Below are 57671 nucleotides of genomic sequence, written 5' to 3' on the forward strand. Positions count from 1 at the left end.
AGGAGGCACAGGCCGAGAGCAGTGCGCACAAGCTTCCGGCGCCGAAAGAGATCCGCACCATCCTCGATCAGTACGTGATCGGCCAGGAGCGTGCGAAGAAAGTGCTGGCGGTAGCGGTCTACAACCACTACAAGCGCCTGAATCAGCGTGAGCGCAAGGACGACGTCGAGCTGGGCAAGAGCAACATCCTGCTGATCGGGCCGACCGGCTCGGGCAAGACGCTGCTGGCCGAGACCCTGGCGCGCCTGCTCAACGTTCCCTTCACCATCGCCGATGCGACCACCCTCACCGAGGCGGGTTACGTGGGCGAGGATGTCGAGAACATCATCCAGAAGCTGCTGCAGAAGTGCGACTACGACGTCGAGAAGGCCCAAATGGGCATCGTCTATATCGACGAAATCGACAAGATCTCGCGCAAATCGGACAACCCGTCGATCACCCGTGACGTTTCCGGTGAAGGCGTTCAGCAGGCCCTGCTGAAGCTGATCGAGGGTACCGTGGCTTCCGTACCGCCCCAGGGCGGCCGCAAGCACCCGCAGCAGGAATTCCTGCAGGTCGACACCCGCAACATCCTGTTCATCTGCGGTGGCGCCTTCGCTGGCCTGGAAAAGGTCATCCAGAACCGTTCCACCAAGGGCGGCATCGGCTTCAGCGCCGAGGTACGCAGCCAGGAAGCGGGCAAGAAGGTGGGCGAGGCGCTGCGTGAGGTCGAGCCGGAAGATCTGGTGAAATTCGGCCTGATTCCGGAGTTCGTCGGACGTCTGCCGATCATCGCGACCCTCGACGAGCTGGACGAAGCTGCACTGATGCAGATTCTGATCGAGCCGAAGAACGCGCTGACCAAGCAGTACGCCAAGCTCTTCGAAATGGAAGGCGTGGACCTCGAGTTCCGCCCGGACGCGCTCAAGGCCGTCGCCCGTCGCGCGCTGGAGCGCAAGACCGGTGCCCGTGGCCTGCGTTCGATCCTCGAAGGCATCCTGCTCGACACCATGTACGAGATTCCCTCGCAGACCGAGGTCAGCAAGGTGGTCATCGACGAAAGTGTCATCGATGGTTCCTCCCAGCCGCTGCTGATCTACGAGAATACCGAGCAGCCGGCCAAGGCTGCACCTGACGCCTGAAACCAGAAGGGGCCCTAGGGCCCCTTTTTTCTTCCCATCTACCGCGCTTGTTTTTTCCCAGTCCTAACCCCATCTTAGGCCGAAGGGTCCAATCCCATCGTTTTGGCCAAGTGCCGCTGTAGAGCCGAATATCATGAAAACACTCGTCGAGTTGCCCCTGCTGCCCCTGCGTGACGTAGTGGTGTATCCGCACATGGTCATCCCGCTGTTCGTGGGACGTGAGAAATCCATCGAGGCCCTCGAGGCTGCGATGACCGGCGACAAGCAGATCCTGTTGCTGGCGCAGAAGAACCCGGCCGACGACGATCCGGGTGAAGATGGCCTGTACCGCATGGGTACCGTGGCCACCGTCCTGCAACTGCTGAAGCTGCCCGATGGCACCGTCAAGGTGCTGGTCGAGGGTGAGCAGCGCGGTCAGGTAGAGCGCTTCATCGATGAGGAGGCCTACTGCCGCGCCGAAGTTTCGATCATTGACGAGGCTTCCATCGGCGAGCGCGAGTCCGAAGTCTTTACCCGCAGCCTGCTGAGCCAGTTCGAGCAGTACGTTCAACTGGGCAAGAAGGTTCCGGCGGAAGTCCTGTCGTCGCTCAACAGCATCGATGAGCCCGGCCGCCTGGTGGACACCATGGCTGCCCACATGGCGCTGAAGATCGAGCAGAAGCAGGAAATCCTCGAAATCACCGAGTTGTCCGCCCGCGTCGAGCACGTGCTCGCCATGCTGGATGCCGAAATCGACCTGCTGCAGGTCGAGAAGCGCATCCGCGGCCGCGTGAAGAAGCAGATGGAGCGCAGCCAGCGCGAGTACTACCTGAACGAGCAGATGAAGGCCATCCAGAAGGAGCTGGGTGACATCGACGAAGGCCACAACGAAGTCGAGGAGCTGAAGAAGCGCATCGACGCCGCCGGCCTGACCAAGGAAGCCTTGGCCAAGGCCACCGCCGAGCTGAACAAGCTCAAGCAGATGTCGCCGATGTCGGCCGAAGCCACCGTCGTGCGCTCCTACATCGACTGGCTGGTGAATGTGCCGTGGAAGGCCGAGAGCAAGGTGCGCCACGACCTGGACAAGGCCGAGGACATCCTCGATGCGGATCACTACGGCCTCGAAGAGGTCAAGGAACGCATCCTTGAATATCTCGCCGTGCAGAAGCGCGTGAAGAAACTGAAAGGTCCCGTTCTTTGCCTGGTCGGTCCGCCCGGCGTGGGCAAGACCTCGCTGGCGGAGTCCATCGCCCGCGCGACCAACCGCAAGTTCGTGCGCATGGCCCTGGGTGGCGTGCGTGACGAGGCTGAAATCCGCGGTCACCGCCGTACCTATATCGGCTCCATGCCCGGTCGCCTGATCCAGAAGATGACCAAGGTTGGCGTGCGCAACCCGCTTTTCCTGCTCGACGAGATCGACAAGATGGGCAGCGACATGCGTGGCGACCCCGCGTCGGCGCTGCTGGAGGTCCTCGACCCGGAGCAGAACCACAACTTCAACGATCACTATCTTGAAGTCGACTACGACCTGTCCGACGTGATGTTCCTTTGCACGGCGAACTCCATGAACATTCCGGCGCCGTTGCTGGACCGCATGGAAGTGATTCGTCTGCCGGGTTACACCGAAGACGAGAAGGTCAATATCGCTTCGAAATATCTTGTGCCAAAACAGACCGCGGCCAATGGCCTCAAGAAGGGCGAGCTGACCTTCGAGGAAGCGGCGACCCGCGACATCATTCGCTACTACACCCGCGAAGCCGGTGTGCGCAGCCTGGAGCGCCAGATCGCCAAGGTCTGCCGCAAGGCGGTGAAGGAGGGCATCAAGGCCAAGCGCATCGATGCCAAGGTGACTCCGGAAAACCTGGAGAACTACCTGGGTGTGCGCAAGTTCCGCTACGGCCTGGCCGAACAGCAGGACCAGATCGGTCAGGTGACCGGCCTGGCCTGGACCCAGGTGGGTGGCGAGCTGCTGACCATCGAATCGGCCATCGTTCCCGGCAAGGGCGCGCTGACCAAGACCGGCTCGCTGGGCGATGTCATGGCCGAATCCATCACGGCCGCGCTGACCGTGGTCCGCAGCCGGGCGAAGAGCCTGGGGATTCCGGCGGACTTCCACGAGAAGCACGACATCCATATCCACGTGCCCGAAGGCGCTACGCCGAAGGATGGTCCGAGTGCCGGTATCGGCATGTGCACCGCGCTGGTCTCGGCCATTACGCAGATTCCGGTGCGAGCCGATGTTGCCATGACCGGTGAAATCACCCTGCGTGGTCAGGTACTGGCCATTGGTGGTCTGAAGGAAAAACTTCTGGCCGCGCATCGGGGTGGAATCAAGACCGTGATCATCCCTGAGGAAAATGTCCGAGATCTTAGGGAAATTCCGGATAATATTAAGGCCGATCTCGTTATTAAACCGGTTAAATGGATTGACGAAGTCCTGCAAATTGCGCTGCAATACGCGCCGGAGCCCTTGCCCGATGCGGCTCCCGAGATGGTTGCAAAGGATGAGAAGCGCGAGTCTGATTCCAAGGAGCGAATCAGCACGCATTAGTTGGGGGGCTTTCTTGACACTGTTTTTGAGCCCTTGTTATAAAGCGGCACTTGCTTTGTCAGTTGGCAAACCAGCACCTGCTTTTGCTTACACCTAACACATAGAAACATACTCAACAGAAATAAGGGGACTTAGAGTGAACAAGTCGGAACTGATCGATGCTATCGCCGCATCTGCTGATATCCCGAAAGCTGTTGCCGGTCGCGCTCTGGACGCGGTGATCGAGTCTGTAACTGGCGCCCTGAAGGCTGGTGACTCCGTCGTACTGGTCGGCTTCGGCACCTTCGCCGTGAAAGAGCGTGCTGCTCGCACCGGTCGTAACCCGCAAACCGGCAAGCCGATCAAGATCGCTGCCGCTAAGATCCCGGGCTTCAAGGCCGGTAAAGCCCTCAAGGATGCTGTAAACTAAGCGTCTTTTTGGACTAGACCTGGATCGGCTCAGCTTCGGTTGAGTCGATCACGGAGCGGCGACCCTACAAGCCCAGAGCTGGTAGGAATCGCTGGGGGTCACGGGCAGATGCCCGTACGCTCCGACAGTTACGAGAAGGCGCATCCTCGGATGCGCCTTTCTTATATCCGCCTTTTTCCACGCCGCGCCGCCATTGACGGCAGGCCGTGGCCGCGTTCGGGGGCCGCATGCTGCAAAACATCAGGGACAATTCTCAGGGCTGGATCACCAAGACCATCCTGGGTGTCATCGTTGTCCTCATGGCTTTGACCGGGTTCGATCAGATCATTCGCGCAACCCACCACGAGAACGTCGCCGCGCAGGTCAATGGTGACGATATCGGTCTGCCGGAACTGCAGCAGGCCGCTGACATGCAGCGTCGCCAGCTGATGCAGCGTCTGGGCAAGGACTTCGATGCCTCCATGCTCGACGACAAGCTGCTCAAGGACTCCGCACTGAAGTCGCTCATCGAGCGCAAGCTGGTCTTGCAGGCCGCCCAGAAGGACAAATTCGCCTTCTCGCAGCAGTCTCTGGACCAACTGATCCTGCAGACCCCGGAGTTCCAGGTGGACGGCAAGTTCAACGCCGACCGCTTCGACCAGGTCATTCGCCAGATGGGCTATAACCGCATGCAGTTCCGCCAGATGTTCAGCGAAGAAATGCTGATCGGCCAACTGCGTGCCGGCATCGCTGGCACCGGCTTCGTCACCGAAGACGAACTGAAGTCCTTCGCCCGTCTGGAAAAGCAGACCCGTGACTTCGCGACCCTGACCCTCAAGGCCGATCCGTCCAAGAGCAAGGTCGAGGACAGCGAGATCAAGGCGTACTACGACGCGCACAGCACCGAGTTCATGACGCCCGAGCAGGTCACCATCGACTACGTCGAGCTGAAGAAATCCGCTTTCTTCGATCAGGTCACGGTGAAGAAGGAAGACCTCGATGCGCTGTACCAGAAGGAAATCGCCGGTCTCTCCGAACAGCGTGACGCCGCACATATCCTGATCGAGGTGAACGACAAGCAGAACGACCAGCAGGCCAAGGCCAAGATCGATGAGATCAAGGCACGTCTGGGCAAGGGCGAGGACTTTGCCAAGCTGGCCAAGGAGCTGTCCAACGACGTCGGTTCCGCTGCCAATGGTGGCGACCTGGGCTATGCCGGCCGCGGCGTTTATGACCCGGCCTTCGAAGAGGCGCTGTATGCGCTGAAGAAGGACGAGGTTTCGGCTCCGGTGAAAACCCCCTACGGCTGGCACCTGATCAAGCTGTTGGGCGTCGAGGCAGCCGATATTCCGACCTTCGAAAGCCTGAAGCCGAAGCTGGAGCAGGACGTGAAGACCCAGCTCGTCGAGCAGCGCTTCGTCGATGCTACCAAGCAGCTGGAAAGTGCAGCCTACGAGGCGTCCGACCTGTCCCAGCCGGCCCAGGACATGGGGTTGAAGGTACAGACCAGCAAGCCATTCGGCCGCGAAGGCGGCGAGGGCGTGAGCGCGAACCGCCAGATCGTCCAGTCGGCGTTCAGCCCCGAGGTGATGGAAGACGGCGCCAACAGCGGTGCCATCGAACTGGACCCGGACACCGTCGTCGTTCTGCGAGTCAAGGAGCATAAAAAGCCTGAGCAGGAAACCCTGGAGCAGGTGAGCGCGACCATCCGCACTCGTCTGCAGCAGGAACATGCCGCTACCGATACCAAGGCCCGTGGTGAAGCGCTGCTGGCCAGCCTGCGCGATGGCAAGACGCCGCTGAACCAGGATCAGGAAGGCCAGAGCTGGAAGGTGGTGGAAGCCGCTTCCCGCAGCCAGGAAGGCGTCGAGCCGGTCGTGCTGCAGAGCGTGTTCCGCATGGCGCATCCGGCTTCGACCGACAAGCCGAGCCTGTCCGGTGTGGCGCTGCCCAACGGCGACTTCGTGCTGGTACGTCTCTCCGGCGTCAGCGAGCCGGAAGCCAAGATGACCGACGAAGAGAAGGCCATGTACCAGCGCTTCCTCGCGTCGCGCAGTGGCCAGGAAGACTTCGCCGCCTTCCGCCGTCAGCTGCAGGAGCAGGCGAAGATCGAGAAGTTCGACAACGCCAAGTGATGGTCAATCCGGACTGCCTCTCGCAGTCCGGTGTCGGAAAAGAAAAAAGGCCGCAGATGCGGCCTTTTTTCATGGGCGTGTGGCTCTTCGTAGGAGCGAGCTTGCTCGCGAACAAATTCCCGGCCATACCGGCGCCAAGCGGGTTCGCGAGCAAGCTCGCTCCTACCACAGCGTACAAAAAAGCCGCCCATCGGGCGGCTTTTTTGTGGGCTACTCGTCTTCCAGCGGTCCCATGGCGGTGGTGTTGAAGCCGCCATCGACGTAGAGGATCTCGCCGCTGATGCCGCTGGCCAGGTCGGAACAGAGGAAGGCGCCGGCGTTGCCGACCTCCTCGATGGTCACGTTGCGGCGCAGGGGCGTCTGCCGTTCGTTGGCGGCGAGCATCTTGCGGAAGCTCTTGATCCCCGAGGCGGCCAGGGTGCGGATGGGGCCGGCGGAAACGGCGTTGACCCGGGTACCCTCCGGGCCCAGGCTGCCGGCCAGGTAGCGGACGCCGGCTTCCAGGCTCGCCTTGGCCATGCCCATCACGTTGTAGTTGGGCATCGTGCGTTCGGCGCCGAGGTAGGAGAGGGTCAGCAGGCTGCCGTTGCGGCCTTTCATCATGCCGCGGCCAGCCTTGGCCAGGGCGATGAAGCTGTAGGCGCTGATGTCGTGGGCGATCTTGAAGCCGTCGCGGGTGGTGACCTCGGTGAAGTCGCCGTCGAGCTGGTCGCCCGGCGCGAAGCCCACGGAGTGGACGATGATGTCCAGGCCATCCCAGTGCTTGCCCAGTTCGCTGAACACAGCCTCGATATCGGCGTCGTTGGCGACATCGCACGGGAAGCACAGCTCGGCGCGGGAGCCCCAGCCGGCGGCGAACTCCTCGACGCGCCCCTTGAGCTTGTCGTTCTGGTAGGTGAACGCCAGCTCCGCGCCTTCGCGGTGCATCGCGGCGGCGATGCCGGAGGCGATGGAGAGTTTGCTGGCGACGCCGACGATCAGCGCGCGTTTACCTGCAAGAAATCCCACGGGTGTTCCTCCTTCCTGTCTCAGTGAGCTTGCGCCGGAACCATGAAGGCGGCTTCCAGCAGTTGTTGCGTGTAGGCGTGCTGCGGCGCGGAGAAGACCTGCTCAGCCGATCCCTGTTCGACCACCTTGCCGTGGCGGATCACCATCAACTGATGGCTCAGCGCCTTGACCACCGCCAGGTCGTGGCTGATGAACAGGTAGGTCAGGTTGTACTTGGCCTGCAGGCGGCGCAGCAGTTCCACCACCTGGCGTTGCACGGTGCGGTCGAGTGCGGAGGTCGGCTCGTCGAGCAGGATCAGCGCCGGCTTGAGCACCAGGGCACGTGCGATGGCGATGCGCTGCCGCTGCCCGCCGGAGAACTCGTGGGGGTAGCGATGACGGGTTTCCGGGTCGAGGCCGACTTCCTTCAGCGCATCGATGATGGCCTGTTCGCGCTCTTCGGGCGTGCCGATGCCATGGATGTCCAGGCCTTCGCCGACGATCTGGCCCACGGACATGCGTGGGCTGAGGCTGCCGAAGGGGTCCTGGAAGACCACTTGCATCTCGCGCCGCAAGGGGCGTACTTCGCTCTGGTTCATCCCCTCCAGGTCGTTGCCTTGGAAGCGGATGCCACCACGGCTGTTGATCAGGCGCAGGATGGCCAGGCCCAGGGTGGACTTGCCCGAGCCGCTCTCGCCGACGATGCCCAGGGTCTGCCCGCGGGGCAGGCTGAAGCCGATGCCGTCCACCGCCTTGACGTGATCCACGGTGCGGCGGAATACGCCTTTCTTGATCGGGAACCAGACCCGCAGGTCGTTCACGTCCAGCAATGCCGGGCCGGGCAGGTTGTCGGCAGGATTGCCGCTGGGCTCCGCGCCCAGCAGTTCACGGGTGTAGGGGTGCTGGGGCGACTCGAACAGGGTTTCGCACGGTGCCTGTTCGACGATGCAGCCATGCTGCATGACGCACACACGGTGGGCGATGCGCCGGACCAGGTTGAGGTCATGGGTGATCAGCAGCAAGGCCATGCCCAGGCGCTGCTGCAGGTCGCGCAGCAGGTCGAGGATCTTCAGCTGTACGGTGACGTCCAGCGCGGTGGTCGGCTCGTCGGCGATCAGCAGTTCCGGCTCGCAGGCCAGTGCCATGGCGATCATCACCCGCTGCCGCTGGCCGCCGGACAGTTCGTGGGGGTAGGCCTTCAGGCGGCTCGCCGGGTTGGGGATGCCGACCAGGTCGAGCAGCTCCAGGGTGCGCGCCCGCGCCTGGGCGGTGTTCATGCCCTTGTGCAGGGCGAGGACTTCGCCGATCTGCTTCTCGATGGTGTGCAACGGGTTGAGCGAGGTCATCGGCTCCTGGAACACCATGGCGATGCGGTTGCCGCGAATGCCGCGCAGCTTGCTCTCGGGCAGGCGCAGCAGGTCCTTGCCGGCGTAGTGGATGCTGCCGCTGGGATGGCTGGCCGTGGGGTAGGGCAACAGGCGCAGGATGGAGTGGGCACTTACCGACTTGCCGGAGCCGCTTTCGCCCACCAGCGCCAGGGTCTCGCCCTTGCGGATGTCGAAGCTGATCTTCTCCACCGCATGGACCGTCTCGTTGCCGCAGAGGAAGTCCACCGAGAGGTCGCGGACTTCGATGAGGTTTTCGCTGTGGGTCATCTCACTTCCTCGGGTCGAAGGCATCACGGGCGGCTTCGCCGATGAACACCAGCAGGCTGAGCATTACCGCCAGCACCACGAAGGCGCTGATGCCGAGCCAGGGCGCTTGCAGGTTGGACTTGCCCTGGGCCACCAGCTCGCCCAGCGAGGGTGCGCCGGCGGGCAGGCCGAAGCCGAGGAAGTCCAGCGAGGTCAGGGTGCCGATGGCGCCGGTGAGAATGAACGGCATGAAGGTCAGGGTGGAGATCATTGCGTTGGGCAGGATGTGGCGGAACATGATCGCCCCGTTGCGCATCCCCAGCGCCCGCGCCGCGCGTACGTACTCCAGGTTGCGACCGCGGAGGAACTCGGCGCGCACCACGTCCACCAGGCTCATCCAGGAGAACAGCAGCATGATTCCCAGCAGCCACCAGAAGCCGGGCTGCACGAAGCTGGCGAGGATGATCAGCAGGTAGAGCACCGGCAGGCCCGACCAGATTTCCAGGAAGCGCTGGCCGAACAGGTCGATCCAGCCGCCGTAGAAGCCCTGCAGGGCACCCACGGTGACGCCGATGATCGAGCTGAGCACGGTGAGGGTGAGGGCGAAGAGTACCGAGATACGGAAGCCATAGATCACCCGCGCGAGCACGTCGCGCGCCTGGTCGTCGGTGCCCAGCCAGTTCTCGCCGGTGGGCGGGGAGGGGGCGGGGACGCGCAGGTCGTAGTTGATGGTGTCGTAGCTGTAGGCGATCGGCGGCCAGAGGATCCAGCCGTCCTTCTGCGCGATCTGCTCGCGCATGTAGGGGCTCTTGTAGTTCGCCTCCATGGGGAACTCGCCGCCGAAGGTGGTTTCCGGATAGCGCTTGACCACCGGGAAGTACCAGCTGCCGTCGTAGCGGATGGCCAGCGGCTTGTCGTTGGCGATCAGCTCGGCGCCCAGGCTTGCGATGAAGAGTACGAGGAACAGCCAGAGCGACCACCAGCCTCGCTTGTTGGCCTTGAAACGCGCCCAGCGGCGCTGGTTGATGGGAGAAAGGCGCATCGGATTACTCCCGGTTCTCGAAGTCGATGCGCGGATCGACCAGCGTATAGAGGACGTCGCTGACCAGCTTCATGATCAGGCCGAACAGGGTGAAGATGAACAGCGTGCCGAACACCACCGGGTAGTCGCGGTTCAGCGCGGCCTCGAAGCTGAGCAGGCCGAGGCCGTCGAGGGAGAAGATCACCTCGATCAGCAGCGCGCCGGTGAAGAAGATGCCCAGCAGCGCCGAGGGCAGGCCGGCGATGACCAGCAGCATGGCGTTGCGGAACACGTGGCCGTACAGCACGCGGCGCTCGGTAAGGCCCTTGGCGCGAGCGGTGACCACGTACTGCTTGCCGATCTCGTCGAGGAAGCTGTTCTTGGTCAGCAGGGTGATGGTGGCGAAGTTGCCGATCACCAGCGCGGTGATGGGCAACGCCAGGTGCCAGAAGTAGTCGCGGATCTTGCCGCCGACACTCAGCTCGTCGAAGTTGTTGGAGGTGAGCCCGCGCAAGGGGAACCAGTCCCAGTAGCTGCCGCCGGCGAACAGCACGACCAGCAGGATGGCGAAGAGGAAGGCGGGAATCGCATAGCCGATGATGATCGCCGAGCTGGTCCAGACGTCGAAGTGGCTGCCATGGCGCACTGCCTTGGCGATGCCCAGGGGGATCGACACCAGGTACATGATCAGCGTGCTCCACAGCCCGAGGGAGATGGAGACGGGCAGCTTCTCGACGATCAGGTCGGTGACCTTGGCATCGCGGAAGAAACTCTGGCCGAAGTCCAGGTGCACGTAGTTCTTGAGCATGATCCAGAAACGCTCGGGTGCCGGCTTGTCGAAGCCGTACATCTTCTCGATTTCCTTCACCAGCTCCGGGTCCAGGCCCTGGGCTCCGCGGTAGTGCGTGCCGGCGGCGGCGACTTCACCACCGCCGCCGGAGATGCGTCCGGTGGCGCCGCCGCTGGCGGCATCGAAGCCTTCCAGCTTGGCGATCATCTGCTCTACAGGGCCGCCGGGCGCGGCCTGGATGATGATGAAGTTGATCAGCAGGATGCCGAACAGGGTGGGGATGATCAGCAGCAGGCGCCGCAGGATGTAGGCGAGCATCAGTGCGCTTCCTCCGCCTGGGCGTCATTCGCCGGGGGCTGCGCGGCGGCGGTCGCTTCGGCCTTGGTTGGCACCGCCTGGTCGCGCGCTTGCCACCAGGTCATCAGCGCATAGCCATAGGGCGGCAGTTTTTCCGGGTGGGCGATGCGGTTCCAGTAGGCGATGCGCCAGGTGCCCAGGTACCAGTTGGGCACCACGTAGTGCCCCCAGAGCAGAGCGCGGTCGAGGGCGCGGGCGTGGCGTACCAGGCTCTCGCGGGAGTCGGCGTTGATCAGCTGGTCCACCAGGGCGTCGACGCCCGGATCGCGCAGGCCGATGAAGTTACGGCTGCCGGGCTTGTCGGCACTGCTGGAGTGCCAGAACTCACGTTGCTCGTTGCCTGGCGAGTTGGACTGCGGCCAACTGCTGACGATCATGTCGTAGTCCCGCGAGCGCAGGCGGTTGACGTATTGCGAGACGTCGACCCGGCGCAGCTGCATGTCGATACCCAGTTCGGCGAGATTGCGCTTGAACGGCAGCAGCACGCGCTCGAAATCGGCCTGGGCGAGCATGAACTCGAAGGTCAGCTGCTTGCCGTCGGGGCCGACCATTTTGTCGTTCTCGATCTTGTAGCCGGCGTCCAGCAGCAACTGATAGGCCTTGCGCTTCTGCTCGCGGATGATGCCGCTGCCGTCGCTGGTGGGCGGCACGTAGACCTGGGTGAAGACCTCCGGCGGTAGCTTGTCGCGCAGCGGTTCGAGAATCTTCAGTTCCTCGGCGTCGGGCAGTTGATGCGCGGCCATCTCGGAGTTCTCGAAGTAGCTTCCGTCGCGCAGGTAGGATCCGAAGAAGAGTTGCTTGTTGGTCCACTCGAAGTCGAACAGTTGGGTGATCGCTTCGCGCACGCGCGCGTCCTGGAACACCGGACGGCGCAGGTTGAAGGCATAGCCCTGCATGCCCCAGGGATTGCCATTGACCGGTTCTTCGCGAACGATGCGGCCGTCGCGCACTGCTGGGGAGTCGTAGGCGGTGGCCCAGTTCTTGGCGATGCGCTCGTCGTTGAAGTCGAACTGCCCGGCCTTGAACGCCTCCAGGGCGACCGTGAGGTCGCGGTAGGAGTCCACCACCACCGCGTCGAAGTTGTTGAAGCCGCGGTTCACCGCCAGTTTGTCGCCCCACCAGTCTTTCACCCGCTCGTAGCGGATCGAGCGCCCGGCGTCGACCTTGGCGATGCGGTACGGGCCACTGCCCAGCGGCGGTTCCATGCCGGTCTTGTTGAAGTCACGGCTGGCCCACCAGTGCTTGGGCAGGATCGAGAGCTGGCCGAGGATCAGCGGCAGCTCACGGTTGTTGCCGTGCTTGAAGTCGAAGCGCACGCGCAGCTTGTCTTCGGCCACCACCTTGTCGACGTCCGCGTAGTAGTTGCGGTACATCGGGTCGCCGTCCTTCATCAGGGTCTCGAAGGTGAATACAACGTCCTCGGCGGTGACCGGCGTGCCGTCCTGGAATTTCGCCTCGGGGCGCAGGTAGTAGCGCACGAAGCGATGCTCCGGATCCTTCTCGATCTTCTCGGCGAGCAGTCCGTATTCGGTGAAGGGCTCGTCGAGGGAGTGGAAGGTGAGGGTGTCGTAGATCAGGTTGATCTGCGGCGCGGAGTTGCCCTTGGCGATGAAGGGATTGAGGCTGTCGAACCCGCCGAAGTCGGAGAGGCGCAGTGTGCCGCCCTTGGGCGCGTCCGGATTGACGAAGTCGAAGTGCTTGAAGTCCGCCGGGTACTTCGGCGCTTCGTCGTAGAGGGTGATGGCGTGCTGCGGCGCGGCCTGCGCATTGCCCAGCAGTCCCAGCAACAGGCCGGCGAACAGCGCGGCGCGGCGGGGGCTCTTCATAGGGTGTTCTCCTGGTTTTTCTGCCACCAGGCTCGCAGGCCCAGGGTATAGGGCGGCGTGGTGACGAAGGCGAAGCGGTTGCGGTACGCCAGTCGATGCTTGTTCAGGTACCAATTGGGAATGCTGTAGTGCTGCCAGAGCAGCACCCGGTCCAGGGCGCGGGCGGCGGCTTCCTGCTGGTCGCGGTCGGTGGCGCCGAGGAGTTTGTCGAGCATCGCGTCCACCACGGGGTTGGCGATGCCCGCATAGTTCTTGCTGCCCTTCACCGCCACCTGGCTGGAATGGAAGTACTGCCATTGTTCGAGGCCGGGGCTCAGGGTCTGGGGCAGGGTCATCAGAATCATGTCGTAGTCGAACTGGTCCAGACGCTGTTTGTACTGGGCGCGGTCCACGGTGCGCAAGCGTGCATCGATACCAATGCTGGCGAGATTCTCACGGTACGGCTGGAGTATCCGTTCCAGGCTGGGGTTGACCAGCAGGATTTCGAAGCGCAGTTGTTTGCCGTTGGCATCCAGAAGGCGGTCGCCGGAGAGTTTCCAGCCGGCGTCGGCCAATAGACCCAATGCGTGGCGCAGGGTTTCCCGGGGAATGCCGTGGCCCTGGGTGACCGGTACGGTGAAGGGGCGGGTGAACAGCTCCTCGGGCAGCTGCTTGCGGTAAGGGGAGAGCAGCAGCCACTCCTGACCCTGGGGGATGCCGGTGGCGGCGAAGGTGCTGTTGGGGTAGTAACTGCTGGCGCGCATGTAGGCATCGTTGAACAACGCGCGGTTGGTCCATTCGAAGTCGAACATCATGCCGAGGGCTTCGCGCAGGCGGCTGTCGGCGAAGGTCGGCCGGCGCGTGTTCATGAGCAGCGCCTGGGTCTGGGTGGGAATCTGGTGCGGAATTTCCGCGCGAACCACGTCGCCCCGGCGCATCGCCGGGAAGTGATAGGCATTGCGCCAGTTCTTCGCCTGGTGCTCGATGTAGAAATCGAATTCGCCGGCCTTGAAGGCTTCGAAGGCGATACCGGCATCGCGGTAGAACTCCACCTCGACCCGATCGAAGTTGTACTTGCCGCGATTCACCGGCAGGTCCGCGCCCCACCAGTCTTTCACCCGTTCGAACACCAGGCGCCGCCCCGGGGTGACTTCGCTGATTCGATAGGGGCCGCTGCCCAGCGGTGGTTCGAAGGTGGTGGCCCGGAAGTCGCGGCCCTTCCAGTAATGCTGCGGCAGTACCGGCATTTCGCCCAGGCGCAGGATCAGCAGCGGGTTGTCGTGGCGCTTGAAGACGAAGCGGATGCGCTGGGCCGAGAGGATGTCGACCCGCTGCACTTCCTGCAGCGCGGTGCGGTACATCGGATGCCCGTGCTTGAGCAGGGTGCGATAGGAGAACGCCACGTCGTAGGCGGTGATAGGTTTGCCGTCGTGGAAGCGCGCCTGCGGACGCAGGTTGAATACCACCCAGCTGCGGTCTTCGGCGTATTCCACGCTGGCGGCGATCAGGCCGTAGCTGGAGGCGGGCTCGTCACCCGATGGGTCATAGAGGCCGGTGCCGACCATCAGCGGCTCGTTCAGCTCGCTGACGCCGTACTGCAGGAAGTCGGCGGTGCTGATCGGCGGGCTGCCCTTGAGGGTGTAGGGGTTGAGGGTGTCGAAGCTGCCCATGCCCATCAGGCGCAGGGTGCCGCCCTTGGGGGCCATGGGGTTGACCCAGTCGAAATGGTCGAAGTTGGCGGGGTACTTCAGGTCGCCGAACTGTGCGTAGCCGTGGCTTTCAGTGATCTGGGCTGAAGCGGGCAGACTGAGCAGCAGGCCGAGGAGCAGGAGGGGCAGGCGACGCATCGGGCGTAGGGTCCGATCCTTGGCAGGCGAGCGCCATACAGTACCAGCTTGTCCGTGCCGCCAGAAGCCGCGCGCCGGGACATTTGCGTCGCGGCGCGTGACGATGGTCAGCGGCTGGCGGTGTCGAGGTACAGCGTCAGGGTCTGGCCCGGCTTCAGGGCCTTGCCACTGCGCGGGTTCCAGCGCTTGATGTGCTGCATTTCGACGTTGAAGCGTTTGGCGATCAGCTGCATTGAATCGCCCTGTTTGACCTTGTAGTAAGTCACCTTTTCCTTGGACTTGTCGTTCGAAGCGACCTGCTGGGCCGTGCTGCTTGCACCGCCTTGCAGCTTGAGCGTCTGGCCCGGCTTGACGCCGTGGCTGTCCAGGTTGTTCCAACGCTTGATGTCGGCGACGTCGACGTCGTTCTTCTTGGCGATCTGCCAGAGGGTATCGCCATTCTTCACGGTATAGGTGCGGGTTTGGCCGCGAGTGGACGTGCGCTCGACCTGTGCCAACTGACGCGGGCTCTCCGGCTCGACCACCGGGCGGCCCGGCTGGCCTGGGATGACCAGAACCTGACCATTGCGCAGGCGGTTGGCGCCCAGGCGGTTGGCGGACTTCAGCTCGGCGACGGTCAGGCGGTAGCGCTGGGCGATGCTGTGCAGGCTGTCGCCTTTGCGCACGCGGTACTGCTGCAGCCCTTTGCTGGACGTCTGCGCGGAGGCGACCGAGGTGTAGGCGCTGATCGGCTGCGGCGTCAGCGTGTCGATGCCGGCCTTCAGGGTGTCGGCCTTGTCCTTTGGCACCAGCAGGTGGTGCGGGCCGTCGAGGGTCACCTTGCGCTTGAAGGCGGGGTTGAGCTGGTACAGCTCGTCCTCGTCGAGGTCGGCGAGCGCCGCGACGCGCGACAGATCGAGGCCCGGCTTGATACGAATTGAGGTGAAGTAGGGCTCGTTGGCGATCGGGTTGAGGTTGATGCCGTAGATGGTCGGCGCGTTCACCAGTTGCGACAGTGCCAGCAACTTGGGCACGTAGTCCTGGGTTTCCTGCGGCAGCGGCAGGTTCCAGTAGTCGGTCGGCAGGCCGAGGCGCTCGTTGCGCTCGATGGCCCGGCTGACGGTGCCTTCGCCGGCGTTGTAGGCGGCCAGCGCGAGTAGCCAGTCGCCGTTGAACATGTCGTGCAGGCGGGTCAGGTAGGTCAGCGCGGCGTTGGTCGACGCCTGAATGTCGCGGCGACCGTCATAGAAGTTGGTCTGGCGCAGGTTGAAATGGGTGCCGGTGCTCGGGATGAACTGCCACAGGCCGACGGCCTGGGCGCGGGACACCGCCATCGGGTTGTAGGAGCTTTCGATGACCGGCAGCAGGGCCAGTTCCAGCGGCATGTCGCGCTCTTCCAGGCGCTCGACGACATAGTGCATGTAGGGGCTGCCGCGCTCGCTGGCGTTTTCCAGGAACGACGGGTTGCTCATGAACCACAGGCGCTGGCGCTCGATACGCGGGTTGGTGTCGATCTGGTCCTGCAACTGGAATCCGACACGCATGCGCTCCCAGATATCGTTCTGGGCGTCCGACCAGGCCGGCTTGAACTTCACGTCGACGGCGCGGGCGGCATTGCGGGACTGGCTGTCGGGGGCGACGTGCTGGGTCGACTGACAGCCGGCCAGGCCCGCGGCGAGCAGCACCACGGAGACTCGAATGGAACGAGCCAATGCGTCTAGATCGAAGGTCTTGCTGGTCTTTGGCGGCATTGGCTGATGACTGTGTCCGGGGCAAAAATTTCGGGGATTCTAGGAACCACGGCTGCCCTGGTCAAGATTTCGCCACCTGTCAGAACTGGTCCTTCCAGCGGCGAATGGCCGCAAAGACCCCGTCCGGCGTGCGGATTTCCTGGCCATTCCGCTCGTCGGCGATTTTCTTAACGGATGTTTCCGACACTCGAAGGAAAGGATTCGTCGCCCGTTCCAAGGCAATGGAGGAGGGCAGGCTGATCTTCCCCTGCTCGCGCCAGCGGCTGACTTCTTCGAAGCGTGCGCGGACCTCGGGATTTTCCGGTTCCACCGCGCAGGCGAAGCGCAGGTTGCTCAGGGTGTATTCGTGGGTGCAATAGACCTGGGTCTGGCCCGGCAGTGCAGCCAGACGGCTCAGCGAGGCGTGCATTTGCGCCGGTGTACCTTCGAAAAGGCGGCCGCAGCCTGCGGCGAACAGGGTATCGCCGCAGAACAGCAGCGGCGGCTCGTGGTCCTGGTTGAAGTAGGCGATATGCCCGAGGGTGTGGCCGGGAACGTGGATGACCTCGAAGCCGAGGCCGAGCACCTCGACGCGGTCGCCGTCTTCCAGTGCCTCATCGCGTGCAGGGATCTTCTCGCCGGCCGGACCGAGCACGCGGGCGCCGGTTTCGGCCTTGAGCTGGGCAACGCCGCCGACATGGTCGGCGTGGTGGTGGGTGACCAGGATGTCGGTCAGGGTCCAGCCGGGGTGTGCGTCCAGCCAGGCCAGCACCGGGCCGGCATCGCCCGGGTCGACCACCGCGCACTGACGGCGGGTTACATCCTGCAACAGCCAGAGGTAGTTGTCGGAAAAGGCGGGTAGCGCGTCTATCTGTATCATGGCCGGAAAGTCGCTAAGTAATGGGCATTGGCGCATAGTAGTGCGGATACGCACTTTTGTGTCGCGCGCTCCCACAGGGGGTAGTGATGATCGAACCCGAACCCTTCGCCCAGGCCGACGCCGACTGGCTGGAGCTCATCGCCCAGGCGCGTGACTGGCTGGCCGGTCCGGTCGGCGGCATGATGCTCGCCGAAGAGCAGCAGCTGCTGACCGACGAGCTGGAACGCTACTTCGGTGGTTACCTGGTGCATTACGGTCCGCATGCCGAGTTGCCGGCCAGCACCGGCAACATCCAGCGTGGCGTGCGCCTGGGGCCGCCGTTGCCGGGCGTGGAGATCGCCTGCGACGAGGCGGCCTGGCCACTGGGTGAGCACGCCGCCGACGTGGTGCTGTTGCAGCACGGACTGGATTTTTGCCTGTCGCCTCACCGGTTATTGCGCGAAGCCGCGCGCAGCGTGCGGCCGGGCGGGCACCTGCTGGTGGTCGGGGTCAATCCGTGGAGCGCCTGGGGCATCCGCCATTACTTCGCCCGCGATGCCTTGCGCCGTGCCCGCTGCATCTCGCCGACGCGGGTCTGCGACTGGCTCAACCTGCTGGGATTCGCGCTGGAGAAACGCCGCTACGGGTGTTATCGTCCGCCGCTTGCATCGGCGAAATGGCAGGCCCGCCTGGCCCGCATGGAGACCTGGGGCCCGGTCCTGCAGGGCTCTGGCGCCGGCTTCTACCTATTGGTGGCGCGCAAGCTGGTGGTCGGCCTGCGCCCCCTGCGCCAACCCCGCCGCGAGCCGCGCGGGCAACTGGTGCCGCTGCCGGTGGCCAAGGTCAGCCGCCGAGATTCCGAGTCCTGAACACGAGCGATATGAGCGAAGAGAAAGTTGAGATCTATACCGACGGCGCCTGCAAGGGCAACCCGGGCCCGGGAGGCTGGGGCGCCGTGCTGTTCTACAAGGGCGCCGAGCGCGAACTGTGGGGCGGCGAGCCGGAAACCACCAACAACCGCATGGAACTGATGGCCGCCATCATGGCCCTGGCAGCGCTCAAGCGGCATTGCGACGTGCGCATCGTCACCGACTCGCAGTACGTGATGCAGGGCATCACCGAGTGGATGGTCAACTGGAAGAAGCGCGGCTGGAAGACCGCCGCCAAGCAACCGGTGAAGAACGCCGACCTGTGGCAGGCGCTGGACGAGCAGGTGAACCGGCATAATGTCGAATGGCGCTGGGTGCGCGGCCACACCGGCCACCCCGGCAACGAGCGCGCCGACATGCTCGCCAACCGCGGTGTGAGCGAGCTGCCGCGCTAAGCGCCAGGTATCAAGATCAAGGTCGCCCGGAGCGTTTCGGGCAGTCCCCGCAAAAAAGGTTTCACACAGAATGCGCAGCGTCGTACTCGATACTGAAACGACCGGTATGCCGGTCACCGACGGCCACCGGATCATCGAGATCGGTTGCGTCGAACTCGAAGGCCGCCGCCTCACCGGCCGGCACTTCCACGTCTACCTGCAGCCCGACCGCGAGATCGACGAAGGCGCCATCGCGGTCCACGGCATCACCAACGAATACGTCAAGGACATGCCGCGCTTCCGCGAGGTGGCCAACGACTTCTTCGAGTTCATCAACGGCGCGCAGCTGATCATCCATAACGCGGCGTTCGACGTTGGCTTCATCAACAACGAGTTCGCCCTGATCGGGCAGACCGAGCGCGCCGAAGTCAGCGACTACTGTTCGATCCTCGACACCCTGCTGATGGCCCGCGAGCGCCATCCTGGCCAGCGCAACAACCTCGACGCCCTGTGCAAGCGCTATGGCGTCGACAACTCCGGCCGTGACCTGCACGGCGCACTGCTCGACGCCGAAATCCTTGCCGACGTCTACCTGGCGATGACCGGTGGCCAGACCAGCCTGTCGCTAGCTGGCAACGGTGCAGAGGGGGATGGCAGCGGTCGGGCGACGGCCACTGCGATCCGTCGTCTGGCGGCCGAGCGTGGGCTGACCCGGGTGATCCGCGCCACCGATGCGGAGATCGAGGCGCATGTCGCGCGCCTGGCGGTGATCGAGAAGTCCGCCGGTGCTCCGCCGCTGTGGGTGCAGATGGAAGCGCCGAAGGAGTGATCCTTCGCGCTGCATCAGAAAGGGCCCCTGATAGGGGCCTTTTTCGTTTTTGCGGGCTAATCATTGGCGCGGCGGTGCGGTCAACGTAGGGCGTATAACGCTCCGCGTTATACGCCGTTTAACCTTGGCCCCAAGGCGCTCCGAGCTCAAGCCCGGAGCCGCCGATGAGGCATGGTGAATCGGCGTACAACCGCGAGCGGTTGTACGCCCAACGGATGCGGAGGCCCACAGCCCCGTTCCAGACCTGTCGGCAACGCGACGTTTTATTACAGCCGTCAGCCGAGCGCATTCCCCTACATTTCGTGAGTCCATACTCTAGTAAGGATCGACGCCAGCAGAGCGTCCGCCTCAGGGGCTCACAATGTACAAAGACCTCAAGTTCCCCATCCTCATCGTTCACCGCGACATCAAGGCCGACACCGTGGCCGGCGACCGCGTCCGCGACATCGCCCGCGAGCTGGAGCAGGACGGCTTCAGCATTCTTTCCACTGCCAGCTCCGCCGAGGGGCGCATCGTCGCGTCGACCCACCACGGGCTGGCCTGCATCCTGGTCGCCGCCGAGGGGGCGGGGGAGAACCAGCGCTTGCTGCAGGATGTGGTGGAACTGATCCGCATGGCGCGGGTGCGGGCGCCGCAGCTGCCGATCTTCGCCCTCGGCGAGCAGATGACCATCGAGAACGCGCCGGCCGAGTCCATGGCCGACCTGCACCAACTGCGCGGCATCCTCTACCTGTTCGAAGACACCGTGCCCTTCCTCGCCCGCCAGGTCAGCCGCGCCGCGCGCAAGTACCTGGAAGGCCTGCTGCCACCGTTCTTCCGCGCCCTGGTGGAGCACACCGCGCAGTCCAACTATTCCTGGCACACGCCCGGCCACGGCGGTGGAGTGGCCTATCGCAAGAGCCCGGTGGGGCAGGCGTTCCATCAGTTCTTCGGGGAGAACACCCTGCGCTCGGACCTCTCGGTGTCGGTGCCGGAGCTGGGCTCGCTGCTCGACCACACCGGTCCATTGGCCGAGGCCGAAGCCCGCGCGGCGCGCAATTTCGGCGCCGATCACACCTTCTTCGTGATCAACGGCACCTCGACGGCGAACAAGATCGTCTGGCACTCCATGGTTTGCCGCGACGACCTGGTGCTGGTGGACCGCAACTGCCACAAGTCGATCCTGCACGCGATCATCATGACCGGCGCGATTCCGCTCTATCTCATGCCGGAGCGCAATGAACTGGGCATCATCGGGCCGATTCCGCTGTCGGAGTTCAGCCGCGAGTCGATTGCCGCGAAGATCGCCGCCAGCCCGCTGGCGCAGGGGCGCGAACCCAAGGTCCGGCTGGCGGTGGTGACCAACTCCACCTACGACGGCCTCTGCTACAACGCCGAGATGATCAAGCAGGCGCTGGGGGATAGCGTCGAGGTGCTGCATTTCGACGAAGCCTGGTACGCCTATGCGGCCTTCCACGACTTCTACGATGGGCGTTACGGCATGGGCACGAGCCGCCAGGACAGCGGCCCGCTGGTGTTCACCACCCATTCCACCCACAAGATGCTCGCCGCCTTCAGCCAGGCCTCGATGATCCATGTGCAGGACGGCGGCGCCCGGCGCTTCGACCGGGCGCGCTTCAACGAAGCCTTCATGATGCACATCTCCACCTCGCCGCAGTACGGCATCATCGCCTCGCTGGACGTGGCCTCGGCGATGATGGAAGGCCCGGCGGGGAGCTCGCTGATCCAGGAAACCTTCGACGAGGCGCTGAGCTTCCGCCGCGCCCTGGCCAACGTGCGGCAGAACCTCGCCGAGGACGACTGGTGGTTCTGCGTCTGGCAGCCGCCGGGCGTGGAGGGCACCGACGAGGTGAAGACCCGCGACTGGGTGCTGGAGCCCAATGCCGACTGGCATGGCTTCGGCGATGCGGTCGAGGATTACGTGCTGCTCGACCCGATCAAGGTCACCCTGGCCACGCCCGGCCTCACCGCTGGCGGGCGGCTGGACGCACGGGGCATTCCCGCCGCAGTGGTCAGCCGCTTCCTCTGGGAGCGCGGGCTGGTGGTGGAGAAGACCGGCCTGTACTCCTTCCTGGTGCTGTTCTCCATGGGCGTGACCAAGGGCAAATGGAGCACCCTGGTGACCGAGCTGCTGGAGTTCAAACGCAGCTATGACGCCAACGAGCCGCTGGCCACGGCGCTGCCGAGCGTTGCCCAGGCGGGCGGCGGACGTTACGCCGGCATGGGGCTGCGCGATCTGTGCGACGAGCTGCATTGCTGCTACCGCGACCACGCTACCGCCAAGGCGATGAAGCGCATGTACACCGTGCTGCCGGAAATCGCCATGCGTCCGGCGCACGCCTACGCGCAACTGGTGCGCGGGGAGGTGGAGGCGGTGCCTATCGACCAGTTGGAGGGGCGCATCGCGGCGGTGATGCTGGTGCCTTATCCACCGGGCATCCCGCTGATCATGCCGGGTGAGCGATTCACCGAATCCACACGCTCTATCCTCGACTACCTGGCCTTTGCGCAGAGTTTCGAGCGCAACTTCCCGGGGTTCGATTCGGACGTGCATGGCCTGCAGGTCCACGAGGTGAACGGCGAGCGGCGCTACACGGTGGAGTGCTGCAAGTGAAAGGCGGGCCCTGACGCGCCGGGCCCGCTGTTTTTCCAAAGACCTACTATTCTTGTCGGGATCGGTACAGGGAGAAACGAGGAAAAAGGGAGGTTTCCCCATGCGCTGCCCCTCGACATTGCCGCACGAAAGCGAGCGACTGAGCGCGCTTTCCGACTACGGCTTCGACGATGAAGCCTTGGTCCCCAGCCTGGACCCGGTGGTGCAGATCGCTGTGCGCATGTTCGGCATGCCGGTGGCTGCTGTGAACATGATTGGCAGCGATCACGTGTTCTTTGCCGCGGCCACGGGCATCGGCGAGGTGGACATGGGCCGCGACGTGTCCTTCTGCGCCCACGCCATCACCCAGAACGAGGTGATGGTGGTGCCCGACGCCCGCCGCGACGAGCGTTTCCACGACAACCCGCTGGTGACCCAGCCTTCCGGCGTACGCTTCTACGCGGGGGTGCCGCTGCTGTCAGTGGAAGGCCACCCGCTGGGCGCCTTGTGCATCATCGACAACCAGCCCCATGAGGACTTCTCCGTCGACGACCGGGAGCGCCTGCGCGAACTGGCGCGCATGGCCGCCGATCGCCTGGAGCTGCGCCGCATCGAAGTGATGTCGGCGCGCACCCGGCCGCTGTTCGAGGAGTACGCCGGCAGTTCGCCCACGCCGGTCGTCTGGTTCGACGGCTGGGGCGAGATCGTGGCCTGGAACGAGGCGGCCGCCAACCTCTACGGCTATGCGCTGGATGAAGGGGCGGGGCAGGCATTCGAGCTGCTGCTGCCGGAGCGCGGTCGCGCCGCGTTCCGCAGCCTGGTCAACCGCGCGATCGACGCCACTTCGCTGGACGGCATGGAGGTGCCGGCGGAGATCACCGGCGTGCGCCGGGACGGCACCGAGCTGGCCCTGGGGCTGACGCTGTTCTGCTGGACGGAGAAGGGCAAGCTCAAGTTCGAGGCGGTGCTCAAGGACCTGACCGCGCTGCATCAGGAAGAGGAGGCGCTGCGCCAGCTGGCCAGCGTCGACGTGCTCACCGGCCTGGCCAACCGCGGCCGTTTCTACCGGGTCACCGAAGACCTCCTGGTGCAGTCGCGTCCGGCGACGGTGCTGATGATCGACCTGGACGGCTTCAAGGACGTCAACGACTCGCTGGGGCACGCGGTGGGTGACGGCATCCTGCGTGAGGTCGCCGCGCGACTGGGTCGCCTGGTCAGCGCCGACGCCACGGTGGCACGCATCGGCGGCGACGAGTTCGCCATTCTCGAACCGAACCTGATCTCGCCCGAGCAGGCCATGCGCCTGGCCCAGGCCGCCATCGCCCGTATCGCCGAGCCCATCGTCATCGATGCCCACGAGGTGCGGGTGGCCGCCAGCTGCGGTGTGGCCCTGGCGCCGCTGCACGCCCAGGAGGCGCTGGAGCTGGTCGGCAACGCGGACCTGGCGCTGTTCAAGGCCAAGAGCAGCGGCCGTGCCCACGCCTTCGTCTTCGTTCCGGCGCTGAAGATGGAAGCGGCGGCGCGGCATCTGTACGGCATGGAATTGCACCGCGCCGTGGCCAACGGCGAATTCCTGCTGTACTACCAGCCCCAGGTGAGCCTGCGGGACGGTTCCCTGTGCGGGGCGGAAGCACTGATCCGCTGGCAGCATCCGCAGCGCGGGTTGCTGTCCCCGGCGGCCTTCCTGCCGTCGCTGGAAGGCGGGCCGCTGGCAGCCATAGTCGGAGCCTGGATTCTCGACGAGGCCTGCGCCCAGGTTGCCTACTGGCGGCGCAACGGCATGCCGCACATGCGCATGGGGGTGAACCTGTTCGGCGCGCAATTCCGCATGGGCAACCTGGTCGCCCAGGTGCTCGACGTACTGGAGCGTCACGGCCTGCCGGCCGACGCGCTGGAGCTGGAGATCACCGAGAACATCGTGCTCAACCATGACGACGTGGTGCTCAACACCCTGCGCACGCTGCGCAGCTACGGTGTGGGGATCGCCTTCGACGATTTCGGCACAGGCTACGCCTCGCTGAGCCTGCTCAAGACCTACCCGCTGAGCCGGATCAAGATCGACCGCTCCTTCGTGATCGGCATGCTGGAGTCCCGGCAGGATCTGTCGGTGATCCGCGCGATCCTCGACATGGCCCGCAGCTTCGACCTGGAGACCATCGCCGAAGGCATCGAGACCTCGGCCCAGCGGGATCGCCTGCGCGCCGAGCACTGCGCGGAGGGGCAGGGCTACCTGTTCGCCAAGCCGATGCCTGCCAACCTGTTCGAACAGGCCTTCGGGATTCTTGGCCAGCAGTACGACTCCGCCTGAGCGACCTGAGGTGAATTTTCGCCCTGCGAATTGATCTCGCGCGGGGAAATCGCTCGAAGCCTGCATATTCACGGCGGAAACTGTTTCCTCCTTCGCCTTGTGCTGTCTACCCTGTAGGGCAGATCGGAATATCGAGTCAGAATCCGGGGTCGTCGCCACGAACGGCGCGGCAGCCTGGAAGCGATGGAACAAGGCCGCAGACTTTAAGGAGTGCAGATGGCGGGAGCGAACAAGGGCAGCATGGGGTTCTGGAGCTGCACCGCGCTGGTGGTGGGCAACATGGTCGGCTCGGGGGTGTTCCTGCTGCCGTCGAGCCTGGCGGCGTACGGTGGGCTCAGCCTGTTCGGCTGGCTGGTGTCGACTACGGGGGCGGTGCTGCTGGCCTTCACCTTCGCCCGGCTGGCCCGCCTGAACCCCGGTGCCGGCGGTCCCTATGCCTATACCCGCGACGGTTTCGGCAGCTTCGCCGGCTACCTGTGCGCCTGGACCTACTGGAAAGCCGCCTGGATCGGCAACGCGGCCATCGCCGTCACGCTGGTGGGCTACCTGCGGGTGTTCATTCCGGTGCTGGCCGACCCGTTGCTGATGGTCGTCACGGCCATCGGCGCCATCTGGCTCTGCACCCTGATCAACCTGCGCGGGATCACGGCGTTCGCCGTGGTGCAGAACCTGCTCACCGCGCTCAAGCTGATCCCGCTGCTGTTGGTGGGGATCCTCGGCTGGTTCCACTTCAACCCCGACTACCTGACCATCCCCGCGGCCAGCGAGCTGCCGAACATGGGCTACGCCCAGGCCATCGCCACCACGGCGGCGCTGACGCTCTGGTCGTTCATCGGCCTGGAGTCGGCCACGGTGCCGGCGGATGACGTGCGCGACCCGAAGAAGACCATTCCCCGCGCCACGCTGTTCGGCACGCTGGCGGCAGCGGCGGTGTACATCCTCTCGATCACGGCCGTGCAGGGGCTGATGCCACCCGAAGTGCTGGCGAAGTCCACCTCGCCGTTCGCCGATGCCGCGCGCATCCTGCTGGGCGACTGGGGCTACTACCTGGTGGCTGGCGGTGCGGTGATCGCCTGCCTGGGTGCACTCAACGGCTGGGTACTGCTGCAAGGGCAGATTCCGGTGGCGCCGGCCCGCGACGGCCTGTTCCCGGAGTCCCTCGGCAAGCTCAACAAGAACGGCGCCCCGGCCAACGGCCTGCTGGCCTCGGGCCTGCTGGTCACCGCGCTGGTGATGGTCGACGGCCACGGCGAACTGGTGGAGGTGTTCAACGTCATCATCCTGCTCGGCACCATGACCGGCGTCGTGCCCTATGCCTTCTGCACCGCGGCGCTGCTGCAGCTGCTGGCGGTGAAGCCGGACTCCTTCTCGCCGCGCTCGCGCCCGCAGGTGCTGGCGATCGGTTGCCTGGGCTTCCTCTACTCGTTGTGGGCGCTCTACGGCACCGGCGAGCAGGCGATCTTCTGGGGCTTCCTGGTGTTCATGGCCGGTATCCCGATGTACACCTGGCGGCAATACCGCAACCGCGCCCAGGGGCTGCCGCTGGTGGCGGGCGACTGAGCAGTCGCTTTCGGCACGATCCCGTCAGATCAAGCACTTGATGGCGGAATTGCAAGCCAACTCGAGCCCGATGCCGTGGCCTGTGTCACAGACCACGGCATCGACTTTTGGTCTTGCCTTGTTATAGTGACGCGATTTCCGACATCTGTTTCCGACACTTACAAGAACCGTTGGTCCGGGCTCTAGCGGCGGCCAGCCGCCCCGGACGTGAAGCAGGGCATCTCGAGGACATCCCGTGACCGAGTACAAAGCATTCCGCGTCGAACTGGCGGACAAGATCGCCCATGTGCAGATCAACCGCCCGGAAAAACTCAATGCCATGAACGCCGACTTCTGGAAGGAAATCATCGATATCTTCCAGTGGGCCGACGAAACGGATGAAGTCCGCGTGGTGGTTCTCAGCGGCGCCGGCAAACACTTCTCCGCCGGTATCGACCTCGCCCTGCTGGCCCAGGCCGGCAGCCGACTGGGCAAGGACGTGGGCCGCAACGCCCGCGCGCTGCGCAAGACCATCCTCGAACTGCAAGGCTCGTTCAACGCCGTGGACAAGTGCAGCAAGCCGGTGCTCGCCGCGATCCAGGGCTACTGCATCGGCGGCGGCATCGACCTGATCTCGGCCTGCGACATGCGCTACTGCAGCAGCGATGCGCAGTTCTCCATCAAGGAAATCGACATGGGCATGGCCGCCGATGTCGGCACTCTGCAGCGTCTGCCGCGCCTGATCGGTGACGGCATCATGCGCGAACTGGCCTACACCGGGCGCAACGCAGACGCCGATGAGGCCCGCCAGATCGGTCTGGTCAACAAGGTCTACACCGACCACTCCGCGCTGATGGACGGGGTGATGGAGATCGCCCGGCAGATCGCGGCCAAGTCGCCGATCGCCATTCGCGGTACCAAGGAAATGATCGGTTACGCCCGCGACCACCGCGTCGAGGACGGCCTGGAATACATCGCCACCTGGAACGCCGCCATGCTGCAGTCCGCCGACCTGCAGACCGCCATGATGGCGCACATGAGCAAGAAGAACCCCGAGTTCGCCGATTGATGTCCATCCACTCTTCTTGCGCGCAGGAGGCGCACTAGGCCGATGGTTACCGGAGCCACGTCCCTCAGTCTGGTTCGCGACGAGTTGTTCACCACGATGGAGGAGGCCGAGCAGAATCTCGAGCACTTCATCGCCGAGCGTCAGAACGGCAACCTGCTGCAGCACTCGGTCGAGTGCCTCAGCCAGATTCGCGGCACCCTCAATCTGATCGAACTGGCCGGCGCCGAGCTGCTGGCCCAGGAAGCGCTGAACCTCGCCACCGACATTCCCGCCGGGGTCAGCGAGGACCGTGACGGCCAGCTGGCGGCGCTGGGCAACGCGCTGTACGTGCTGCGCCGTTACCTGGAAAACCTCGAGGCGCACCGTCAGGAAATCCCCGAGCTGCTGCTGCCGGCGATCAACGACGTGCGCCAGGCCGCCGGCCAGCCGACGTTGCCGGAGAGCTTCTTCTTCAGTGCGCGACTCGACCTGCCGCGCCCCCTGCGTGCCGTCACCGCGCCGCAGGTGGATGACCCGGAGCGCGAGGTTCGCCGGTTGCGGCAGATGTACCAGGTCGGCCTGCTCGGGCTGATCCGCGAACAGAATCTCTACCCCAGCCTGAAGCTGATGAGCCGCGCCCTGGCCAGGCTCGACCTGCTGCTGGGCAGCGCCTCGCGCACCCGCCTGTGCTGGGTCGGCGCCGGCGCGCTGGAGGCACTGGTGGACGCGCAGATGCTGCCGCGCAAGACGCGCAAGCAGGTCTTCGCCCGCCTGGACCGTGAGCTCAAGCAACTGATCGGCAATCCGCAGTACGAAACGCCGCGTCAGATGCTCAAGGAACTGCTCTATCTCACCGCGCTGGCCGACACCCACGGGCCGCGTGCGAGCGAGCTGCGCCAGGTGTTCGGCCTGGCGCCGCTGCCGTTCACCGATCACCTGCTGGAGGATGAATCGCAGCGCCTGTCCGGCCCCGGCCAGTCGGTGATGCGTTCGCTGTCGGTGGCGATCCGCGAGGAACTCACTGCGGTCAAGGACCAGCTCGACCTGATCGAGCGCGGCGCCTCCCAGGCCGATGCGCTGGGCATCCTGCAAACCCAACTGGGCAAGCTGGCCAAGACCCTGGGCATGGTCGGCCTGAACTCGGCGTCCATCGCCCTGCAGCACCAGCACACGGTGGTGGCGGGGTGGGTGGCCAAGGGGGGCACCGATGATGCGGGCGCCCTCAATGCGCTGGCTGACACCTTGCTCTATGTCGAGAGCATGGTGGGCAACCTTGAGCGCGGCGAGCGTCCGAGTGCGCGCACGGTGCCGCTGGGCGAGGAGGAGTCCTTCGCCGTGCACCAGCTGGCCGAGGCCCGTATCGTGGTGATCGACGAGGCCCAGGCGGGCCTGGCGCTGGCCAAGCGGGCGATCACCGCCTACCTCGAATCCAATGGCGACAAGCTGCACCTGGCCAACGTGCCCATCAGCCTGCAGGCGGTGCGAGGCGGCCTCTGGTTCCTCGGCCAGGAGCGCGCGGCGCTGCTGGTCGGCGCCTGTGGCGACTATATTCAACGGCAGATGATCGAGACGACGCAGATGCCGTCCGAGCAGATGCTGGAAACCCTGGCCGATGCACTGACCGGCCTTGAGTATTACCTGGAGGGTGGGGCCATGATGCGGCCTGAAGGGCAACCCGATGTACTGGACGTCGCCAGCGAGAGCGTCAAGGCGCTCGGCCTGACGGTGGCCGCCTGATGCGTACCGGACGCTGGGAATCATCGCTGTTCGAGGTGGCGGCGCACGGTGGCTGGGCGGTTGCCCACTGCCAGCAGCAGTTCCTCGGTGACAGCAATGGGGTGCTGTTCCCCCGTGACTGGCTGAAGCGTCAGGACCTGTCGGTACTGTCCGAGCATGCCATCGGCCAGTTCGATGGCGAACCGGTGTACCTGCTGGAAATCGACCGCCCCGACCCGCTGGAAGGTGCCAGCTGGATTGGCCTGCGCCAGTTCATGCTGGAAGGCGAGGACGATATCTTCGCCATGCTCGGCTTCGCCAGCCAAATCGGCATCTGGTGGCGGCAGAACCGCTTCTGCGGCAACTGCGGGCAGCCCAACCAGCGCATGCCCCGCGATCGCGCCATGCAGTGCGAGCCCTGCGGCATCCAGCGTTACCCGCTGTTGTCGCCGAGCATGATCGTGCTGGTGACCCGTGGCGACGAACTGCTGTTGGCGCGTTCGCCGCGCTTCGTGCCCGGCGTGTACAGCACCCTGGCCGGCTTCGTCGAGCCCGGCGAGTCGGTCGAGCATTGCGTTGCCCGCGAGGTGCGCGAAGAGGTCGGGGTGGAAGTCACCAATATCCGCTACATCGGCAGCCAGCCCTGGCCGTTCCCCCATTCGCTGATGTTCGGCTACCACGCCGAGTACGTCAGCGGTGAGATCGTCATGCAGCCGGACGAAATCGAGGACGCGCGCTGGTTCCATATCGACGACTTGCCGCGTCTGCCCGCCGGGCGCTCCATCGCCCGCTACCTGATCGAGCTGTACCTGGCGCGCCGCGCCGGCCGGCCCGATCCCATCCTGTCCGGCGCCTGAGAACCTGTTTCCGATCCGCTGCGCGTCGGCCGTAGGGCGTTGGAATGCGCCCTCAGATGCTCATTTACAGAGCGTAAACTCCGCTCTCCGGGCGCCTTCCGCCTACTACGGCGCTAGCTCGCAGGATCGGTAAACAGTTTCTGAGGTTTCAGGCGCCGCCTCACGCCGCGTTGAACCAGTGCTGCCAGGCCAGGCGCACGGTCAATGCCAGCACCACCAGGATGAACACCGGGCGGATGAACTTGGCGCCGCCGCCGATCGCCGTGCGCGCGCCGAAGTAGGCGCCGATCATCAGGGCGCTGCCCATGCACAGGCCCATCACCCAGATCACCTGGCCGGAGGCGATGAACACCGCCAGGGCGAGGACGTTGCTGACGAAGTTCATGCTGCGCGCCACGCCACTGGCGCGCACCAGGTCCAGCGGGTACATCAGCAGGGTGCTGACGGTCCAGAAGGCGCCAGTGCCGGGGCCGGCGACGCCGTCGTAGAAGCCCAGGCCGAGGCCCTGCGGCCACTGGCGACCCTGGGCGATCTTCGGGTCGGCGTCCAGCGGAGCCTCCGGGGTCTTGCCGAACAACAGGTACAGGCCACAGCCGAACACCACCACCGGCAGCATGCGGTTCAGCCATTCCGCCGGCATCAGGTGGGCGGCCCAGGCACCCAGCGCGGCGCCGATTGCGGTGCCGATGATGCCGTTGCGCCACTGGCGCGGGTGGAACAGCTTGCGCCGGTAGAAGGTGTAGCTGGCGACGGCGGCGCCGAAGGTCGAACTCAGCTTGTTGGTGCCCAGCGCCAGGTGCGGCGGTACTCCGGCGGTGAGCAGGGCGGGGATGGTCAGCAGGCCACCGCCGCCGGCGATGGCGTCGATGAAGCCGGCGAGGAAGGCGACGCCGGCGAGGATGACGAGGGTAGTGGGGTCTACGACGAGTTCGAAGGGCATGGGGTCGGCCTTGATCGGGGGCCCGTCGCGCCACTCCCTTGTAAGGAATGGGGCGGCAGGGAAACGTTAACGGGCCCGAAAGCTGCGACGGTCTGGCTGGCCGCGCAGGTACGCGGTGCGCATAATGCCGGCAATTCTACGTGTAAGGAAATCCTTCGATGCAGTACGACGGTCTGGCCTGGGTCATTGCCTTCGTGGCCTTGCTGGCCCTGCTGGTGGCGGCTCGCATTCTGTTCGACCGTCACTGGTTTCTCGGCTGGCTGCGCGGCATGGCGGGCCTCGCGTTCATCGCGCTCGCCGCTCTGGTAGGGCTGGTGGCCTGGGACCTGCGCAGCTACGACCCGCTGCCGCAGGAGCGTCCATTGGCCACCCTGAGCTTCAAGCAGTTGAGCCCACAGCGTTTCGAAGTCACGGTGCTGGAAGGGGATCAGGAGCGCCGCGTGGAGCTGGCCGGCGATCTCTGGCAGCTGGATGCGCGGGTGCTGGAGTGGAAGGGGCTGGCGCGGCTGATCGGCCTGGCGTCGGGGTATCGCCTGCAGGATCTAAGTGGTCGCTTCCTGGCAGTCGAGCAGCAGGCGCAGGGGCGCAAGGTATCGCTGGTTGCGGACGCGTTCGGTATCGATCTCTGGCGCTGGCTGCGAGACGGCCAGCATGACCTGCTGACCTTCGTGCCGAGAGCAGGGCGGGTGAACTATCTGCCAATGGCCGACCAGGCGGTGTTCGCCGTGCGCTACGGGCCGGGCGGGCTGACCGCCGAGGCGATGAACCCGGCGGCGAACCAGGCGTTGAAGGATTGGCAGTAGGGCGTACAACCGTTCGCGTTTGCATGCCGGCCAGCCGGTCCCTGTAGGAGCGAGCTTGCTCGCGAACTTCGCTTCACGCCGAGGCCTGACGGTGCAATGCGTTCGCGAGCAAGCTCGCTCCTACGAAAAGCCCTAACGCCTGCAATGAAAAAGGGAGCCAACCGGCTCCCTTTTTCAATTCGGTGGCCAGCCTCAGGCGAGGAAACCACCGTCCACGTTCAGCGTTACACCAGTGGTGTAGCTGGACGCATCGCTGGCGAGGTACAGCACGGCGCCGGCCATTTCGCTCGGGTCGGCCACCCGCTTGAGCGGGATGCGCTGCAGGGCGATGTTGCGGATGGAGTCGTTGCTGACCAGCGCCGAGGCGAACTTGGTGTCGGTCAGGCCCGGCAGCAGGGCGTTGCAGCGGATGCCGAACTGCGCGCATTCCTTGGCGAAGACCTTGGTCATGCTGATCACTGCGGCCTTGGTCACCGAGTAGATGCCCTGGAACTCGCCCGGGGTGACACCGTTGACCGAGGCGACGTTGATGATGCTGCCGCCGCCGTTGGCCTTCATCAGCTTGCCGCCTTCGATGGACATGAAGTAGTAGCCGCGGATGTTCACGTCGACGGTCTTCTGGAAGGCCGACAGGTCGGTGTCCAGCACATTGCAGAACTGCGGGTTGGTGGCGGCGTTGTTGACCAGGATGTCGAGGCGGCCGAACTGCTCGCGGATCTGCGCGAAGACGGACTGGATCTGCTCCATCTCGCCGATGTGGCAGGCGATGGCGGTGGCCTTACCGCCGGCGGCGATGATTTCGTCGGCCACAGCCTGGCAGCCGTCGATCTTGCGGCTGGAGACGATCACGTGGGCGCCCTGTTGGGCCAGCAGCTTGGCGATGGCCTCGCCGATGCCGCGGCTGGCCCCGGAGACGAAGGCGATCTTGCCGTCGAGGTCGAACAGTTGGGTCTTGGACATTCAGGTTCTCCTAGTGCTAGGGCGCCCTTACAGGCGGGACTTGCCGATGACCTGCAGGCTCACCTGCTCCAGCAGTTTGTTGGCGTGGATGAAGGTGGCGAAGCGCTTGTCCTGGGTCTGGCCGTGGAAGAAGCGGTAGTAGATCTGCTGCATGATGCCGGCCAGGCGGAACAGGCCGTAGGTGTAGTAGTAATCGAGGTTGTCGATCTGGATGCCGGCGCGCTCGGCGTAGTAGTCGGCGAACTGCTGACGGGTCAGCATGCCCGGCTCGTGGCTGGGCTGGCGGCGCAGCATCTGCAGCGGCTGCGGATCGTCGGCCTGGATCCAGTAGGCGAGGGTGTTGCCCAGGTCCATCAGCGGGTCACCGATGGTGGTCATCTCCCAGTCGAGCACGCCGATGATCTGCATCGGGTTGTTCGGGTCGAGGATGACGTTGTCGAAGCGGTAATCGTTGTGGACGATGCCCGGCTTGTGGTGGTCGGCCGGCATCTTCTCGCGCAGCCACACCTTCACCTGTTCCCAGGCCGGTGCGTCGGGGGTCAGTGACTTCTCGTAGCGATCGATCCAGCCGCCGATCTGGCGCTGCACGTAGCCCTCGGGCTTGCCCAGGTCACCCAGGCCGCAGGCGTTGTAGTCGACGTTGTGCAGGTCGACGAACTTGTCGATGAAGCTCTTGCACAGGGTGGTGGTCTGCTGCGCGTCGAGGTTCAGTTCCTTGGGCAGGTCGCTGCGCAGGATGATGCCGTTGACCCGCTCCATGACGTAGAACTCGGCGCCGATAACCGATTCGTCGGTGCAGTAGGCGTACGCCTTGGGGCAGTAGGGGAAACCGTCCTTGAGCTGGTTGAGGATGCGGTACTCGCGGCCCATGTCGTGGGCCGACTTGGCCTTCTTGCCGAAGGGCGGACGACGCAGGACCAGCTCCTGGTTGTCGTACTGGATCAGGTAGGTCAGGTTCGATGCGCCGCCGGGGAACTGGCTGATGCGCGGCGTACCCTGCAGGCCCGGGATGTGGTCCTTGAGGTAGCCGTCGATGACGGCGGCATCGAGTTCTTCGCCTTCGCGGGAGCGGATGGTCTGGTCAGTCAACGACATGCTGGTCCCTTCTTCTACTGGTCTTCCCCGCGGGGCCCAAGGCACCGCGCGAGGTGGCGCGCAAGCCGGCGTCGTGTTCCATCTGGATCAGACAGAGCAATGATGGCGCCGGGTGATCATTGGCTAATCTAATGTCCGACCCTGGCCGTCACAAGCACGCGAAGCCGTTATTGGCGTCGGTGTTGCACCCCGATCAGGCTGCCTGATCAGCGGGTTGCGACAGGGTGCGGGCATAAAAAAAACCGGAGTCATGGACTCCGGTTTTTCGTGCGGCTTGGCAGGTCGTCTCGGATCAGACCGGGAACAGTTCGCCCAGCTTCATCGCCAGCATCATGTCGCCTTCGGCGCGCAGCTTGCCGGCCATGAAGGCCTGCATGCCGTCGGTTTCGCCGCTGGTGATGCCCTTGAGGGTTTCGCTGTCCATGATCAGGGTGACGTTGGGGTTCTCGGCATCGCCCTGTACCACTTCGCAGGTACCGTCCTTGACCACCAGGTAGTGGTTGTCACCGTCTTCGATGTTGAACTGGAACACCAGGTCGAGGCCTGCGGCCGCGCTGGCGTTGAACTTGCTCTTCATGGTGGAAACGATGTCAGCAACGCTCATGGTTCTATTCCTTTTCTAGGTTTTCTCGCGCGACGGTCGAGGTCGCAATGGGCCGGTACTCAGCGATAGGTGATGAGTTCCGGCGCCTTCAACAATTCCAGATGCACGTGACTGTTGAAGGAAGCCAGGGCCACTTCGCTGCCGCGGAACTTCAGGCGGTTGAGCGAAGTGTTGACGATCTGCCAGTTGAGTTCGAAGGCGTTCAGCGGCGGGATGCCGGTCACCAGCTGGAGCATCGCGGTGATGGTGCCGCCGGAGGTGAAGACGCCGATGCTGTCCTTGCCGCTGGCCGACTCCAGCAGGCGCTTGAGGCCGCCGTGCACGGTGTCGAGGAACTCGGCCCAGCTCACCAGGCCGTCCTTGTCGTGCTCACCGGAGACCCAGCGGGCGATCACGGTGGAGAACAGGCGTTGGAACTCGGCGCGGTGGTCGGCGGCGTTGCGCATGATGTGCAGCGCCTGCGGCTCGATTTCCAGCAGGTCCGGCAGGTGCGCGCGGATCACCGCGTCGGCTTCGAATTCGTTGAAAGCAGGGTCGATTTCCAGCGCGGGGGTGGCGATGCCGGCATCGTTCAACCGGCCCATCACCGCTTCGGCGGTATGGCGCTGGCGGCGCAGGTCGCCACTGACGCAGCGGTTGAAGTGCAGACCCAGGTGAGCCAGGTGCTCGCCGAGGACTTCTGCCTGGCGTACGCCGATGGGCGAGAGCACGTCGTAGTCGTCGGCGCCGAATGAAGCCTGGCCATGTCGAATCAGGTAGATGCTTCCCACGCGCAGTATCTCGGCAGGGCTGAAAGTTCCGGCGAGGTTATGAGGATCACCTGGGGCTGTCAACGAAAAAACATACGCTTGTTTGAATGCCATTCGCTGGACTGATGCAGCGGTTTGCCAGCGCTGGTGGCGGGCCGGCGGCGTGGGTATGCTTGCGGGATTCACTGCGCTTGTCACGCGTGCGCGAACAGAATTGTAAAAGGGGATGTGAGTGGAGTTTCTAGCGGATTACGCGGGTTTCCTGGCCAAGACCTTCACCGTGGTGGTGACCATCGTCATCGTCCTGGTGGTGATCGCCGCGCTGCGCGGCCGTGGCCGTCGTGGCGGCGGCGGGCACCTGGAGGTGCACAAGCTCAACGACTTCTACAAGGAGTTGCGCGAGCGCCTGCAGCACAGCGTGCTGGAGAAGGCCAAGCTGAAGTCCCTGCGCAAATCCGAGGCGAAATCGGCGAAGGACGCGAAAAAGAAGAAGGGCGGCGAGAAGAGCCGCGTCTATGTGCTGGACTTCGACGGCGACATCAAGGCCTCGGCCACCGAGCACCTGCGCCATGAAGTGACCGCCTTGCTGACCCTGGCCACCCCGCGCGACGAAGTGGTGCTGCGCCTGGAAAGCGGCGGCGGCATGGTGCACGGCTACGGCCTGGCCGCCTCGCAGCTGGCGCGCATCCGCCAGGCCGGCGTGCCGCTGACCGTCTGCGTCGACAAGGTCGCGGCCAGCGGCGGCTACATGATGGCCTGCATCGGCGAGCGCATCCTTTCCGCGCCCTTCGCCATCCTCGGCTCCATCGGTGTGGTGGCGCAGCTGCCCAACGTGCACCGCCTGCTGAAGAAACACGATGTCGATTTCGAGGTGCTCACCGCCGGCGAGTACAAACGCACCCTGACTGTGTTCGGCGAGAACACCGAGAAGGGCCGAGAGAAGTTCCAGGAAGACCTGGAAACCACCCACGAACTGTTCAAGCGCTTCGTCGTCCACTATCGCCCGCAACTGGCCATCGACGAGATCGCCACCGGCGAGGTCTGGCTGGGCCAGGCGGCGCTGGGCAAGAAGCTGGTGGACGAGCTCAAGACCAGTGACGAATACCTGGCCGAACGTGCCCGCGAGGCGGATGTCTATCAGCTCAGCTATGTGCAGAAGAAGTCCATCCAGGAGCGCTTCGGCGTCGGCGTCAGCGGCGTGATCGATCGCGTGCTGGTGACCTGGTGGGACCGTCTGGGGCGCAGCCGTTTCTGGCAATGATTCCGCCGGGCGCGGGACTGCGCCGGGCTTGATTTCGAAAGAGGAGGGTCGAGATGAGTGCATTCAAGGCGTTGTGGGTCACGGAAAGCGCGCATGGCGTGTATGACCTGCAGGTGGCCGAGCGGCAGGTTTCCGATTTGCCGGCAGGGGAAGTGCTGGTGCGGGTGAAGTATTCCTCGCTGAACTACAAGGATGCTCTGTCCGCCAGCGGCAACCGTGGCGTCACCCGCAAGTACCCGCACACCCCCGGCATCGATGCCGCCGGCGTGGTGGAGGAGTCCTCGGTGGGCGAATTCGCCGTTGGTGACGAGGTGATCCTCACCGGCTACGACCTGGGCATGAACACGCCGGGCGGCTTCGGCCAGTACATCCGTGTGCCCGCTGCCTGGCTGATCAAGCGCCCGCAGGGCCTGTCGCTGCGCGAAGCGATGATCCTCGGCACCGCCGGCCTGACCGCCGCGCTGTGCGTCGACAAGCTCGAACGCGCCGGCGTTACGCCGTCCTCCGGGCCGGTCCTGGTCACCGGCGCCACCGGCGGCGTGGGCAGCATCGCGGTGATGTTGCTGGCGAAGCTGGGCTACACCGTGGCCGCCGCCACCGGCAAGCTGGAGCAGGCCGAGTTGCTCAACCGTCTTGGCGCACGGCAGATCCTCGACCGCGCCACCATCTCCGATGGCGTCGACAAGCCGCTGCTGCGCGAGCAGTGGGCCGGCGCGGTGGACACCGTGGGCGGCGACATCCTGTTCAACGTGGTCAAGTCATTGCAGTACGGTGGCAGCGTCGCCTGCTGCGGCCTGACCGCCGGCGCCGCCTTCAAGGCTACCGTGCTGCCCTTCATCCTGCGCGGCGTGAACCTGCTGGGCGTGGACTCGGTGGAGCTGCCGCTGGTGGTCAAGGCCTCCATGTGGGACAAGCTGTCCCTGCAATGGAAGCTCGACAACCTCGAAGCGGCGGTCCGCGAGGTCAAGCTCGATGACCTTCCTGGCGCCATTCACCAGATCCTGGCCGGCAAGCTGGTTGGGCGGGTGCTGGTGAACCTGGACTGATGCCCGTGCCGGGCCTGGGTTCAACCCAGGTCCGGCAGCAGGTAATCCGCCCACAGCGAATCGGCGAACTGGCTGCGGAAGAAGCCGAAGTGGCCGATGCGCTTCACGCCGATGTCTTCCGGGGCGATGCGTTTCACCGTCTTCGCCGCGCCACGGTAGAAGCCGTGCAGCGATTCGGTGTTGCGCCCGGACATCATCTCGTCGTCGGTGAAGGAGATGGAGGTGATGGGCGTGCGCACCGAGGAGTACGCCTCGCGTACTGCGCCGCCTTCTGCGCCCACCGAGTATTCCGGATTCAGGCACCAGCGCCGCCATTGCTCGATCACCCCGCGCGGCAGGTCCCCTACCACACCCAGGCGCTTGCCGGGGAAGTAGCCCAGCAGCGGCGTGATGGTCGGCGCCAGGCAGTACCAGAGCAGCCAGGCCTTGTGCCGCAAGCTCTTGGTGTTCTCGCGCCAGTAGCCGCTGCCGGTGGCGATGGTGAAGGCGCGGTGGATGCGCTCGTTGCCGCGCACGAAGGGCAGGATCTGCCCGCCCAGGCTGTGGCCGATCCAGTACACCGGAAGGTCGCCTGCGGCCTCGATCACCGCGTCGAGCATGGCGCTGCAGTCGTGGTTGCCCCAGGCCAGAACGTCAACGTCCAGGTCGCGCAGGTGGCCGCTACGGGACTGCCCCATGCCGACGTAATCGAAGGTCACGACCAGGTGTCCGCGCTCTGCCAGCCAGTTGGCGAAGGCGGTGTAGAAGCGTTGCTCGACGCCCATGGCGGGGACGATCAGTACGGCGCCACGGGCTTGGCCGGTCGGGTAGTACCAGTGGCTGGAGAGAATGTGGCCGTTGCCGTTTTCCAGGGAACGCGGGAGCGGGGTGATCATGGCGGACTCCGTGAAAAAGGGCCCGGCAGTGCCGGGCCGAACCCGTCAGGCCTGGCTGACGTACATGGTGATCTCGGCGCGGAAGACCTTCTTGTCGCCGACGTAGGCGAGCACCGGAACGATGATGTCACCCTCCTGGTTCCAGTTGACGTCGCTGCCATCGGCCACAGCGCGCACGTCGCCGTCCGCCTTGGCCAGGTATTCCACCGTCATGCCGCGGGGAATCCAACGCCGGCCCTTGGGGATCGATACGTCGGTCATGGTCCCGGCCGCGAGTTCGGCGGCGTTGCACAAGGCAATGGCGTGGACAGTGCCGATGTGGTTGAGCACTTCGCGGCGCTTGGGGAAGGTCACTTCCGCGTAGCCGGGGCGCAGTTCGACGAACTGCGGGGCAATGCTGGCGAAGTAGGGGGCGACCTGGCCGATCATGGCGCTGAACTGCGCGGGGCCGGCTTGCTGGTACATTTGCATCATCTGACTCATGGCAACTCCGGGGCAAAGCGGATTGAAGATGGATGCGCGCCCAGGCAGTATACGAAGACTAGAAATTAATTCTAGAAAAATATTCTAGAATGCTTTTCGGGTGCTCATAGCCCGACAGGAACCCCATGGCCCGACCTTCCCGCAAAGACGACATCCTCCAGGCTGCGCTGGCCTGCTTCAGTGAATCCGGCGTGGACGCCACCACCATCGAGATGATCCGTGACCGCTCCGGTGCCAGCATCGGCAGCCTTTATCACCACTATGGCAACAAGGAGCGGATCATCGGTGCGCTCTACCTCGCTGGCGTCGGTCAGTACGCGGCGCTGCTCGATGCGGGGTTGCAGCAGGCGATGAGTGCCGAGGCGGTGGTGAAGCTTTTCGTCACCTCCTACATCGATTGGGTCTCGGCCAATCCGGAGTGGGCGCGTTTCATCCTGCACAGCCGTGGGCGGGTCGAGGCGGGGGAGGTTGGCGACGAATTGCGCGAGGCCAATCGCCAGCAGGGGCGACGCATCGCTGAGTTGCTGTCCGAGCACCGCAAGGCTGGAGCTTTCAAGGCGCTAGCACCGGAGCTGTTCAATTCGGTGGTGATCGGCCCGACCCATGACTACGCGCGCAACTGGCTGGCCGGGCGCACGCGGGTCGATCTGATCGATTGCCGGGATCAGCTGGCGCAGATTGCCTGGGAGAGCGTGCGGGCCTGACCGGCCGCAGGTTGGTATTCGTTGGAGCGGACTCTGTCCGCGATAGATACCGTGCCAGCGGCATCGCGGACAGAGTCCGCTCCTACGAAAAGCGTACTTCGCAGATAGGAAAAAGCCCCGCAGTGCGGGGCTTGTTCTTGTCGCTGAATCGGGTCGGCCGGATCAGGCGAGCTGACGGCGACGGAACAGCGGTTGCGGCTGGGTCACCGAGGTCTGGTAGACCTCGGAGAAGTCTTCCAGGCTGGCCAGCGCGTCATGCGGATCACGGTCGGCGCGGATGGCGTAGGCGTCGAAGCCGCAGCTCTGCATGAAGAACAGCTGGTCGCGCAGTACGTCGCCGATGGCGCGTACTTCGCCCTTGTAGCCGAAGCGCTCGCGCAGCAGGCGGGCGCTGCTGAAGCCACGACCGTCGGTGAAGGCCGGGAAGTTCACGGCGATTACCTGGAACTTGTCCAGGTCTTCGGCGATGGCTTCTGGCTCTTCGTCCGCGTCCAGCCATACACCCAGGCCACCGTCACGGCCGCGCAGGGCGGGGCCGTGTTCCAGCCACAGGTTCAGCGGGATGATCACGTCGTCGCAGTTGGGCACGGTTTCCAGGGTCGCGTCCTTGGGCAGCAGGTGCCAGCGGTCGTCGACAACCTCGCGGTTCTTAATGATTCGCTGCATATACGCGCTCCTTGAAGGGGTCGATGCCGATGCGACGGTAGGTATCGAGGAAGCGTTCCTCTTCGGTGCGCTGCTCCACGTAGACGTTGATGATCTTCTCGATCACGTCGGCCATCTGCTCCTGGGCGAAGGACGGGCCGAGGATCTGCGCAAGGCTCGCCTCACGGCTGGCGCTGCCGCCGAGGGAGACCTGGTAGAACTCCTCGCCCTTCTTGTCCACGCCGAGGATGCCGATGTGGCCCACGTGGTGGTGGCCGCAGGCGTTCATGCAGCCGGAGATATTCAGGTCGATGTCGCCGATGTCGAACAGGTAGTCCAGGTCGTCGAAGCGACGCTGGATGGCTTCGGCCACCGGGATCGACTTGGCGTTGGCCAGGGAGCAGAAATCACCGCCCGGGCAGCAGATGAGGTCGGTCAGCAGGCCCACGTTGGGGGTAGCGAAACCGTTTTCGCGCAGTTCGCCCCAGAGGGTGAACAGCTGCGCCTGCTCGACGTCGGCGAGGATGATGTTCTGGTTATGGCTGTTGCGCACTTCGCCGAAGCTGTAGCGGTCGGCGAGGTCGGCGACCACGTCCAGCTGCTTGTCGGTGATGTCGCCAGGCGCCACGCCGGTGGGCTTGAGCGACAGGGTCACGGCGACGTAGCCGGGCTTCTTGTGGGCGAAGGTGTTGCGGGTGCGCCAGCGGGCGAAGCCGGGGTTCTCGGCGTCCAGCTGGGCGAGGGCGGCGGCCTGGTCTTCCAGGGCCTGGTAGGCCGGGTCGACGAAGTGCGCGGCCACGCGCTGCAGTTCTGCGTCGGTCAGGGTGCTCGGGCCATCCTTCAGGTTCGCCCATTCGGCGTCGACCTTCTGGGCGAAGACTTCCGGAGTCAGCGCCTTGACCAGGATCTTGATGCGTGCCTTGTACTTGTTGTCCCGACGGCCATAGCGGTTGTACACGCGCAGGATGGCGTCCAGGTAGGACAGCAGGTGCTGCCAGGGCAGGAATTCGTTGATGAAGCTGCCGACGATCGGGGTACGGCCCAGGCCGCCGCCGACGGAGACGCGGAAGCCCAGCTCGCCGGCTTCGTTCTTCACCGCTTCCAGGCCGATGTCGTGCACCTCGATGGCAGCGCGGTCGCTCACGGCGCCGTTGACGGCGATCTTGAACTTGCGCGGCAGGTGGGCGAATTCGGGGTGGAAGGTCGACCACTGGCGGATGATCTCGCACCAGGGGCGCGGGTCCACCAGCTCATCGCGGGCGACGCCGGCGAACTGGTCGGTGGTGGTGTTGCGGATGCAGTTGCCGCTGGTCTGGATCGCGTGCATCTGCACGGTGGCCAGCTCGGCGAGGATTTCCGGCACGTCTTCCAGCTCCGGCCAGTTGTACTGGACGTTCTGGCGGGTGCTGATGTGCGCGTAGCCCTTGTCGTAGTCGCGGGCGATCTGCGCCAGCTTGCGCACCTGCCGGGAGGAGAGCAGGCCATAGGGCACGGCCACTCGCAGCATGGGCGCATAGCGCTGGATGTACAGGCCATTCTGCAGACGCAGCGGGCGGAATTCCTCGCCGGTCAGTTCACCTGCCAGGTAGCGGCGGGTCTGATCGCGGAACTGCTTGACGCGATCCTCTACGATCCTTTGATCGTATTCGTCATATACGTACATGAATCATCCTGCTGTCAGGCTATAGCGCTCAGGCGTACTGCGTATCCCAGCGCGCACGGCAACGCGCTCCACGCGGAGTGGGGCGCACGATACCAGTTAGGGAATATGCGTAAAAGTGATGTTTGAGTATATGGCGAGAACTTTTGGATCTATGCCGCGCCGGAGCTGAAACACAGGCGGGCCGGTGCCTCGAGCTGGGACCAAGGTCCCGCGATGTGCCGGCGTCTTTCACCGGCGCGGCAGAGCTGGATCAGGCTTCGCGGCCGTGGGCGGCGTCACGCAATTGCGAGGTGTCGACGCGCACGAAGATCGAGTCGCCGATGCAGGTCAGCACGTCGCCGGCGTAGACCTCGCAGATGACCCGGCTCTTGCGCCCGACCTCGCCTTCGACGTGGGCCCTGAGCGTCAGCGGAACGCCCATGGGGGTCGGCTTGATGTACTTGATGCCCAGGTTCCCGGTCACGCAGTCGATGCGTGGCAGGCTGCCCGGTTCGCGGCCCTCGGCGCGATAGTGGTAGGCCATGGCGGTCCAGTTCGAGTGGCAGTCCACCAGCATGGCGATCAGCCCGCCGTATACCAGTTCCGGCCAGCCGCAGTACTTGGCTTCGGGCAGGTGCTCGGCGACGACATGGATGCCGTCCTCGTGCCAGTGGCTCTTGATGTGCAGCCCGTGCGGGTTGCTGCCGCCGCAGCCGTAGCAGACGCCTTCCGGCGCGACGGTGTCTTGCAGTGAGTCCAGGTGCATGGCCCTTCCTGATTGCTTTTCGCTTGTTCTTGTCGAAGGCGCAGCCTAACGGCTTTGCCGGCATAGCGGAAAGGGGCGGCTCCTTGAGGGGCGGGCGGAGCTGGTCTTAACTCTCGGGTGTGGTCCTTCAGCCAATAACGAGAACATGGGGGAAGCATGAGCGAAGAATCGTCCAACAAGACCAGCGACAGCGTCGTCGATGCGCGTGCCGCGTTCATCTTGATCCTGTTGGTGGTTGCCACCGCGGTGTACTGGGTCAGCCATCAGTGACAACAGTGCCGGCGGGTCGCTCTGCGGCCCGCCCGGTGCCTTGCCTTTCCAGCCTGCCTAGACCCCGGCGAAGTGCAGCACCAGCTGCACCAGGGCGTAGAGCAGCAGCACGAAAACCAGCGTGAACAGGATGCCCATGGCGATGAAGTGGCTGGGCTTGCCCTGGGTGAAATCGCGTGCGCGATTCTTCCCGCTCTGTACGCCGAAGGCGGCGGCCAGCACGCTGTGCAGCATCTGCCAGAAGCTTGGCGGCTTGTTCTGTTGATCGTCCATCGTTCGCACCTCCTATCTCAGAGCCTGGCTCCTGGAAACATAGCGCCTGGAAACCTGCTCCTGGAAAAATAGCCGCTAGAGTTCGATCTGGGTCCATTCGCGCTTCTGCCACATCCTCGCGAAGATCACCGAGGCCAGCCCGCGCTGGAGAATCTGCATGCTCCAGATCGCCAACAGGCCGCCACCGAGGACCGGGCCTACAAGATAGGCCAGCGGCAGGAAGAACAGCCACTGGTTGCCCAGGCTGACCGCCATCACGGTGCGGGTGGCGCCAGCGCCGAGCAGGGCCTGGGTGAGTACCAGCGCGGTGGCGTCGATCACCATCCCCAGCCCGGTGAGGGTCAGCGGCAGGCGGCCCAACTCGATCAGCGCGGAGTCGTTGACGAACAGCCGCAGGATGGTTTCGGGGAATAGCCAGAACGGTGAGCCCAGCAGTGCGAGGCCGCAGGCGGCGACCTTCACCACGTCCCATCCCCAGCGGTGCGCGCTGTCGAAGTCGCGCTCGCCCATGCTCTGGCTGACCAGGGTGGTGGCGGCCATGCCCAGGCCGATGCCGGGCAGGATCAGGAATAGCGCCAGGTTGATCAGCACGTGGGCTACTGCCAGCTCGCGGGTGCCGACCTGGGCGATGATCCAGAACAGCAGGGTGATGCCGGCGGCGAAGAAGAACTGCTGCAGCGAGTTGGGCAGCGACAGGCGCAGCATCACGCGGATATCGCGCTCGCTCGGTAGGCGTGGACAGAAGCCCTGGGCACGGGCATCGCGCCAGGTGATCCAGGCGTAGATCAGCGAGCCCAGGTAGAGCGCCAGGGTCGTCCCCAGCCCGCTACCCACCGCGCCCATTTGTGGCAGGCCGAACAGGCCGTGGATCAGGCTGTAGCTGATCCCCGCATTGGCCAGGTGCATCACCACCAGCGTGCGCATGTACATGCCCGAGCGGCGCGTGCCGTTCCAGTAGCCGCGGAAGGAGAAGTTCAGCCCCACGGCCAGTACCGAAAGGGCACGCCACTCGAAGTAGGGGATGCCGACCGCCAGCACGTCAGGGTCGTTGGACAGGGCGCGGACGATGGGTTCGGCGAACAGCAGGCAGACCAGGGTGATTGGCAGCGACAATCCCAGCGCCACCAGCAGGCCGCAATTGAGCGGGGCGGCCTGGTCCTCCACGCGGCCCTCGCCCCGGCGCCGCGCCACCAGCGCCTGCACGCCGGCGCCCAGGCCCATCACCAGGGATATCGCGACGAAATTGGCGTAGCTGCCGATGCCGACACCGGCCAGGGACTTCTCGCCCAGATGACCTACCATCGCGGCATCCACCAGGTTGAGCAGGCTCTGGCTGAGCATTCCACCGATGATCGGCAGGCCCAGACTGAGAATGTTCTGGAGGCGCTGGCGCTCTAGCATGGCGTCCTTGGAGGCAGTGTACTTCCGGCCTGTTGTAGGGATCGGGCGCACCCGTGCCGGTAGGGAACGCTGAGGGAAAGCCTAGCGTAACCCTGGTGCCCCTGCCTCTGTCAGAGGCGCTTCGCCTCCCGCCTCAGACGGCATCGTCGAGACTTTGCCTGAGCTGTTGCGTCACCGGGTGTTTCGCAGCAACTGGATGGCCAGTGCTGTGCCGCAGAATCCACTACCGATGATGACTATGTCGTCCATGCAACCCGCTCCCTGTTCAAAGCCGCGCAGGGTCGCAGAGGCGGGACGCGATGACAACCGTGGCGAAATGACGCGAAGGGTTGCTTCCGGCGATGCCTGGGCGATCGCCGGGAGCGCTCGGGTTTACTCGAACAGGCCGTGCCAGCAGTCGCTCAGTTCGCCCAGCTCGAAGGACTTGCACCAGGACTGCTTTTCAAGCCACAGGCGGGTGGTTTCGCGGTCGGCGTCGGTCAGGCTGCCGACGGCGTTCAGGCACAGGTAGCCGGTGAACTCACCGTCTTCGGTGGCGCCGCCGACGAAGACCCAGCCTTCGGATTCGACAAAGGCGATCCACTGGTCGAGCACGTCATCCAGGTCGCCGCTGTAGTTCACTTCCAGGCTGAAGCCGAATTCCTGGAACTCGCCCAGGCGCAGTTTCTTCAGCAGGCGGCGCTTGCGCGGTTTGGCCATTTGTTCGGGGGTGAGGTATTTCATGGGGGCTCCTTGGAATTCAATGATCCGGCGTCATGCCCAGATCGGCGACAGCCAGCCCAACATGGTATCACCTGTCGGTACTGGTCCCGCCGCCGATATCCCCGTCGGTAGTACTTTTGACGAGCTCGTGGCTTTCAGAGATAGAACACCGTCAGCTGAGCCGTGCCCCTTACCTTTCCTGCGGTGACCTGGGCGGCGGTGCCGGTCCGGTAATAGGAGACGTTCATCTTGATGGGCAGGGAAGAGTTGCCTGATGTCGGGCTGTAGTCCGATACCACATAGCTGGCGTCGCCGAAGCGAATGGGCGCTGTATTGGCTTCATTGGTGATTCGCAGGCCGACGCCTTTGGCCATGTCCGTGCCTGTGGCGTTCTGGAAGGTGCCGTCGGTTGCGTTGATGATGGTGCCGATCGGGTCAAGCTGGTACTTGATGCTGTTCATTCCGGCCGGACAGTTCCGCAGGGTGAACTGGAAAGGCTTGGTCTTGACGCTGGTTGCCGCCGTGAAATCCGCCTTCCTCGCTACATCGAGGATGACATCCGCGCCATCGGCAGTGCAGCCCAGGGCCTGGAAGTTCACCGAACTGACGAGGTAGTTCGTGCTGCCAACGCCCGTGGAGTAGTTTCCATCGGTATAGAGGGCGGTATAGCTGAGCGTCAGCGAGGGCATGGTGCCTGCGGCAATCTTACCGGTCTTGATCAGCCGGGCCTGCAATTGCGCACCATAGGTCGAGGAGGTCGACTCTACGCTGTAGCAATAGGCAAAGTTGTATGGGTTGACGCCAGGGCTCGCTGACCATGGCCCCCATCCGTTAATACCGCCGGCGTCGGCACAATGGGGCCCCGCGGAATAGAGTCGATAGCCGTAGACGATGCCGACCCCGGCCAGCCCGGTATTGAAAACCTTGTAGGTCAGACCGCCTTCCGTATAGCTGCCTGCTTGCGCCAGGCTGGGAAACTTAAGGCCGATACCGACCTTGGTGTTGCTATCGGAAGTACAGGTATAAATATTGGTTACTGCCGCGCCGCTGACCCAGCTGGACAATGGGGTCATGGTGGCAGTGTTGTCGCGGGGGACTGAGATCGGGCTGGGAAACGTGAAAGTTTCAGGCCCGCCACCGGTGAAACTGCAATTGCTCGAAGCAAGTAGTTGTTGGCTCCAGATGCTCAGCAGTAGCGTCAGTGCGCCATAGCCAGCTGGCCCGATCTTCAGGGCCGTATTCCGGTTCCCAGGTTTTCTCATTTCCATGTCGGTAATCCTGTATCAGTCGAACAAGACGGCAATTGCTTGCATGCCGGACCGCTATTGCCTTTGCGTTAATTGATCAGCTCTTGAGGGCGCAAGTGGGATCTTGGCGATGGCTCTGGATGAGCATTCGGCCCGGATAACTAATAAAGCTTTAATGGAGCAGCGTCTGTCGGATGGGAATTCCGGCTTGTTGGGAAAGTTCTCGTTCCAGCAGAGATTGCGCGATGGGGGCACTTGTTTCATGGAATGGTCGTAAGTCCGATTTATTGCGGATCGTCGTACCTGGCGCCATGGTCCGCTCCTTCGATTGCCGTTCATTTGGTCGGGGCGAAGCCGTAGCGGGACGGATGATCAGCCAGGATCCAGTTCGGGTAAGCGTCGTGATAAGCCTGTTCGATGTAGTCAGCTACCTGCTGAGGGGCATTCCCCTGGCGAAGCTCGACTGGTTCGAAGATCCGATGGCCGAAGCGGCCATGCCTGAAGGTCAGGTGGAAGCAGAGCAGCACGGCGTTGGTGCGACCTCCGATATGGAATACTCCGCGGTGCAGGCGCGCAGGGCGTCCCATCATGGAGACCTCTACAGTTTCCATGGGATATCGCTGCATCATGTGAGGTGGCACGTCGCTGAACAGAATGGCCGCACCGTGCTGTTTCAGCGCTCGTAATAGACGCAGGCCCAGGGCTGGCCGGTTGTCACTATCGAGCGTGTGCAATATTCGCAAGCCCGGTATCAGGATATCTTCCTGGCGGCCATAGGCTTCCCGCGGACTGCCTGACACGACTGCAAGCTCGGCCAGGCCCAGGGCTGCGCGCAGGGCATCGACGACATAGATGTTGGCGTATTCGGATACGTAGTGAAACGGTGAGACAATCACGGGCCTGCCGGGCGAGTCGCGGTGAATGGCATGGATGACTGCGGCCAGTTCTGCAGCCGTCGATTCAAGCTCCGGCCAACGATCCCCCCGACCATGCAGTCGCCCCAGGTGCATGCGGCGGTCCAGCAGACGCTCTATCTCTTCGCTGGCCATGGTGCGCCAGGCGTCCTGGGGGCTCAGCGAGGCACTGTCGACTCCCCATTCGTAGCGTAATCGCCCTTGCCAGCGCGCCCTGGAGCTGAAGAGGCTGCGTAGTCCCCAGGACAGCAGTGCGATTCGTTCGAGCGAGCCTGCAGATAGCGTCAATAGGCATCGGTCCTGCCAGCGGAGAGCGCGCATCTCAGTTCTCCTGGGTATCGGGTGCCAGCCACGCGTCAAGCGCCTGGATGTCTCCGAGACTGAGCGAAGCGACCTCGGCCTTCAGCGCCAGGAAGGCCGTCAGCATCTGGTATTGGGCCTTCGCCTGTTCGCCTTGGCTGTTGAACAGCTGTTCCTGAGCTCGCAGAACATCGAGGTTTGAGCGACTACCTGCCTGGTACCCCAGGCGGGTGGCCTGCAGAGATGACTCGTTGAGACGAACGATATCCCGCAGCGAATTGCTTCGTTCACGTGCCCATTCGAGGCGCTGGAACCACTCGCGGGTATCGGCTGCAGATTTGCGCGTCGCTGCCAGGAGCTTGTATTCCGCCTTTTCTTCGCCGGCCATGGCCTGGCGTATGCGTGCTTGGTTGGCTCCCCCGGTAAACAGCGGGGCCGAGATGGTCAGCATGGCGGTATTGGTAGTGGTCGGCTCGGCATAGCCGGAGGCGGCTCCGGATGGCGAGTGGCTGGCGCTGAGGCTGACGACCGGGTAACGCTGGGCACGGGCCTTGTCGGTAACTTCGCTGGCGTTGCGGACCTCCAGCTGACCCAGCTGGACGGCAAAGCTGCGCGTCTCGGCTTGGCGGACCCATTGCTGAAGGCTCTGGGACTTCAACCAGGGTTTCGTTCGTGCCGGACCGGTTACCGCGTCCAGACTGGCTGGACGCCCTGTCAGGTCTGCCAGCGCGCGGCGACGGGACTCCAGTGCACGGATTGCATCCTGCCTGCGCAGTTGTGCATCGCTCAGGCGCGAAAGGGCTTCCTGTACATCGATGACGGTCGCTTCACCACCGGTGCGCAAGCGCTGGATCAGGTCATGCTGTTCGGACACGGCGTGAAGGTAGTCGTTGGCGCGGCCCAGGTCCTGGGAGGCGGCCAGCAAGTCGAAGTATGCGTTCGCCGTGCGCAAAACCAGCGATTGCCAGGCGCTGGCGTATTCCAGTTCAGCCTTGGCGCTGGCGATGTTCGCCTGGCGTAGTTCTATCCAGCGCTCCCAGTCGAACACGGGTTGGGTGAGCGTGATCATCCAACCGTTCTGCCAGTATTTCGCGGTTGGCTGGTTTTCCGTCTTGATCTGGTTGTAGGCGCGGCCCCACCCGCCATCGAGCCGGGGCAGGAGTGCCGCACGCGCCAGCGGTACCTCCTCTCGCTCGATGCTGATCCCGGAGTTAGCCGCGGAAAGGTCGGCATCGTGGACAATTGCGTCATTGACGACAGCCAGCAATTCGCCGGCGAAGGCAGCGGCAGGGACAAGGCCGAGCCACATCCAGAACACGCATCTCACGCCTGCACACCCGTGTTAATCAAGCGGTCCAGAAGCCTGCCATCGATCAATTGGTAGCTGCGCTGGAAGCGGGAGGCAAGCCTCGGGTCATGGGTAATGACGATCAGCGTGCGATCGATACGTTGTAGGAGGTCGGCAATCGCATTGACCGAGACCGGGTCCAGGTTGGACGTGGGCTCATCGAGCAGCAGCAACTCGGAGTCCTGGTAGAGCGCCCGCGCCAGCAGCAGGCGCTGCCGCTGGCCGGCGGAAATGTTGGCTATCGAGTCGCTGATGATGGTCTGGGTGCGCAAAGGCAGTTGCATGACGTCGCCCAGAAGCCCGACATCCTTCAGCAACTGATTGATGCGCCCGTGGTCGGGATTGGCGCTGAACAGGGAAATGTTGTCGGCAATAGTGCCGTTGAGGATCAGATCGCCCTGGCGCATCTGGGTCATGTGCTGGCGGACTTCGTCGACGGCGAGGTTCGCATAGCTCACGCCGTTCAGGCGAATCTCGCCCTGCTGCACCGGTTCGGCTGCGCAAAGCAGCTTGAACAGCGTGGATTTGCCGACACCCGAGGGACCGACGATGGCGATCTTGTCACTCCGGGCAATATCCAGGGACACGCCCGTCAGTACAGCCCGGTCGGAGATGCCATAGCTGAAGCCCACGCCGCGTACCTGTATGGAATCGAGGTGGCGGAGTTCAACTGTTCTGCCGGCCTGCTCCGGCAGTGCGTAGCGCTCGGGCTCATGCTCCATGATGTCGGCGACACGTTGCGCGGGAACGCTCAGCATGAAGCGGCCGAAGAGGGCGTTGATGGCCTGGGCAAGTCGCTCGGAGGCCAACGACTTATAGATCATGAACGAATAGAAAACGCCTACGGAGACCTTGCCGTCGAGCAACAGCCCGGCGGCCAGCCAGGTAACGACGATGACGTCGGCGTACTCCACCAGCCTCAGAACCGCATCACGGAAAGCCGTCAGTTTTGCGCTTTGAAGTGTTGCAGCAGCACTGGCTCGAAACTTTGCCATGAAGAGTGCGGTGCGACGGGTTTCGCCGCAGGCCAGCTTGATCAGCGGGGCGCCGCGAATCGTCTCGATCAGCGTATCGTCGCACTGGGCCGACTTTTCCAGAACCAGCATATGAGCGTCGCGCATCGGCACGTAGAGGGCGAACGCGGTGCCCAGGTACAGGGCGAAGATGGCCAGGGCAACGACAGCCAGGATAGCGCTCTGAATCAGCATGAGTCCGACGGCCAAGCCGGCGACCACGAGGTCGATGCGCAGCGCGATACTGGTCTGTACCGAATAGTCGTTGATTTCTTCCTGTGACTTCATTCGAGCAAACAAGTCGCCGACATTTCGCTTCTCGAAGTAGGAAATAGGGTTTTTCAGTAATTGCCCCACCAGGCCTTGGGTGACGTTGACGCTCACGAGGGTCCCTGCGAGTGCAGTCAGGTAGGTCTGAACGAATTTGCTGAAGGTGCCGATGGCAAAGATGCTGGCAAAGGTGATGGCCAGGATGTGCAGCAGATTGCGGTTATCGCTGGTCACCACCTGATCAAGCACCAGGTTGCCGAAATAGGGCATGGCGAGAATGGCGAACTGGCTGCCTATGGCGACGAAGGCTAGCTTGGCGATCTGCGCGCGTAATTGGGGGTTCAGGGCGCGGACCTGGGCGAGCGCACCGGGCACGCGCGAGAGCGCCTTGATGCGAGGCAGGCCCGGAGTGGGGCTACATTCGAGAAGATAGCCGGAGGTGTTCGCCAGGAACATGTCCAGCCCGAGGCGGCGGCGTCCGGATGCCGGATCGATTACCACCACATGGCCACGTCGGTACTTCTCGAATACCACAAAGTGGGCGCCACCAAAGTGCAGTATCGAGCCCGGCTTGATAGTGGGCAGGTCGTCGGCGTCGAACTGGAAGGCCTGAACAGCGAGTCCGAACTCGGTGGCCACGTCATACAGGTCCATCAGTGTCAGACCGTTGGCGGAAAGCGGACGATGCGCCGTGATTTCGCGTATTTCCGTTGCTCTTCCAAGGTGCGTCAGCACCATGGCCAGACAGGCATAGCCGCAGTCCGCGACTTCATTCTGGTAGATGACCCGCACGCTCAACCTCGCAGCATCTGGAACAACGGCGCCAGCACCCATTCGGCGATGGTCCGGCGTTCGATGACCACGCTGGCGGTACCGCGCATGCCCGGAAGAATGCGCAGCGGCTTGCGGGCCGAGCCGAAGGTTTCACCCGAAAGCGTCGCCCAGGCCATGTAGTTGTTGATTTCCATGGATTTGCCAGGGGCAGGGGGCGCCGTGCTTTCACTCTTGTTCATCGCAGTGTCCGAGATCGAGCTTATGTATGCAGGGAGGGTGCCGAAGCGGGCATAGGGGAAAGAGTCCAGCTTGAGTCGTACAAGTTGCCCTTCCTTGATGAATCCGCGTTGCCGGGACGGAATGTTCAATGCCGCCACCAAAGGGGCGTTGCTGCCGGAGTTGATGACCAGGGCGACGTCGTCGATGGCCAGCGAATGCCCCTCGACCAGGCTGGAGAAAGTGATCACACCGGAATGCGGGGCGTAGATGGTAGTGTTCTGTCTGTTCGCCTCGAACCGCAGGCGGATATCCTGGACCTCACGGTCCAGCTGCGCTGCCGTCTCTCGCTGGTTTGCTTTCAGCTCGCTCTGGGTGCCGCGCAGCGTCTCAATTTCGCTTTGCAGCAAATGGCGCCGACCTTCGCTCTGCGCGACTTCGGCAGCGCTCTGATTGGCTTGCAGGCGGGCCTGCTCCAGGCGATCGGCTGTCACGTAGTCGACTAGACCTTCGAGACGTTGCTGCGTTCTGCTGGCATCGCTCGCTATTTGACGGGCTCGTGACTGCTGCTGGGCGAGTGCCCGCAGTTCCAGTTCGCGGGCGCTGAGGGTGAGCTCAATTGCCCGGAGGCGGCCGTCGAGCCCCGCAAGGCGATCATCATGCTGGGCTTGAGCGGTAGCGATCTGCTTTTCGCGCATCGTTTCGTCGAACGTTGGCCTGGGCGTCCCGTCGCTCGACAGGGTCAGATCGCGGGCGAGTTGGAATAGCGGCTGCCCCTGATGCACTTTCTGCCCGGAAGCGACCTGTACGGCAGTAACCAGCCCCGTCAGTCCTCTGATTTTGACCTCTGATGGCGAGACGATCTCGCAAGGGACGTCCCGCTTGAGTTCAACTTCCTGGAAGAACGCAAATACGACGGCGAACGTCACGACCGTTGAAGTGAAATAGGCGATCCAGCGCCAGGAAACGTCCGTGAAACGCGGCAGCTTTTCTACTGGAGTGCTCAAACTATCGACCTGCTGTACTGCGCAAGGCTTTGGCGGTGGCCAACGTTGTGGCAAGCAATCTGAAGCTTTCTAATGGGGCGCGCTGCCCGGGGGGTGATGTCGGGCAGCGCTGCACGGCCGAGGGGCGAAGTGATTCGTTATGCTCGATCCGTAGGGCCGAGCAGCCCCTTCTCGAATTGGCCGCTTAGATCACTGATCAGCCTCTGCCACCACCACCGCCGCTCGGATTGGGAGCCGGAGCAGGAGCAGGCGCCGGTGCAGCTTTCTTCTTGCAGCAACCGCCTGCCAGTTCGGATTTGACCAGATGTTCGCGCTCGATCTTTTTCATGGTTCGATTCCCTGAATAAAGTTTGTCAGTGTGTTTTGTTTGCTTGTGTCTGAAGTTGATTGATTTTTCTTGTTCCCCTTATTCGAATTGATTTTTGGATGAGGATGCGCGCGCTCTGAATAAATAAGGTGGATGGGGGTTTAGGTAAATGATTAACGGCGATGGAGTCGCTTTATATACATTTGTGTGAAATTGAACATGTCGCTGCGAATGGTGCCGTCGATGCAAGAACGCTGGTTTCCCGCGATTGTCGAGTTCTTCAGGCCAGGCTACGCCGGGCGCAATAAATGAGGGAACAGGAACCGATATTAGGGTGATTAGAAATCGTGGCAGATTTCTGGGCCCGTCGATCATTGAATTATTTTTATACGCGCCGGGGAGGACAATAGGATTAGGTTGTTATTGCCGTCTGAAAATTCTGGTGTTCGGGTATATGTTTCGATGAGAACAGAATATTCAACGAGGCCGGAGGCGGCTCCAGCGCTTGATGAGGCACAGGGACTTGCTGGCAAAGGAGGGGGGGCACTCAGGCCGCTATGAAGCGAGTTCCTGAGGTCGCGTTCTGGCCTTGCAGGACGGAAAGACTCGCGGGGAGGGCGTTGGAGGGAGTGCCCTTCCGTGATGTGCGGCGGGTCGCCTGGGCGGGACGATGTGTCTCCGCCCAGGGTTCAGGGGCTGGTGGTGTTGCCGGCGAAACTTAGTTGTCGTAACCCAGGTTCGGCGACAACCAGCGCTCGCTGGTGCTGATTTCCTGGCCCTTGCGCGCGCTGTAGCGTTCGATCTGGTCCTTGTCGACCTTGCCCACGGCGAAGTACTGCGCCTGCGGGTGGGCGAAGTACCAGCCGCTGACGGCGGCGGCCGGGAACATGGCGTAGTGCTCGGTCAGGGTCACGCCAGACAGGCCTTTCGGATCGAGCAGCTTGAACAGGGTGCCTTTCTCGGTGTGGTCCGGGCAGGCCGGGTAGCCGGGCGCCGGGCGGATGCCGACGTACTGCTCCTTGATCAGCGCCTCGTTGCTCAGGTGCTCCTCGGGCTGGTAGCCCCAGTATTCCTTGCGCACGCGCTCGTGCAGCCATTCGGCGCAGGCTTCGGCGAGACGGTCGGCCAGCGCCTTGACCATGATCGCGCTGTAGTCGTCGCCCTTGGCCTCGTAGGCCTTGGCCACTTCCTCGGCGCCGATGCCGGCGGTGGTGATGAAGCCGCCGACGTAGTCCTTCAGGCCGCTTTCCTTCGGCGCGACGAAGTCGGCCAGGCTGAAGTTCGGCTTGCCGTCGGGCTTGATGGTCTGCTGGCGCAGGTGGTGCAGGGTGGTCAGCTTGTGGCCATCGTCGCCGTAGACTTCCAGGTCATCGTGCTGGACCTGGTTGGCCGGCCAGAAGCCAAAGACGGCCTTGGCGCGAATGAGCTTCTCGTCGATCAGCTTCTTCAGCATGGCCTGGGCATCGTTGAACAGGCTGGTCGCGGCTTCGCCGACGACTTCGTCGGTGAGGATGCGTGGGTACTTGCCGGCCAGGTCCCAGGAGATGAAGAAGGGGGTCCAGTCGATGTACTCGGCCAGCACGTTGAGGTCGATGTCATCCAGCACCTTGACGCCGGTGAAGCTGGGCACCGGCGGCTGGTAGCCGGCCCAGTCGAATTGCGGCTTGGCGGCGATGGCCTGCTCGTAGGTCAGGCGCTCGGTGCGCGCGCTGCGGTTGGCGGTGCGCTCGCGCACTTCCGCGTACTCCTCGCGCAGTTTGCGGGTGTACTCGGGCTTCATTTCCTTGGACAGCAGGGTGGTCGCCACGCCCACTGCGCGGGAGGCGTCGGTGACGTAGACCACCGCGTCGTTGCTGTACTGTGGGTCGATCTTCACCGCGGTGTGCGCCTTGGAGGTGGTGGCGCCGCCGATCAGCAACGGCAGACTGAAGTTCTGCCGCTGCATTTCCTTGGCGACGTGGACCATCTCGTCCAGCGACGGGGTGATCAGGCCGGAGAGGCCGATGATGTCGCACTTCTGCTCACGGGCCGTCTGCAGGATCTTCTCGGCCGGGACCATCACGCCCAGGTCGACGATGTCGTAGCCGTTGCAGCCCAGCACCACGCCGACGATGTTCTTGCCGATGTCGTGGACGTCGCCTTTCACCGTGGCCATGAGGATCTTGCCCTTGGCCTCCGGCTTGTCGCCTTTCTCGGCCTCGATGAAGGGAATCAGGTGGGCCACGGCCTGCTTCATCACGCGGGCGGATTTCACCACCTGTGGAAGGAACATCTTGCCGGCGCCGAACAAGTCGCCGACCACGTTCATGCCGGACATTAGCGGGCCTTCGATGACCTCGATGGGGCGCGCGCACTTCTGCCGGCACTCCTCGGTGTCCTCGACGATCCAGGTGGTAATGCCCTTGACCAGCGCGTGCTCCAGGCGCTTCTCGATGCTATGGCTGCGCCATTCCTCGTCTTCCACTTCCTTGGTGGCGCCGCCGCCCTTGTAGTTGTCGGCGATGGCCAGCAGCGCCTCGGTGGCGTCCGGGCTGCGGTTGAGCACCACGTCCTCGACCTTGTCGCGCAGCTCCTTGGGGATCTCGTCGTAGATCTCCAGCTGGCCGGCGTTGACGATGCCCATGGTCAGGCCGTTCTGGATCGCGTAGTAGAGGAACACCGAGTGGATCGCCTCGCGCACCGGGTTGTTGCCACGGAACGAGAACGACACGTTGGACACCCCGCCCGAGCTCAGCGCGTAGGGGAGGTTGTCGCGGATGTAGGCGCAGGCGTTGATGAAGTCGACCGCGTAGTTGTTGTGTTCCTCAATGCCGGTGGCGACCGCGAAGATGTTCGGGTCGAAGATGATGTCTTCCGGCGGGAAGCCCACTTCGTTGACCAGGATGTCGTACGAGCGCTGGCAGATTTCTTCCTTGCGCGCCTGGGTATCGGCCTGGCCGGCTTCGTCGAAGGCCATCACCACCACGGCGGCGCCGTAGCGCTTGCACAGGCGGGCGTGGTGCTTGAACTGCTCGACGCCTTCCTTCATGGAAATCGAGTTGACGATGCCCTTGCCCTGGATGCACTTGAGGCCCGCCTCGATCACTTCCCACTTGGAGGAGTCGATCATGATCGGCACGCGGGAGATGTCCGGTTCGGAGGCGATCAGGTTGAGGAACTTCACCATGGCCGCCTGCGAATCCAGCATGCCCTCGTCCATGTTGATGTCGATCACCTGGGCGCCGGCTTCCACCTGCTGCTGCGCCACTTCCAGCGCTTCGGCGTAGTTCTCTTCGCGGATCAGCCGGGCGAACTTGGCGCTGCCGGTGATGTTGGTGCGCTCGCCGACGTTCACGAACAGCGAGTTGCGGTCGATGGTGAAGGGTTCCAGGCCGGACAGGCGGCAGGCGCGGGGAATCTCGGGAATCGCGCGCGGGGCGTACTTGGCCACGGCCTTGGCGATGGCCTCGATGTGCGGCGGGGTAGTGCCGCAGCAGCCGCCGATGATATTGAGGAAGCCCGACGCGGCGAACTCTTCGACCACTTCGGCCATTTGCGCCGGGGTCTCGTCGTATTCGCCGAAGGCGTTCGGCAGGCCGGCGTTGGGGTGGGCGGAAACGTGGGTCCCGGCCTTGGTCGCCAGTTCTTCCAGGTAGGGGCGCAGCTCTTTCGCACCGAGGGCGCAGTTCAGGCCGACGGAGATCGGGTTGGCGTGGCGCACCGAGTTCCAGAAGGCCTCGGTGGTTTGGCCCGACAGGGTACGGCCGGAGGCATCGGTGATGGTGCCGGAAATCATGATCGGCAGTTCGATCCCAAGCTCTTCGTAGACGCCTTGCACGGCGAAGATCGCCGCCTTGGCGTTCAGGGTGTCGAAGATGGTCTCGATCAGGATCAGGTCGGCGCCGCCCTCGATCAGGCCACGGGTGGCTTCGCTGTAGTTCTCCACCAGCTCGTCGAAGGTGACGTTGCGGAAGCCGGGGTCATTGACGTCCGGGGAGATCGAGCAGGTGCGGCTGGTCGGGCCGAGCACGCCAGCGACGAAGCGCGGCCTGGCCGGGTTCTCGGCGGTCTTGGCGTCGGCGACCTGGCGAGCGACGCGCGCGCCCTCGACGTTCATCTCGTAGGCCAGCTCTTCCATGCCGTAATCGGCCTGGGAGACGCGGGTGGCGTTGAAGGTGTTGGTCTCGAGAATGTCCGCGCCGGCGTCCAGGTAGGCCTTCTCGATGGCCTGGATCACGTCCGGGCGGCTGAGCAGCAGCAGGTCGTTGTTGCCCTTCACGTCGCTCGGCCAGTCGGCGAAGCGAGTGCCACGGTAGTCCTCTTCCTGCAGCTTGTAGCTCTGGATCATGGTGCCCATGCCGCCGTCGAGGATCAGGATGCGCTCCTTGAGGGCTTGCTGGAGGGCTTGCAGGCGTGCGGCGCGATCGGACATCGGAGGTACCTAGAAAGAGGCGTGACAATGGATCGTTGATGATATCAAAGCTGTGGAAAATTTGAGCTTGCGGGGATTTGCATGAAAATCTCTCATGTTCTGCCTTTGGATAGGCAGCGCCGCAGCGGCGTTCCCGCTAGAATCCGCCCATTCCGAAGGTCTGGAGCCCTACATGTCCCGGCGAGCACGCTTCACGTTGTTCATCGCATCCCTGATGCTTTCCGCGTTTTCCCAGGCCGCCGGCCTGTCCTATACCAAGGACATCCAGCCGATCTTCACCGAGAAGTGCGTGGCCTGCCACGCCTGCTACGACTCGCCGTGCCAGCTCAACCTGACCGCCGCCGAAGGCGCCCAGCGTGGGGCCAACAAGCTGCCGGTTTATGACGGCGCACGCACCAAGGCGCAGGAAACCACCCGCCTGTTCCTCGATGCCCATGGCGCGGATGCCTGGCGGCGCAAGGACTTCTGGTCGGTGCTCGATGGCCGTGGCAGCCAGGCTGCGCTGATGGCGCGGATGATCGACCTGGGGCATGCGCACCCGTTGGTGCCCAACGCAAAGATTCCGGACGGCCTGGACCTGTCGATCAATCGCACCAACCAGTGCCCGACGCCCGACAGCATCGACGACTTTGTGCGGAAGAACCCGCGCAGCGGCATGCCCTTCGCCGTCACCGGCCTGACCGACAAGCAGCTCTCGACGATCAAGAGCTGGCTGGCCCAGGGCGCGCCGGTGGACGAGCAGGCCTGGCAGCCGGGCGCCGGCGAGGCGCGGCAGATCGACGATTGGGAGAGCTTCCTGAACCAGCCCGGCGCTCGCCAGAGCCTGGTCTCGCGCTGGCTCTACGAACACCTGTTCCTGGCCCACCTGTACTTCACCGAGAATGGCCAGGGCGGACATTTCTTCCAGTTGGTGCGCTCGCGCACGCCCAGTGGCCAGCCGATCGACCCCATCGCCACCCGCCGACCGAACGACGATCCGGGCAATACCTTCTACTACCGTCTCTGGCCGATCCAGGGCGTGATCGTGCACAAGACGCACATCACCTATCCGCTCAACCCGGCCAAGCTGGAGCGTACCCGGGAGCTGTTCTATGGCACCGACTGGAGCACCGACAAGGTCCCCGGCTACGGCCTGCAGCACCGCGCCAACCCCTTCGAAACCTTTGCCGCCATCCCGGCAGAGGCGCGCTACCAGTTCATGCTGGACAATGCCGAGTATTTTGTCCGGACCTTCATCCGTGGGCCGGTGTGCCGCGGTCAGATTGCCAC

At 64.0% G+C, this 57671-nt stretch carries 46 protein-coding genes (2 of these 46 cut by a window edge); 18 read left to right on the forward strand and 28 right to left on the reverse strand.

The window, feature by feature from the left end:
- From clpX to ACNFBT_RS16360, 4 genes are all read left to right on the forward strand, one after another.
- Positions 1-1121, forward strand: the 3' portion of a protein-coding gene (gene clpX / locus ACNFBT_RS16345; protein ID WP_416751034.1) for an ATP-dependent Clp protease ATP-binding subunit ClpX. It extends 160 nt beyond the left edge of the window; the window shows 1121 of its 1281 coding nt (coding positions 161-1281); the start codon falls outside the window, past its left edge; the stop codon is at positions 1119-1121.
- A gap of 133 nt (positions 1122-1254) precedes the next feature.
- The gene (gene lon, locus ACNFBT_RS16350; protein WP_416751036.1) at positions 1255-3651 is read left to right on the forward strand and encodes an endopeptidase La; all 2397 of its coding nucleotides are present in this window, start codon (positions 1255-1257) and stop codon (positions 3649-3651) included.
- Between the two features lie 136 nt (positions 3652-3787).
- Positions 3788-4060, forward strand: a complete 273-nt coding sequence (hupB, locus tag ACNFBT_RS16355) for a nucleoid-associated protein HU-beta (RefSeq protein WP_003087931.1) — start codon at positions 3788-3790, stop codon at positions 4058-4060.
- A gap of 227 nt (positions 4061-4287) precedes the next feature.
- Positions 4288-6174 carry a SurA N-terminal domain-containing protein gene (locus ACNFBT_RS16360; protein WP_416751039.1) on the forward strand — a complete coding sequence of 629 codons (1887 nt, stop codon included), beginning with the start codon at positions 4288-4290 and terminating at the stop codon, positions 6172-6174.
- 210 nt (positions 6175-6384) lie between these two features.
- Here the strand turns inward: ACNFBT_RS16360 and fabI are convergent, their stop codons facing one another.
- The 8 genes from fabI to gloB form a co-directional block, all read right to left on the reverse strand.
- A complete protein-coding gene (gene fabI, locus ACNFBT_RS16365) occupies positions 6385-7182 on the reverse strand; it encodes an enoyl-ACP reductase FabI (RefSeq protein WP_416751041.1) in 798 nt (265 codons plus the stop codon).
- A gap of 20 nt (positions 7183-7202) precedes the next feature.
- Entirely contained in the window at positions 7203-8816 is a 1614-nt protein-coding gene (locus ACNFBT_RS16370; RefSeq protein ID WP_416751043.1) for an ABC transporter ATP-binding protein, read from the reverse strand.
- Position 8817: 1 nt separating this feature from the next.
- The gene (locus ACNFBT_RS16375; RefSeq protein ID WP_416751045.1) at positions 8818-9837 is read right to left on the reverse strand and encodes an ABC transporter permease; all 1020 of its coding nucleotides are present in this window, start codon (positions 9835-9837) and stop codon (positions 8818-8820) included.
- A 4-nt stretch (positions 9838-9841) separates the two neighbouring features.
- Positions 9842-10924: a microcin C ABC transporter permease YejB gene (locus ACNFBT_RS16380; RefSeq protein ID WP_416751047.1), complete on the reverse strand. Its 1083-nt coding sequence runs from the start codon at positions 10922-10924 to the stop codon at positions 9842-9844.
- Entirely contained in the window at positions 10924-12789 is a 1866-nt protein-coding gene (locus ACNFBT_RS16385; RefSeq protein ID WP_416751049.1) for an extracellular solute-binding protein, read from the reverse strand. Before ACNFBT_RS16385 ends, ACNFBT_RS16380 begins: the two co-directional genes overlap by 1 nt.
- Entirely contained in the window at positions 12786-14615 is a 1830-nt protein-coding gene (locus ACNFBT_RS16390; RefSeq protein ID WP_416751051.1) for an extracellular solute-binding protein, read from the reverse strand. Before ACNFBT_RS16390 ends, ACNFBT_RS16385 begins: the two co-directional genes overlap by 4 nt.
- Before the next feature lie 107 nt (positions 14616-14722).
- Positions 14723-16345 (reverse strand): LysM peptidoglycan-binding domain-containing protein, encoded by a 1623-nt coding sequence (locus ACNFBT_RS16395; RefSeq protein ID WP_416751053.1) that lies wholly within the window; start codon positions 16343-16345, stop codon positions 14723-14725.
- A 79-nt stretch (positions 16346-16424) separates the two neighbouring features.
- Positions 16425-17204 (reverse strand): hydroxyacylglutathione hydrolase, encoded by a 780-nt coding sequence (gene gloB, locus ACNFBT_RS16400; RefSeq protein WP_416751055.1) that lies wholly within the window; start codon positions 17202-17204, stop codon positions 16425-16427.
- An 86-nt stretch (positions 17205-17290) separates the two neighbouring features.
- On the opposite strand from gloB, the gene ACNFBT_RS16405 reads away from it, so the two are divergent.
- From ACNFBT_RS16405 to nudC, 9 genes are all read left to right on the forward strand, one after another.
- Positions 17291-18052, forward strand: a complete 762-nt coding sequence (locus ACNFBT_RS16405) for a class I SAM-dependent methyltransferase (protein ID WP_416751057.1) — start codon at positions 17291-17293, stop codon at positions 18050-18052.
- 11 nt (positions 18053-18063) lie between these two features.
- The gene (gene rnhA, locus ACNFBT_RS16410) at positions 18064-18507 is read left to right on the forward strand and encodes a ribonuclease HI (protein ID WP_192433647.1); all 444 of its coding nucleotides are present in this window, start codon (positions 18064-18066) and stop codon (positions 18505-18507) included.
- A 70-nt stretch (positions 18508-18577) separates the two neighbouring features.
- On the forward strand, positions 18578-19315 hold the full coding sequence (gene dnaQ, locus ACNFBT_RS16415) for a DNA polymerase III subunit epsilon (protein ID WP_416751059.1): 738 nt from the start codon (positions 18578-18580) through the stop codon (positions 19313-19315).
- Positions 19316-19676: 361 nt separating this feature from the next.
- Entirely contained in the window at positions 19677-21929 is a 2253-nt protein-coding gene (locus tag ACNFBT_RS16420) for an Orn/Lys/Arg decarboxylase N-terminal domain-containing protein (RefSeq protein ID WP_416751061.1), read from the forward strand.
- A gap of 100 nt (positions 21930-22029) precedes the next feature.
- Positions 22030-24216 (forward strand): putative bifunctional diguanylate cyclase/phosphodiesterase, encoded by a 2187-nt coding sequence (locus tag ACNFBT_RS16425; RefSeq protein ID WP_416751063.1) that lies wholly within the window; start codon positions 22030-22032, stop codon positions 24214-24216.
- A gap of 216 nt (positions 24217-24432) precedes the next feature.
- Positions 24433-25776: an amino acid permease gene (locus ACNFBT_RS16430; protein WP_416751065.1), complete on the forward strand. Its 1344-nt coding sequence runs from the start codon at positions 24433-24435 to the stop codon at positions 25774-25776.
- Between the two features lie 235 nt (positions 25777-26011).
- Complete coding sequence (locus tag ACNFBT_RS16435; protein ID WP_416751067.1) at positions 26012-26824, forward strand: crotonase/enoyl-CoA hydratase family protein; 813 nt, start codon at positions 26012-26014, stop codon at positions 26822-26824.
- Positions 26825-26866: 42 nt separating this feature from the next.
- Positions 26867-28540 (forward strand): ferrous iron transporter B, encoded by a 1674-nt coding sequence (locus ACNFBT_RS16440; RefSeq protein WP_416751069.1) that lies wholly within the window; start codon positions 26867-26869, stop codon positions 28538-28540.
- Positions 28540-29376 (forward strand): NAD(+) diphosphatase, encoded by an 837-nt coding sequence (gene nudC, locus ACNFBT_RS16445; protein ID WP_416751071.1) that lies wholly within the window; start codon positions 28540-28542, stop codon positions 29374-29376. The genes ACNFBT_RS16440 and nudC overlap by 1 nt, the downstream gene beginning before the upstream one ends.
- Before the next feature lie 160 nt (positions 29377-29536).
- Here the strand turns inward: nudC and ACNFBT_RS16450 are convergent, their stop codons facing one another.
- Complete coding sequence (locus ACNFBT_RS16450) at positions 29537-30316, reverse strand: TSUP family transporter (RefSeq protein ID WP_416751073.1); 780 nt, start codon at positions 30314-30316, stop codon at positions 29537-29539.
- A gap of 158 nt (positions 30317-30474) precedes the next feature.
- Between ACNFBT_RS16450 and ACNFBT_RS16455 the strand changes: the two genes are divergently transcribed.
- Entirely contained in the window at positions 30475-31119 is a 645-nt protein-coding gene (locus tag ACNFBT_RS16455; RefSeq protein WP_416751074.1) for a hypothetical protein, read from the forward strand.
- 192 nt (positions 31120-31311) lie between these two features.
- On the opposite strand, the gene ACNFBT_RS16460 is transcribed toward ACNFBT_RS16455, so the two are convergent.
- From ACNFBT_RS16460 to ACNFBT_RS16475, 4 genes are all read right to left on the reverse strand, one after another.
- Positions 31312-32079, reverse strand: coding sequence for an SDR family oxidoreductase (locus tag ACNFBT_RS16460; protein ID WP_416751076.1), 768 nt, complete (start codon positions 32077-32079; stop codon positions 31312-31314).
- A gap of 27 nt (positions 32080-32106) precedes the next feature.
- Complete coding sequence (locus ACNFBT_RS16465) at positions 32107-33174, reverse strand: phosphotransferase family protein (protein WP_416751077.1); 1068 nt, start codon at positions 33172-33174, stop codon at positions 32107-32109.
- 292 nt (positions 33175-33466) lie between these two features.
- Positions 33467-33778: an SCP2 sterol-binding domain-containing protein gene (locus ACNFBT_RS16470; protein WP_152222698.1), complete on the reverse strand. Its 312-nt coding sequence runs from the start codon at positions 33776-33778 to the stop codon at positions 33467-33469.
- Between the two features lie 59 nt (positions 33779-33837).
- Complete coding sequence (locus ACNFBT_RS16475; RefSeq protein ID WP_416751081.1) at positions 33838-34548, reverse strand: histidine phosphatase family protein; 711 nt, start codon at positions 34546-34548, stop codon at positions 33838-33840.
- Between the two features lie 211 nt (positions 34549-34759).
- Here ACNFBT_RS16475 and sohB point away from each other — a divergent pair, with 211 nt between their 5' ends.
- Both sohB and ACNFBT_RS16485 read left to right on the forward strand, forming a co-directional pair.
- A complete protein-coding gene (gene sohB / locus ACNFBT_RS16480) occupies positions 34760-35788 on the forward strand; it encodes a protease SohB (RefSeq protein WP_416751083.1) in 1029 nt (342 codons plus the stop codon).
- A gap of 53 nt (positions 35789-35841) precedes the next feature.
- Complete coding sequence (locus ACNFBT_RS16485) at positions 35842-36834, forward strand: YhdH/YhfP family quinone oxidoreductase (RefSeq protein ID WP_416751085.1); 993 nt, start codon at positions 35842-35844, stop codon at positions 36832-36834.
- 20 nt (positions 36835-36854) lie between these two features.
- On the opposite strand, the gene ACNFBT_RS16490 is transcribed toward ACNFBT_RS16485, so the two are convergent.
- Positions 36855-37709, reverse strand: a complete 855-nt coding sequence (locus ACNFBT_RS16490; protein ID WP_416751087.1) for an alpha/beta fold hydrolase — start codon at positions 37707-37709, stop codon at positions 36855-36857.
- A gap of 45 nt (positions 37710-37754) precedes the next feature.
- Positions 37755-38192, reverse strand: a complete 438-nt coding sequence (locus ACNFBT_RS16495; RefSeq protein ID WP_416751089.1) for a hotdog fold domain-containing protein — start codon at positions 38190-38192, stop codon at positions 37755-37757.
- Positions 38193-38317: 125 nt separating this feature from the next.
- On the opposite strand from ACNFBT_RS16495, the gene ACNFBT_RS16500 reads away from it, so the two are divergent.
- The gene (locus ACNFBT_RS16500) at positions 38318-38896 is read left to right on the forward strand and encodes a TetR/AcrR family transcriptional regulator (RefSeq protein WP_416751091.1); all 579 of its coding nucleotides are present in this window, start codon (positions 38318-38320) and stop codon (positions 38894-38896) included.
- Between the two features lie 162 nt (positions 38897-39058).
- Here ACNFBT_RS16500 and ACNFBT_RS16505 read toward each other — a convergent pair whose 3' ends face one another.
- The 13 genes from ACNFBT_RS16505 to metH form a co-directional block, all read right to left on the reverse strand.
- Positions 39059-39562 (reverse strand): DUF934 domain-containing protein, encoded by a 504-nt coding sequence (locus tag ACNFBT_RS16505; RefSeq protein WP_416751092.1) that lies wholly within the window; start codon positions 39560-39562, stop codon positions 39059-39061.
- A complete protein-coding gene (locus ACNFBT_RS16510) occupies positions 39546-41204 on the reverse strand; it encodes a nitrite/sulfite reductase (RefSeq protein WP_416751094.1) in 1659 nt (552 codons plus the stop codon). Before ACNFBT_RS16510 ends, ACNFBT_RS16505 begins: the two co-directional genes overlap by 17 nt.
- Positions 41205-41454: 250 nt before the next feature.
- Positions 41455-41949 (reverse strand): PaaI family thioesterase, encoded by a 495-nt coding sequence (locus ACNFBT_RS16515; RefSeq protein ID WP_416751096.1) that lies wholly within the window; start codon positions 41947-41949, stop codon positions 41455-41457.
- A gap of 327 nt (positions 41950-42276) precedes the next feature.
- Positions 42277-42492 (reverse strand): DUF2970 domain-containing protein, encoded by a 216-nt coding sequence (locus tag ACNFBT_RS16520; RefSeq protein ID WP_416751098.1) that lies wholly within the window; start codon positions 42490-42492, stop codon positions 42277-42279.
- Positions 42493-42567: 75 nt separating this feature from the next.
- A complete protein-coding gene (locus ACNFBT_RS16525; RefSeq protein WP_416751100.1) occupies positions 42568-43893 on the reverse strand; it encodes an MATE family efflux transporter in 1326 nt (441 codons plus the stop codon).
- Positions 43894-44265: 372 nt separating this feature from the next.
- Positions 44266-44616, reverse strand: coding sequence for a 50S ribosome-binding protein YggL (locus tag ACNFBT_RS16530; protein WP_416751102.1), 351 nt, complete (start codon positions 44614-44616; stop codon positions 44266-44268).
- A 134-nt stretch (positions 44617-44750) separates the two neighbouring features.
- A complete protein-coding gene (locus ACNFBT_RS16535) occupies positions 44751-45863 on the reverse strand; it encodes a fimbrial protein (protein ID WP_416751104.1) in 1113 nt (370 codons plus the stop codon).
- Between the two features lie 314 nt (positions 45864-46177).
- Entirely contained in the window at positions 46178-47077 is a 900-nt protein-coding gene (locus ACNFBT_RS16540; protein WP_416751106.1) for a hypothetical protein, read from the reverse strand.
- Between the two features lies 1 nt (position 47078).
- Positions 47079-48365 (reverse strand): TolC family outer membrane protein, encoded by a 1287-nt coding sequence (locus ACNFBT_RS16545; protein WP_416751217.1) that lies wholly within the window; start codon positions 48363-48365, stop codon positions 47079-47081.
- A gap of 14 nt (positions 48366-48379) precedes the next feature.
- Positions 48380-50479 carry a peptidase domain-containing ABC transporter gene (locus ACNFBT_RS16550; RefSeq protein WP_416751108.1) on the reverse strand — a complete coding sequence of 700 codons (2100 nt, stop codon included), beginning with the start codon at positions 50477-50479 and terminating at the stop codon, positions 48380-48382.
- Positions 50480-50481: 2 nt separating this feature from the next.
- A complete protein-coding gene (locus tag ACNFBT_RS16555; protein WP_416751110.1) occupies positions 50482-51684 on the reverse strand; it encodes an HlyD family secretion protein in 1203 nt (400 codons plus the stop codon).
- Between the two features lie 196 nt (positions 51685-51880).
- On the reverse strand, positions 51881-52012 hold the full coding sequence (locus ACNFBT_RS16560) for a hypothetical protein (RefSeq protein ID WP_416751112.1): 132 nt from the start codon (positions 52010-52012) through the stop codon (positions 51881-51883).
- A 697-nt stretch (positions 52013-52709) separates the two neighbouring features.
- A complete protein-coding gene (gene metH / locus ACNFBT_RS16565; protein WP_416751114.1) occupies positions 52710-56402 on the reverse strand; it encodes a methionine synthase in 3693 nt (1230 codons plus the stop codon).
- A gap of 172 nt (positions 56403-56574) precedes the next feature.
- Between metH and ACNFBT_RS16570 the strand changes: the two genes are divergently transcribed.
- On the forward strand, positions 56575-57671 hold the 5' end (the start) of the coding sequence (locus ACNFBT_RS16570; protein WP_416751116.1) for a fatty acid cis/trans isomerase. Its footprint extends 1192 nt past the window's final position; 1097 of the gene's 2289 nt are visible here — the first part of the coding sequence; it begins with the start codon at positions 56575-56577; its stop codon lies beyond the right edge, outside the window.

The organism is Pseudomonas sp. NY15181 (assembly GCF_048068055.1).
Taxonomy (GTDB): Bacteria; Pseudomonadota; Gammaproteobacteria; order Pseudomonadales; family Pseudomonadaceae; genus Pseudomonas.

Bases quoted from the DNA above. Each gene is read 5' to 3' on its own strand.
- ACNFBT_RS16540 (WP_416751106.1), bottom strand. From the start codon at position 47,077: ATGCGCGCTCTCCGCTGGCAGGACCGATGCCTATTGACGCTATCTGCA.
- ACNFBT_RS16530 (WP_416751102.1), bottom strand. From the start codon at position 44,616: ATGAAATACCTCACCCCCGAACAAATGGCCAAACCGCGCAAGCGCCGC.
- ACNFBT_RS16485 (WP_416751085.1), top strand. From the start codon at position 35,842: ATGAGTGCATTCAAGGCGTTGTGGGTCACGGAAAGCGCGCATGGCGTG.
- metH (WP_416751114.1), bottom strand. From the start codon at position 56,402: ATGTCCGATCGCGCCGCACGCCTGCAAGCCCTCCAGCAAGCCCTCAAG.
- ACNFBT_RS16535 (WP_416751104.1), bottom strand. From the start codon at position 45,863: ATGGAAATGAGAAAACCTGGGAACCGGAATACGGCCCTGAAGATCGGG.
- rnhA (WP_192433647.1), top strand. From the start codon at position 18,064: ATGAGCGAAGAGAAAGTTGAGATCTATACCGACGGCGCCTGCAAGGGC.
- ACNFBT_RS16390 (WP_416751051.1), bottom strand. From the start codon at position 14,615: ATGCGTCGCCTGCCCCTCCTGCTCCTCGGCCTGCTGCTCAGTCTGCCC.
- ACNFBT_RS16520 (WP_416751098.1), bottom strand. From the start codon at position 42,492: ATGGACGATCAACAGAACAAGCCGCCAAGCTTCTGGCAGATGCTGCAC.
- ACNFBT_RS16505 (WP_416751092.1), bottom strand. From the start codon at position 39,562: ATGCAGCGAATCATTAAGAACCGCGAGGTTGTCGACGACCGCTGGCAC.
- ACNFBT_RS16430 (WP_416751065.1), top strand. From the start codon at position 24,433: ATGGCGGGAGCGAACAAGGGCAGCATGGGGTTCTGGAGCTGCACCGCG.
- lon (WP_416751036.1), top strand. From the start codon at position 1,255: ATGAAAACACTCGTCGAGTTGCCCCTGCTGCCCCTGCGTGACGTAGTG.
- ACNFBT_RS16425 (WP_416751063.1), top strand. From the start codon at position 22,030: ATGCGCTGCCCCTCGACATTGCCGCACGAAAGCGAGCGACTGAGCGCG.
- ACNFBT_RS16405 (WP_416751057.1), top strand. From the start codon at position 17,291: ATGATCGAACCCGAACCCTTCGCCCAGGCCGACGCCGACTGGCTGGAG.
- ACNFBT_RS16460 (WP_416751076.1), bottom strand. From the start codon at position 32,079: ATGTCCAAGACCCAACTGTTCGACCTCGACGGCAAGATCGCCTTCGTC.
- ACNFBT_RS16500 (WP_416751091.1), top strand. From the start codon at position 38,318: ATGGCCCGACCTTCCCGCAAAGACGACATCCTCCAGGCTGCGCTGGCC.
- ACNFBT_RS16370 (WP_416751043.1), bottom strand. From the start codon at position 8,816: ATGACCCACAGCGAAAACCTCATCGAAGTCCGCGACCTCTCGGTGGAC.
- ACNFBT_RS16380 (WP_416751047.1), bottom strand. From the start codon at position 10,924: ATGCTCGCCTACATCCTGCGGCGCCTGCTGCTGATCATCCCCACCCTG.
- ACNFBT_RS16455 (WP_416751074.1), top strand. From the start codon at position 30,475: ATGCAGTACGACGGTCTGGCCTGGGTCATTGCCTTCGTGGCCTTGCTG.
- ACNFBT_RS16515 (WP_416751096.1), bottom strand. From the start codon at position 41,949: ATGCACCTGGACTCACTGCAAGACACCGTCGCGCCGGAAGGCGTCTGC.
- ACNFBT_RS16470 (WP_152222698.1), bottom strand. From the start codon at position 33,778: ATGAGCGTTGCTGACATCGTTTCCACCATGAAGAGCAAGTTCAACGCC.
- ACNFBT_RS16510 (WP_416751094.1), bottom strand. From the start codon at position 41,204: ATGTACGTATATGACGAATACGATCAAAGGATCGTAGAGGATCGCGTC.
- ACNFBT_RS16395 (WP_416751053.1), bottom strand. From the start codon at position 16,345: ATGCCGCCAAAGACCAGCAAGACCTTCGATCTAGACGCATTGGCTCGT.
- gloB (WP_416751055.1), bottom strand. From the start codon at position 17,204: ATGATACAGATAGACGCGCTACCCGCCTTTTCCGACAACTACCTCTGG.
- ACNFBT_RS16385 (WP_416751049.1), bottom strand. From the start codon at position 12,789: ATGAAGAGCCCCCGCCGCGCCGCGCTGTTCGCCGGCCTGTTGCTGGGA.
- ACNFBT_RS16525 (WP_416751100.1), bottom strand. From the start codon at position 43,893: ATGCTAGAGCGCCAGCGCCTCCAGAACATTCTCAGTCTGGGCCTGCCG.
- ACNFBT_RS16450 (WP_416751073.1), bottom strand. From the start codon at position 30,316: ATGCCCTTCGAACTCGTCGTAGACCCCACTACCCTCGTCATCCTCGCC.
- ACNFBT_RS16440 (WP_416751069.1), top strand. From the start codon at position 26,867: ATGGTTACCGGAGCCACGTCCCTCAGTCTGGTTCGCGACGAGTTGTTC.
- ACNFBT_RS16545 (WP_416751217.1), bottom strand. From the start codon at position 48,365: ATGTGGCTCGGCCTTGTCCCTGCCGCTGCCTTCGCCGGCGAATTGCTG.
- ACNFBT_RS16420 (WP_416751061.1), top strand. From the start codon at position 19,677: ATGTACAAAGACCTCAAGTTCCCCATCCTCATCGTTCACCGCGACATC.
- ACNFBT_RS16560 (WP_416751112.1), bottom strand. From the start codon at position 52,012: ATGAAAAAGATCGAGCGCGAACATCTGGTCAAATCCGAACTGGCAGGC.
- ACNFBT_RS16490 (WP_416751087.1), bottom strand. From the start codon at position 37,709: ATGATCACCCCGCTCCCGCGTTCCCTGGAAAACGGCAACGGCCACATT.
- ACNFBT_RS16495 (WP_416751089.1), bottom strand. From the start codon at position 38,192: ATGAGTCAGATGATGCAAATGTACCAGCAAGCCGGCCCCGCGCAGTTC.
- ACNFBT_RS16360 (WP_416751039.1), top strand. From the start codon at position 4,288: ATGCTGCAAAACATCAGGGACAATTCTCAGGGCTGGATCACCAAGACC.
- nudC (WP_416751071.1), top strand. From the start codon at position 28,540: ATGCGTACCGGACGCTGGGAATCATCGCTGTTCGAGGTGGCGGCGCAC.
- ACNFBT_RS16465 (WP_416751077.1), bottom strand. From the start codon at position 33,174: ATGTCGTTGACTGACCAGACCATCCGCTCCCGCGAAGGCGAAGAACTC.
- dnaQ (WP_416751059.1), top strand. From the start codon at position 18,578: ATGCGCAGCGTCGTACTCGATACTGAAACGACCGGTATGCCGGTCACC.
- ACNFBT_RS16375 (WP_416751045.1), bottom strand. From the start codon at position 9,837: ATGCGCCTTTCTCCCATCAACCAGCGCCGCTGGGCGCGTTTCAAGGCC.